This window comes from Streptomyces sp. NPDC001407 (assembly GCF_042895325.1).
GTDB lineage: Bacteria > Actinomycetota > Actinomycetes > Streptomycetales > Streptomycetaceae > Streptomyces.
Window position 1 is genome coordinate 1 of record NZ_JBIAWF010000032.1, and the last position, 57,671, is coordinate 57,671.

The following is a 57,671-nucleotide window of genomic DNA, read 5'->3' on the forward strand; positions in this document are numbered from 1 at the left end:
TCCACGGCCGTGGTCAGCTGGCTGACCGCGGTCCCGCTCGCGGGGACCTCCAGCCGGACCGTCATCGAGTACGAGACGCTTGGCGCCGTTGCCATGGCCGCTTTCCTCTGCTTTCCCTGTTTTTCGCTTGGTACGCGCCCGGGGGCGCGGGGGTCGATCGTCCCACCTACTGGTCGGTACGCGGTAACCGGCCCCGGATCGCGGAATCGCGCTTCCAACATACGAGAGGCGCGCCCAACGCGGACGGGCGCCCCTCGTGGTGAGGGGCGCCCGTCGTGAACGCTCTGGCGGCACCGACCCGCCATGCTCGCCTCGCGGCAAGTGGTCGCTCGAAGCGACTAAGGTTGGGCCCGGGGGCTTGGATCGAGCCGGTGCCGTGTTCCAGGCTAACAAATGCTTCCCGGAAGTCACGGGCGAACGTCTGGGCTGTGCGGTGTGCGAGCGCCTGCGGCGGGCTTGTTCCCCAACCCCGCCCCTTCCCGGCTGCGTCTGATGTGCGGCTCCGCCGCGTGGGGGCACTGCCCCAGCCCCCTGGCCGCGGGCCGGTTGGCGCCTGCGGCGCTTTGTTCCCCCACCCCGCCCCTTCCCGAAACTGGGGCTCTGCCCCAGACTCCGATGTGCGGCTCCGTTGCCTCCCCCAGCTACCGCTGGGAGGTGCCCCCAGCGGCGGAGAGCGCCCTTCGGGCGCGTCCTCAAACGCCGGACGGGCTGAAAGAAGAGAACGGCGCACCCGGGCTGTAATGAGCACCCCGGACGGGCGGAAAGAAGTATGGCGCGCCCCACAACCCGCACTTGCCCTCCGGCGGGAGGGGGTGGGGTCGGAGGGTGGGGTTCTGGAACGCGGTGCGACTTCAGGGCACCCAATACGTCTTACGGTTCCCGCACCGCGTTCCAGGTTCCCAGCCCGGAGGCCCCACCCCCGGCACCCACAACCAAAGCCCGGCCGGCGATTGAGGCCACGCCCGAAGGGCGTCCCGCCGCAGGCGCGAACCGAGCCGCACCCGACAACGGCGAACCCCACCTCAATCCCGCAACAAATCCGGCACCCCCGCCCCATCCACATCATCCCGCTCCCCCGAAAGCACCGTCAGCCGCTGCGTAGCCCGCGTCAGCGCCACGTACAGCACGCGCAGCCCCGCCGGGGACTCGTCCGCGATCTCGGCGGGGGTGACGACCACCGTCGCGTCGTACTCCAGGCCCTTCGCCTCCAGGCTGCCCAGGACGACCACGCGGTCGCCGAGGGCGGTCAGCCAGGCTCGGGCCTCCGCGCGGCGGGCCATCGGGACGACGACGCCGACCGTGCCGTCGACGTCGTCGAGGAGGTGGCGGACCTCGGCGCGTACGGCTGCGGCCAGGTCGCCGTCGGCGACGGCGAAGCGGGGGACGACGCCCGTCGACCGCACGGCCGCCGGGGAGCGCATGCCGGGCATGGCCAGGGCCAGGACCTTGGCGGCAAGTTCGGCGATCTCGGCGGGGTTGCGGTAGTTGACGGTGAGTTCGAAGCGGCGGCGGGGGCGGGTACCGAGCGCCTCGTCCCTGGCGGCGGCCGCCTCGTCCGGGTCGGACCAGGAGGACTGCGCCGGGTCGCCGACGACCGTCCAGGTCGCGGTGCGGCCCCTGCGGCCCACCATCCGCCACTGCATGGGCGTGAGGTCCTGGGCCTCGTCGACGATCACGTGGGCGTAGTCGCGGCGCTCCTCGGCGAGCCGCTCCGCGCGCTCGCGGCGGCTCTCGGAGCGCGTCGGCATGAGCTCCTCCAGGCCGGTGAGCTGGTCGAGCGGGTCGAGGTCGCGCGGCTTCCTCGGGCGGGCGGGGACGCCGAGCAGCGTCTCCAACTCGTCGAGCAGGGCCACGTCGTGGACCGAGAGCGGGCCTTGCCCCCGGTCGTCCAGCCGCTTGAGCGAGCGGGCCAGCAGGCGGACCTCGCGCGGGTTGAGCTCGCGGCGCGCCCAGCGGGACAGCCGCCGCTCGTCCGCCATCGCGGCGAGCACCCCGCGCGGGGTGAGCTCGGGCCACCAGGCGGCGAGGAAGCTGAGGAAGTCGTCCTCGGTGGAGACGTCCTCGTCGAAGGCCTGCCGGGCCTCCGCCGCGAGCTCGGGGTCGGTGTAGCGCTTGGGGCCGCCCGCCTTCGACCACAGGGAGTCGAGGATCAGCCTGCGGGCGCGCGGGCGCAGCAGGTTGACGGGCGCGGTGCCGCCGAGGGCGGTGTTGCGGATGCGCTTGAGCTCGTCGGGCCCGATCTCCAGCCGGGCGCCGAAGGCCACGACGCGCAGCCGGTCGGGGGTGGCGGGGGCGGCGGCCTCCGCCGGTTCCCCGAAGGAGAGTTGGCCCTCGTCCGCCGGGCCGCCCCGCCGCCCGGCGGCAGGCGCCGGCTCGAGTGCGCCCCGCACCGCCTTGCGCAGCACCTTGAGCATGCGGGAGGAGCCCTTGATCCGGGCGACGGCGGGCTCGTCGTACGTATCGGCCTCGGCGCCGTCGACCAGGGAGCCCACGGCGCGGATCGCGACCTGGCCCTCCTCGCCGAGCGAGGGCAGCACGCCCTCGGTGTAGGCGACGAGCAGCGGCGTCGGCGAGACGACGAGGATGCCGCCCGCGTAGCGCCTGCGGTCCTGGTAGAGGAGGTAGGCGGCGCGGTGCAGGGCGACGGCGGTCTTGCCGGTGCCGGGCCCGCCCTCGACCTCGGTGACCGAGGCGGCGGGCGCGCGGATGACCATGTCCTGCTCGGCCTGGATGGAGGCGACGATGTCGCGCATCGTGTGGCTGCGGGCCTGGCCGAGCGCGGCCATCAGGGCACCGTCGCCGACGACCGGCAGCGCGGCGCCGTCCAGGGTGGCCGTCAGCTCGGGGCGCAGCAGGTCGTCCTCGACGCCGAGGACCTTGCGGCCCTTGGAGCGGATGACCCGGCGGCGCACGACGCGGCCGGGCGCCACGGGCGTCGCGCGGTAGAACGGCGCGGCGGCGGGCGCCCGCCAGTCGATGACGAGCGGGGAGTAGTCGGCGTCGAGGACGCCGATGCGGCCGATGTGGAGCGTCTCGGCGATCTCCGCCCGGTCGTCGCGCACGGCGTCGTCCGCGGGCTCGACGGAGGTGTAGGCGCCGTCGGGCCCCTTCTTCCCGTCCTTGCCGAGGAGCAGGTCGATGCGGCCGAAGAGGAAGTCCTCGAACTCGCTGTTGAGCCGGTTGAGGTGCACTCCGGCGCGGAACACCTGGGCGTCCCGCTCGGCGAGCGCGCCCGGCGTGCCGACCTGGCCTCGTTTGGCGGCGTCGTCCATGAGGAACTCGGCCTCGTGGATCTTCTCCTCCAGGCGCCGGTACACCCGGTCCAGATGCTGTTGTTCGGTACCGATCTCACGGTCGCGGACCCCGTCGGGTTCCGTCGCCGGTCCTGTCGCCACCTGCGCGTGCGTGGCGTTCTGCGCGGCCACCCAAGCCCCCTTCTGCTGTGCCTAGGGCAGCCGTCAACCGTACGCGAACAGAGGTGCTGAGCGCACCTGTCATGACATGGTGGTTTTCGTCAGTTTTCAGATGGGTTCCAGATGGGTTCCAGACGGGTTCAGGCTGGGTTCCGGTGAGGTTCCGGCCGGGCTCCGGTCACACCTTGATGGTGTCCAGGAGCTTTCCGTCCAGCGTGCGGACCTCGAAGTGGTCGATGTCCTGCCGGTTCAGCGCGGCGCCGCCCTGGGTGTACAGCGGCTCCTTGCTCCACTTGTCCCCGGCGTCCTGGAGGCCGTAGCCCGCGCCGGGCACGGCCCAGGTGGTGACGGTCTGCCGCTCGCCGTCCCTGCCGACCGCGACGAGGTCGCAGGTCAGCGGGCCTTTGACGTTGGCGAGCCTGAGGGCGACACGCGTGCCCCAGGGCTTCTGCTGGAGCGAGACGGAGGCGTCGACCTTCGTCGTGGGGTCGACCGCGCCGATCTTCTCGCCCTCCTCGTAGATCTGCTTGGCCGCGCTCACGGTGCCGGGGCTCGGCGCGTTCTGCGAGGTGAGGGCGGAACCGGCCAGCGGGCCCGCGACGATCAGGACGGCGGCCGCCACGCCCAGGCACAGCCTGCGGGTGCGCTGGGCGTGGCGGACGGCCGCGACCCTGGTGAGCAGGCCGTCGAGGAGCGCGGGGTGCGGGCGGGCGGTGAGCACGCCGGGGTCCGGGGCGGACGCCTTGAGGTCGGCGAGGAGGGGGGCCAGCCCGAGCACCCCGTCGAGCTCGGCGGCGCAGCGGGGGCAGTCGGCGAGGTGCTCCTCGAAGCGCGCGGCGTCGGCCTCGGCCAGGACGCCGAGGGCGTAGGCGCCCACGTCCATGTGCTGTGCCGGCTCGTTCATGCCGTCACTCCCCGTTCCTCGAGCGAGAGCCTCATGGAGCGCAGGGCGTAGAAGACCCGGGACCGCACGGTCCCGGCCGGTACGCCCAGCACCTCGGCCGCCTCGCTCACCGTACGTCCCTTGAAATAGGTCTCGATCAATGCCTCTCGGTGGGCCTCGGTCAGATCGCCGAGCGCGTCGGAGATGGTCATCAGGCGCAGCGCCCGGTCGATCTCGTCGGCCGCGGGGATCTGCTCCAGCGGCGCCGGGTCGACCTCCCGGGGGCGGGCCTGGCGGCTGCGGTGGGCGTCGATGACGATGCGCCGGGCGACGGTCACCAGCCAGGGCCGTACGGAGCCGGGGGCGCCGCGCAGCCGGTCGGCGTTGCGCCAGGCACGCAGCAGCGTCTCCTGGACGACGTCCTCCGCCCGCTGGCGGTCCCCGGCCACCAGCCGCAGCACGAAGGCGAGGAGCGGGCCCGCGTGCTCGTCGTAGAGCGCCCGCATCAATTCCTCGTCGGGACTGGTCCTGTCGGCCACGACGGCATCCTTGCGCACGGCCTTCCCCCGGTCGATAGGGCGCGACGGCGGTTCGCGGGTCAGTAGCCGTAGCCCCCGCCGCCACCGGTGTTCGCCTGCGCCTTCCTGCCCTGCGGGTCGCTGGCGAACCAGGTGCCCGCGATGCCCTGGCCCTTGGTGTCGCCGGGCTTGGTGTCGGGCGCGTAGCGGTAGAGCGGCCAGCCGCCCAGGGTCAGCTGCTTGCTGCCGTCGGCGCGGGTCACGGTGGAGACGAGGGCCTTGTCGACGCCCTTGAGGGTGACCTGGCCGCCGGCCGCCGCGGGCGGCCAGGTGGCGGCGCAACTGCCGGAGCAGTTGGAGACGGACGGCTTGGGTGTGTCCTTGTCGAAGCGGTAGAGGGTGAAGCCCTTTGCGTCCGTGACGATCGCGCCGAGCCTGGGGTCCTGCGTCCGTACGAGAGCGGCGGACGCCGGAGCGGGCCGCGGCTGTTGCTGCTCACTCTGCGACGGCGTGCTCTTGCCGGGCTTGTCGTAGGAGGAGGAGCCGCCGGAGCCGCAGGCGGTCACGGTGAGCGCGGCGGCGGCCACGCCGGTCACCGCGAGAACACCGAGGCGTGTGCCGCGCGCGATTTTCCTCATGACGATTCCCCCTGCCGGGACGATTCCGGGGCGTGGTGCCCCCTTCGCCTCTTAATACGGACGGGGCGACCGTGGCACTCAGCCGCGCGCGGGAATTCCCGGAGGAATGCGGCGTACGTACGGAAGGGCCTTCGCGTTCAATTGCGCATGCCGTATTTCGGCGGGGAATTCTCAGGGGGTCTGCGGGCCGGCCCCGAGGAGGCGGCGGCGGTGCCTGGCCACCCGCACGCGGTTGCCGCAGACCTCGCTGGAGCACCAGCGACGGCGGCGGCCGCGCGAGGTGTCCAGATAGACCAGCGAGCAGGTCTCGCCCTCGCACTGCCGCAGCTGCCCCCGGGTGGCCGGGTCGGTGAGGAGCTCGACCGCGTCCCGGCAGATCTGCCCGACGAGCGCCCCGCAGTCGGGGGCGCCGGCGACGGCGCGGACGAGGGTGCCGTCGGCGGCCCGTACGGCCCGCAGGGCGGGCGGCGCGGTGGCGGCCAGCGCGTTGACGCGCTCCAGGTCGGGGTCGGCGGCGCGGCCGTCGACCTCGGCGTGGACGACGCGGTGCAGCAGGTCGCGGGCCGCGTGGAAGCGGCCCAGCCAGCCGGCGTCGACCGCGCCGAGCGGGGTGCCGGGTGGCACGGCACCGGCGGCGAGCAGCCAGTCCCGCAGCCGCTCGGGGGTGCCGAGCCGCTCGACGGGCTCCTCGCTGAAGCGTCCGCCGACCGTGGCCACCAGATCCAGGCAGAGCCGCCCGGCGTCGAATCGCAGGTCATAGGAGGCTGTCGCCGCCATGCGCCTGTCACCTTTTCCCTGTTCGCGTCTTCCCGCGTCCCGGGACCGCCCGTGCGCGGTGCCGCCACCTCCAGGGTGCCCCGTAGGGCGTACGCCTGTAACCCCCGGATCGTCCGGGTGGCGGCGCGGTCAGCCGCGCGGCGCGGCCGGGTCGGCTTGGGGACTCGCCGTTGTCGAGTGCGGGTTTCCTTCTCGCCTGCGGCGGAACGCTCTTCGAGCGTGGCCTCAAACGCCGGCCAGGCTGGTTGTCGGGGTTCTTCGCCGTCATTGGCAGCAGGCGCACGCCCTCGACGGTGAGCGCGAGTTGCCGGGTCGTGCGGCTGAACAGCTCGGCGCTCAGGCGCTGTTCGAGCCGCCGGATGTCGCGTCTGAGAGCTTACCGGGCGAGGTGAAGGCGGCCGGCGGCGCGGGTGAAGTGCGGCTCTTCGGCGACGGCGGCGAAGGCGCGGAGGAGGCGTGGCTCCATGTCGTGCGGCACGCACGGCAGACGGCGGCGAGAGTGGGGGCCCATGCCGAACTCCTCTTACCGCGCCCCTCTGTTCAAGGTCAGCGGCAGCGTGCTGGTGGCCGCGCCCCGGACCACGGACGCGTTCCCTCCGGTCGCCCGCGAGCGCCGGACGGGCCGGGGCCCGCGCCCCTTCGGGCGGCTACGCCCGCCCGCGTCCCGTGCGCGACTTGGCCAGTGCCACACCGGTCAGCCCCAGCAGCCCGGCGAGACCCGCGCCCACCACCGCCGTCACCAGGGGCGACCCGGACACCTCGGAGGGCGAGGCCGCCGCCGTCACGACCAGTTGCCCGATCTTCCGTACGCGCCCGTGGTGGCTGACCACCGTCACCGGATAGCTGCCCTCCCCCAGGCCGCGCCGGATGTGCGCGGGGCCGTAGTAGCGGGGGGAGTCGCCGTCACCCGCCTTGCTCTCGTCGCGCTTGAGCGGCACCGGACGCTCGAAGGCCGGTGAGGTGGCGGTCAGCCGTCCCTCCTCGCCCGGGTCGGGCGAGGCGTCGCGCCACAGCACGTTGACGGTCCCGCCGACGGGGACGGTGTGGCCGTGCGTACGAGCCCGCTCGGGGCCCGACGCGGGCGAGGTGCCGAAGAACGCGGGGCCGCGCGGGCGGCCCACGTAGTCGCGGTCACCGGGCCGGGCCGCGCGGACCACCAGCGGCTTGTGGTCGACCTCGCGGCCGCCGGGACCGGTGAGCGTCACCTTGTAGGTGCCGTCCTTCACCGAGGCCGGCAGGTCGAGGCCGCCGGAGAACAGCCGGGGGTTGTCCCAGTCGGCGCCCGAGGGGTCGTGGGCGAGCCGCACGGGCGCGGGGAAGGCGGGCGAGCGCACCTCGAAGGCCGTGCCGGTCTCGCCCGGGAACAGATCGTCGTACGTCATCCACAGCCGCTCCCCCGGCCGCATCACCTCGCCCGGCGAGGTCACCGTGAACCGCGGCCTGCGCGGCGGCCCGACTTCCACCCTGTCCTGGGCGACGACCCGCCCGCCCGCGCGCACGGTGAGCGGATAGCTGCCGGGCTTCGTGCTCATGGCGATGGCGGGCCGCGCGTGGTGGCCGTGCTCGGGGGCCGGGGCGCGGTGCTGATAGGGGGCGAGCGTGATCCGGCGCGGGAAGACGGGCGAGGAGACGGTGACCTCGCCCCGGCCGCGTACGCCCTGGACATCGATGTCGACGAGGCCGCCGGGGCGGTTGTCGAAGGCGCCGTTGAGCAGCAGGTGCACCGCGCCGCGCCCCTCGTCGGCCGCCGCGCCCTGGGCCGGGCCGACGGCCGGCCACAGCGCGGCGGCACCCACCACGGCCAGCACCGCATGCGTCCACTTCACCGGGCACCCCCTTGTCCGCCACTGAGGAAGAGGGGCGCGGCGGCCTCCGGGTTGCGCCGCGCGGGCAGGCGGCACGCACGACGAAGGCCCCACCGCCGAAGCGGTGGGGCCTTCGCCTCACATGGGATGAGTGGAGATGGCGGGAATCGAACCCGCGTCCAACGGTGCGGAATCAGGGCTTCTCCGAGCGCAGTCCGCTGCGATTTTCTCAGCCCCGGAGATCACGCGGACAAGTCTCCGACGGGCTCAGTCACTGTTTGATTTCCCTCTCGACCCCGTGACCGGGTCTAGAGGTTTAGTTCCCTAGCTGATGCCAGGATCCGGGTCGGGAACAGCCCCGGGCTGACACTTCGCAAAGTCGCTACTTAGGCAGCGAGGGCGAAGGAATCGCGCTTGGTGTTGGCGATTATTGGTTGCGACATATGGTTTACGAGATCATTGCCGCTTCCTCGGCTCGCTTCCCCTGCTTCGACATCCGCTGTCGAAACCGATCATCCCCATGTTGTTTTTTCAAGGTGCGCACCCCGTGGGGTGTGCGGTGCCCATCGTACGTGACCAACGCGCGACGGTGCCAGCGTATTCCCGCTGACGGGCGACCCCGGGGTCAGACCCGCTTGGCCTGCGTCTCCCGCTGACGCCTGCGCGCGGCCGCGATCGCGCGGTTCGACTCGCGGGTGTCCTGCTTCTCGCGGAGCGTCTGCCGCTTGTCGTACTCCTTCTTGCCCTTGGCGAGGGCGATCTCGACCTTGGCCCGGCCGCCCCTGAAGTACAGCGCGAGCGGCACGATCGTGTGGCCCGTCTCCTGCGACTTGGAGTCGAGCTTGTCGATCTCGACGCGGTGCATCAGCAGCTTGCGCTTGCGGCGCGCGCTGTGGTTGGTCCACGTGCCCTGGGCGTACTCGGGGATGTGGACGTTGTGCAGCCACGCCTCGCCGCCGTCGATCTGCACAAAGCCGTCCACCAGCGAGGACCGGCCCTGGCGGAGCGACTTGACCTCGGTGCCGGTCAGCACCATGCCGCACTCGTAGGTGTCCAGAATGTGGTAATCGTGGCGCGCCTTCTTGTTCTGCGCGACCAGCTTGCGGTCCGGCTTCTCTTTAGCCTTCTTCTCTTTAGCCATAGCGCGGTCATTCTCGCACTACGACCCACCCCTGAGGCCACTCAATACTGTGCGGGCCCGCCGCTCGGCATCGCTCCGCACGACCAGGTCGGGGGCGATGCCGCGGCCGTCGACGGAGCGGCCCGAGGGGGTGCGGTAGTGGCCGACGGTGAGCTCCGCGACCGAGCCGTCCGCGAGCCGGCTGGGCAGCTGCACCGAGCCCTTGCCGAAGGTCGGGGTGCCCACGACGACCGCCCGGCCGCGGTCCTGGAGGGCCCCGGCCAGCATCTCGCCGGCGCTCATCGTGCCGCCGTCGACGAGCACGACCAGCGGCGCCCCGGTGACGCCGCCGGGCCGGGCCTCCAGGGTGCGCCGGCCGCCCCGTACGTCGTAGGTGGCCACCACGCCGCCGTCGAGGAAGGCGGAGGCCGCGGTCACGGCCTCGTCGACCAGGCCGCCGGAGTTGCCCCTCAGATCCAGCAGGATGCCCTCCCCGCGCGCGGCCGAGCGGGCCGCCCGGCGGATCCGCTCACCCGTCCCCCGGGTGAAGGAGTCGACCTTGATCCGGGTGGTGGCGGGCCCCTCGGCCCGCCCGTCCGGCAGCCGGTCCACGGAGACGCTCTCGGTGACCAGCCGCTCGCGCAGGAGGGTCCGCCGCCACGGCCACCCGTCCCGCCGGAGACCGATCGTCACGGGGGTGCCCGCGGCCCCCTGCTCCCCCGTGCTGTCGCCGCGCAGCCGGGCGATCACCTCGGTGACGGGAAGGCCCGCCGTCGCCACGCCGTCGACCGTGCGCAGCTCGTCCCCGGCGCGGATGCCCGCGCGCTCGGCGGGCCCGCCGGGCCGGACGCCGTCGACCTCGGTCCGGCCCTCGCCCGCGCTCCGGACGGAGAGGCCGACGCCCACGTACGCGCCGTCCAGGGCGCGCTCGAAGCCCTCGTACTCACGGGCGCTGTAGACGGAGCTCCAGCGGTCGCCGCTGCGGCCGACCACCTCGGCCGCGGCCTCGGCCCCGGACTTGCCGTCCTGCTCGGCCCGTTCGGCGGCGGCCTCCACGGCACGGCGGTCCACCGGGCCCCGCCCGGCAGCGTCGACGGCCTCCGCGGCGGGCCGTGCCGCCGTACGGGCCGCGAGGCGGGCCTCCGCCGATTTCCGGCCGCCCTGCGCGTCCGCGCTCCAGGAACCGGCCGCGGCGCCCGTCGCCAGCACACCCGCGAAGACCAGTGTCAGTGCGGCACCGCGCCGGGCGCGGCGCCGCGGCAGGAACATCGACGGGCCGGGCATGCGCGTGAGTCTAGGACACGAGAAGGCGCCGTACGGGGAGTTGTCCCGCACGGCGCCCTGGTCGAACTGCTGGACCTCTGTCAGACCTTGAGGTACTTCCGCAGCGCCGCGAAGGCCGCCAGCGCGGGCATCAGCAGCCCGATGGCGAGCACCAGCGGCAGCTTGGCCAGCACCGCGTCCCAGCCGATGAACTGGATGACGTCGATGTGGTGCACCAGCCAGTTGTTCACCAGGAAATACTGGCCGCAGACCAGCAGCACGCAGGCGAAGCCCGCGCCGAGCAGGCCCGCGAAGGCCGCCTCCATGATGAACGGGATCTGGATGTAGAAGCTGGAAGCGCCGACCAGCCGCATGATGCCGGTCTCCCGGCGGCGGCTGAACGCGGACACCCGCACGGTGTTCACGATCAGCATCAGCGCCACGATCAGCATCAGGAACATCACGCCGAGCGCCGCGAAGTTCATGCCGTTCAGGAGGTTGAAGAGGTTGGACAGCAGCGTCTTCTGGTCCTGCACGGTCTGGACGCCGGGCCGCTGCGAGAAGGCACTGGAGATGACCTCGAACTTCGAGGGGTCCTTGAGCTTGACGCGGAAGGACTCCTGCATCTGGTCCGGCGTCAGCGACCCCGCGATCGGGGAGCTCTTGCCGAACTGCTCCTTGTAGTGCTTGTACGCCTCGTCGGCCGTCTCGAACTGGACGCTCTGGACGAGATCCTTCATCTTCCCCAGGTCGGTGCGGATCTCCTTCTTCTGGTCCTCCGTCGCCGCCCCCTTGGCACAGGAGGGGAAGGACTCCGCGTCGGTCTTGTTGCAGAGGAAGATCGAGACGTTGACCTTGTCGTACCAGTAGCCCTTCATCGTGCTGACCTGCTCGCGCATGAGCAGAGACCCGCCGAAGAGCGCGAGCGACAGAGCGACGGAGACGATCACCGCGAAGGTCATCGTGAGATTACGGCGGAGACCGACGCCGATCTCCGACAGGACGAACTGGGCGCGCATGGCGTCCTTTCAGTGCTGGTAGCCGTAGACGCCACGCGACTGGTCGCGCACGAGACGGCCCTGTTCCAATTCGATGACGCGCTTGCGCATCTGGTCCACGATCTGCTGGTCGTGCGTGGCCATGATGACCGTCGTCCCGGTGCGGTTGATCCGGTCCAGCAGCTTCATGATGCCGACGGAGGTCTGCGGGTCGAGGTTGCCGGTGGGCTCGTCCGCGATCAGCAACAGCGGCCGGTTGACGAACGCGCGGGCGATCGCGACGCGCTGCTGCTCACCGCCGGAGAGCTCACCGGGCATCCGGTCCTCCTTGCCGCCGAGACCCACCAGCTCCAGGACCTGGGGCACGGCCTTGCGGATCTCACCCCGCGGCTTGCCGATGACCTCCAGGGCGAAGGCGACGTTCTCGTTGACCGTCTTGTTGGGGAGGAGGCGGAAGTCCTGGAAGACCGTGCCCAGCTGGCGGCGCATCTGCGGCACCTTCCAGTTGGACAGCCTGGCGAGGTCCTTGCCCAGCACGTGGACCTGGCCGGTGGTGGCGCGCTCCTCGCGCAGCAGCAGCCTCAGGAAGGTGGATTTGCCGGAACCGGACGAGCCGACGAGGAAGACGAACTCGCCCTTCTCGATCTCCAGCGAGACATCGCGGAGCGCCGGCCGGTTCTGCTTGGGGTAGGACTTGGAGACGTTGTCGAATCGGATCACGAGTGCACCACGCGTCGACCTGGATAGGGGGCACGGAACACCGCGCGCGCGGCTCCCGTCGGTGTGCGTGACCATACGCGAACCACCGGTGCACGCGCAGTCGGCGTCCGGTCTTGGCGCGTTTGTCACCGGCCCGGTGGGGGACAAAACTGGGGCAATCGGGTCCACGCCCCCGGGTGGGGCCGACCGGCCGCGCCGAACGGCGTGGAAGCTGGCACAGTGGTAAGGGGAACCGCCCGGCCACCCCGCGCGTTGGACGTACCGGAGGAGGAGATCGCATGACATGCGACCGACTGGTGTGCGCCAACTGCGCGGCCCCCGTCAGTGAAGGCCGCTGCCCGGTGTGCCGGGCCAGCAGGGAGCGGCTGCAGCACCAGGAAGGCGTCTTCGCCGGACTGACCCCGGCCACGCTGATCGCGCTGCTCGTGGCGCTGATAGCGGTGGCCGTCGTGGCGCGCGGCTTCGCCGGGTAGTCACCCGGTCACACCGCGGCGCCCGCCGCACACGTACGAGGGCCCGGAGCACTGTCACGCGCTCCGGGCCCTCGGTCGTTCTCGGCGTCGTTCTCCGTGCCGTTCGCCGGGCCGGCCGTCAGGCCGCGGTGGCGCGCGTCATCAGGCGCGGCAGCAGCCGGAAGCCGATGCCGCCCGCGATCATCGTCGCGGCGCCGACGACCAGGAAGGTCGTCTGGCCCGCGCCGGTCTCGGCGAGCTGCTCCTTGGGCTTGGCCTGCTGCACGGGCTTGGCACCGGCGCTGTCGGTGTCCGTGTTGGTGCCGCAGTTGCTGTTGGTGTCCACGGGGCAGGTGCGGCCGGGCTTGTCGCCCTGGTCGCCGCCAGTGGCACCGCCGGTCACGGCGTTGTGGTCACCGCCGGTGGAACCGTCGCCGCCGGTGGAACCGCTGTGGTCACCGCCGGTGGTGCTGCCGCCGGTGGTCCCACCGGAGGTCTTGCCACCATCGGCCTGGCCGCCAGTGGTCTGGCCGCCCGAGGTCTGGCCACCGGTCGTCTGACCGCCGGTGGTCTTGCCACCGTCCGTCTGACCGCCCGTGGTCTGCCCGCCGGTCGTCTTGCCACCGTCGGTCGTGCCGCCGTCCGTCTGGCCACCGGTGGTCTTGCCGCCGTCGGTCTGACCGCCGGTCGTCTTCCCGCCGTCGGTCTGACCGCCCGTGGTCTTGCCGCCGTCGGTGGTGCCACCGTCCGTCGTGCCACCGTCGGTGGTACCGCCCGTGGAGGGGCCGCCGGTCGTGGTGCCGGTCGTCTGGCCGCCATCGGCCTGGCCGCCCGAGGACGGGCCACCCGTGGTGGTGCCGGTCGTCTGGCCACCGTCCGTCTGGCCGCCCGAGGACGGGCCACCGGTCGTGGTGCCGGTCGTCTGACCGCCGTCCGTCTGACCGCCCGAGGACGGGCCACCCGTCGTCGCACCCGTCGTCGAACCGGCCGTGGAGCCCGTGGTGGAGCCGGCCGTCGAACCGGCCGTCGTACCGCTCGTGTCACCGCCCACCGGCGGCTGCGGGATCTCGTTGGGGTCGCCGTCCACGGCGACATTGGTGTGCACACCGGTCGTCGCACCGACTCCGGCGACGTGGACGCCCGCGGCCGAGGCCGCACCGGCCGCCGTCAGCGAAGCACCCGCGGCGACAACCGCGCCGGCGGCTATGCGCGCGACGCGCAGCCGCGTCTTCTTGGTCATATACCTGCTACCCCCAGTAGCTGATCGTCATTGGAGCAGCTATGCACGGGGCGGTGGCGCATCCGGGGTCGAGAGCGGCTCAACCGGCCGGACCGGCCGGGCCGTTCGCCCCCCGCCACGCGCACCCCAGTGATACGCATGCCGCGCGCCAGCCTGACCAGTTTTTGAGGCAGCGTCAAGAAGGTTACAAGCGGGTATGTCCGCCTATACGGCTGCTTGCCGCTACTTCTCCCGCTGCTTGCGCCAGCGGATGCCGGCCTCCAGGAAGCCGTCGATGTCGCCGTCGAGGACGGCGGTGGGGTTGCCGACCTCGAACTCGGTGCGGAGATCCTTGACCATCTGGTACGGGTGCAGGACGTACGACCGCATCTGGTTGCCCCAGGAGCCGCCGCTGTCGCCCTTGAGCGCGTCCATCTTGGCCTGCTCCTCCTGGCGGCGGCGCTCGAGGAGCTTGGCCTGGAGGACGTTCATCGCGGTCGCCTTGTTCTGGATCTGCGAGCGCTCGTTCTGGCAGGAGACGACGATGCCGGTCGGGATGTGGGTCAGCCGCACCGCGGAGTCGGTGGTGTTGACGCCCTGGCCGCCGGGGCCGGAGGAGCGGTAGACGTCGACGCGCAGCTCGGACTCGTCGATCTCGACGTGGTCGGTCGTCTCGACCACCGGCAGCACCTCGACGCCCGCGAAGGACGTCTGGCGGCGGCCCTGGTTGTCGAAGGGCGAGATGCGGACGAGGCGGTGCGTGCCCTGCTCGACGGAGAGCGTGCCGTAGGCGTAAGGGACCTGGACGGCGAAGGTGGTCGACTTGATGCCGGCCTCTTCCGCGTACGAGGTCTCGTAGATCTCCGTCTTGTAGCCGTGGCGCTCGGCCCAGCGGAGATACATGCGCTGGAGGCGCTCGGCGAAGTCGGAGGCGTCGACGCCACCGGCCTCGGCGCGGATGTTGACCAGCGCCTCACGGGAGTCGTACTCGCCGGAGAGGAGCGTACGGACCTCCATCTCGGCCAGCGCCTTGCGGACGTCGCCCAGCTCGGTCTCCGCCTCGGCGAGCGCGTCGGCGTCGCCCTCGGCCTCGGCGAGCTCGAAGAGCACCCCGAGGTCGTCGATGCGGCCGCGCAGGCTCTCCGTCTTGCGGAGCTCCGCCTGGAGGTGCGACAGCTTGCTGGTGATCTTCTGCGCCGCCTCCGGGTCGTCCCACAGGGAGGGGGCGGCCGCCTGCTCCTCGAGCACGGCGATGTCAGCCCTCATCCTGTCGAGGTCCAGGACGGCCTCGATCGACCCCATGGTCGAGGAGAGGGACTTCAGCTCTTCGGATACATCAACGACTGCCACGCACCCAGCCTAACGGCTGCGCCGGGCTGCGGGTGTCCTACGGGTACGCCGGTTCCTGGCTGCGGGTCCTCTGCCTCCCCCAGGCTCCGTCCGGGGGTGCCCCCAGCGGCGGGGGCGGCTTCAGCCTCCGGCCGGGCTGAATGTGCGGGTCCGTTGCGCCTGCGGCGGGCGGCCTCAAGCGCCGGCCGGGCTGGATGTGGCGGGGGCCGGGGGGCCTCCGGGCTGAGGACCTGGAACGCGGTGCGGGCACCGTGAGACGTATTGGGTGCCCTGATTCACGCACCGCGTTCCAGAACCCCACCCTCCGACCCCACCCCCTCCCCCCGGAGGGCAAGTGCGGGTTGCGCGGTGCGCCATTCTTTTCTTTTTCAGCCCGTTGGGGGCACTTCTGGGGGCACCCCCGGACGGAGTCTGGGGGAGGTAGCTGGGGGAGTTTGAGGACGCGGCCGCAGGCCGCAGGCGGCAACAGGCCCGCAGCTCGGGGTCTGGGGCGGGGCCCCCACGCGGCGGAGCCGCACATCAGACGCAGCCGGGAAGGGGCGGGGTAGGGGAACAAAGCGCCGCAGGCGCCAACCGACCCGCAGTCAGGGGGCCAGGGCGGAGCCCCCCACGCGGAGCCGCACATCAGACTCAGCCGGAAAGGGCGAAGCCTAGGCACCCCGCTACGGCAGCGGCCCCGGCGGAGGCGAGTCCGGGTGGTGGACACCCGGCGGCGCGTCCTTCGCCTCGTGGGACGAGACCGCGAACCAGCCGCCCACCCCCGCCGCCGCGGCCAGGGCGACCGCGGCCGCGCCCAGCTTGATGCGGCGGCGCCGGGTCTCCTCCGGGGAGCGGTGGCGCGCGGAGCCCGCGCGACGCTGGCCGGCCGCCCGGGGGGCCCGTGCCGTGCCGTGCGCGCCCCCGGCGAGCTCCGCGGGCGTGGGCACCCGCATGCTCGTGTGGGTCTCGCGGCTGGAGTCGGCGACAGCCCCCGGCACCAGCGGGACGACGCCGCGCCGCCGGGGCCCGGTGGCCAGGCCGGAGGGCGCGGGCCCGCCGTCGTAGGCCGTCTCCCGTTCGGTGAGGCCGGCCGCGACCGTCTCGGGCTCGTCCTCGGGCTCGTCGATGTCGAGCGGCGGCATGCCCGCGAGGCCGGGCAGCAGCTCGCGCAGCCGGACGGCGAGCTCGGAGGCGCGCAGCCGGGACGCCGGTCCCTTGGCCAGGCACTGGACGATCAGCTGCCACAGCTCGTCGGGGATGCCCGGCAGCGGCGCCACGGTCTCGGTCACGTGCCGGCGCAGCACCGCGCCGGGGTGCCCGCCGCCGAAGGGCGTGAAGCCCGCGAGGAGTTCGTAGAGGACGGTGGCGAGGGCGTAGACGTCGACGGAGGCGCGCGGCGGCAGGCCCTCGATGATCTCGGGGGCGAGGTAGTCCGGGGTGCCGATGACGCTGCGGGGGCTCGGGGAGCGCACGCCCGGCCCGGCGGGGCGCGGGATGGTGGGCTCGGCCGGGCGCGGGGCGTCCACGAGCCGGGCGATGCCGAAGTCGGTGAGGAGCGCCGGGTGGGCGCCGCCGGGGCCGAGCGCGCCCTGCATGTCCAGCAGGACGTTCTCGGGCTTCACGTCGCGGTGCACGATGCCCGCCGCGTGCGCGGCCGCGAGGCCGTCGGCGACGTCGGCGACGATGGCGACGGCCGCCTCGGGGGCGAGCCGGCGCTCGCGGTCGAGGCGGGTGCGCAGATCCGTGCCGCGGATGAGGTCCATGACGAGCGCGAGGTCGGCGCCGTCGACGACGAGGTCGCGGACCCCCACCACGTTCGGGTGGTCGAGCCCGAGGAGGGCCGCGCGCTCCTGCACGAACCGGCCGACGAGTTCCTGGTCGGAGGCGAGGTCCTCGCGCAGGAGCTTGATGGCGACCGGGCCCTCGGGGCCCTCGCCAAGCCACACCGTGCCCGCACTGCCGCGCCCCAGGACCTGGTGGGCGGTGTACCGGCTGCCGATCTTCCGTGCCAAGGCTGTTCGGGTTCCTTTCCGGGTCCTCCGACGTCCGACAAGGGAGCGCTGGCGACCAAGCTACGCGGCCGCGAGGGTGTTGGGGGCGCCGATCCCGCACCAACTGTCACTTCTGCGGCTTAAAAACACCCCTGGGGTGTCGATATGTCGATACGGCTGTGCGGTCGGCGCGACTCCGGTGGTACCGCGCCCGCCGCTCAGTTGCCGCTGCCGCCCGAGGACGACGCCAGGCTCGACACCCAGTCCTTGATGTCGACGAACCAGCCCCAGGCGGCGTCCCAGAAGCTCTTGCCGTCGGCGACCCAGTCCTTGAGCGGCGTGAACTCCCAGACCAGCCAGGAACCGATGATCAGCACCACGATCATGAACAGGCAGCCCTTGAGGCAGCCGAGGCCCGGGATGCGCATCGGGTTCGCGCTGCGCTGCCGGGGCGGGCGCGGCTCGCGGCGCGCGGGCGGCGGCTCCGGGGCGTACCGCTGCGGCTGGGGCTCCTGGTAGTGCTGCGGCTGGGGCTGCGCCTGCGGGCGCTGCTGCTGCCGCTGGGGCGGCCGCTGCGGGGCGTACTGCTGCGGCTGGGGAGCGTACGGCTGCTGAGGGGGCGCGTACTGCTGCCCGTACTGCTGCTGGGGAGGCTGCTGGTACTGCTGCTGCGGCTGGGCCGCCTGCCGGTGCGGGCGGCGGCGCAGCGGGTCCTCGCTCGGGTCGAGGTAGCGCATCTGCGTCTGCTCGTTGCGGTCCCGCGCGGCGCGCATCTGGCTCTGCCAGGGGTGCGGGCCGTCGCCGCCCTCGGGGGGCAGCGGCGGGACGGGCGGCATGGCGCGGGTCGGGTCGGCGCCGCCGTTGGGGCCGGAACCGGCGGGCATGACCTGGGTGGGGTCGGCACCGTGCGCGCCGCCGGAGGTGTTCGGCAGCAGGCTGGTGGCCGCGTTCGGGTCGTAGGAGCCCGCGTTCGACGGCAGCACCTGCGTGGGATCGGCGTCGCCCGAGGGGGCGCCGAGCGGCGAGCCGTCGCCGCTGCCGGGCACCAGGGCGGGCTCGGGGTCGGGGGCGAGCAGGGCGGCGACGCCGAGCGCGGCCTCGGCCTGGGCCGGGGAGGCGTGCACGCCGACGCCCGCGGCGACGACGCGCAGGGCGCGGCCGAGGTTCTCCGCGCTGGGCCGCTCCTCGGGCCGCTTGCGCAGGCAGCGCTCGATGACCGTCCACAGCGGCTCGGGCACGGTCGTGGGGCGGCGCGGCTCGGCGCTCAGGTGCTGGTGCAGGACTTCGAGCGCGGTGGCCCCGGCGAACGGGGGGCGCCCGGTGACCAGCTCGTAGAGCAGGATGCCCGCGCCGTAGACGTCGACGGCGGAGGTCTGCGGGCGCCCCTCGGCGGACTCGGGGGCGACGTAGGCGGGCGTGCCGACGAACTCGTGGGTGCGGGTGAGGCCCGGGGAGTCCGCGAGGCGCGCGATGCCGAAGTCGGTGAGCATCGGGTGCATCAGCTGCCCGTCCGCCCCGGAGAGCAGGACGTTCGCCGGCTTGAGGTCGCGGTGGACGACGCCGTCGGCGTGGCTGGCGGCGAGGGCGTCCGCGATCTGGGCGGTGAGCAGGGCGGCGGCGACCGGGGTGAAGGGGCCGTTGTCGCGCAGATAGCGGTGCAGGTCCGGGCCGTCGACGAGGTCCATCACGAGGGCGAGGAGGTCGCCCTCGACGACGAGGTCGCGCGTGCGGACGATGTTGGGGTGCGTGAGGCGCAGCAGGACGGAGCGCTCGCGCAGGAAGCGCATGACGACGTCCGCGTCGTTGGCCAGCTCTTCCTTGAGCACCTTGATCGCGACGGTCTCGCCGGGCTGCCCGGCCACGGCGGCCTCGGAACCGGCCGTCTCGCGCTGCCGGGCCCGCCAAACGGTGCCCGTCGCCCCGCGTCCGAGCACCTCCTCGAGGAGGTACTTGCTGCCTACCGGCCGCACGTCATGCGCTCCCTGGTCGTGATCTGCCGTGATCCGCTGTCGTGATCCACGCTGCTGACGGCCGCTCCCGTTCGCCGTGACGCCTCGCGGTCGTCGCGTGCCGTGGCGGCCCTTCGCCCACTGTAGTGCCGTCGTACGGACCACCGGCCTGCCGAAATCCGGGGGGCTTGGGGTAAAGACGCGCGTTCCGGACAGTTGGTTGCCGTGGGGCGGCGGGGCGGTGTGAGGTGACCCGAAAGAGGCGTGGGGAACGACACGACGACGGCCGTGGGAAAACTTGCCAATGGGCGTCATCAAGCGGCAAAAAATGACCTCCTGGTGAGCGCTTCCCCGGCTCGCCTGGCCCTTACTTGGTCATCACCCGCACTTTTCGCACGGCCCGAACATCGTCCAAGATCACGAATTGGCTCTCGCCGGGCGCGTTGTCGGTGGCAGGTGCGAGGATGCTCGCAGCACGGATGCGGTGGGGAGGGAGCGCAGGGCCCCGCGCGACGTGGTGACCTGTACGTGCCGACGCGCCCGTGCACGGTGGGGGAAGCGGCGGATGCGCCCGCTGTCCCCGCCGCGGCAGGGGCAGGAAGGGACCGTTGACGGCGATGCAGATCAGGCTGACCGTCCTCGGGCCGCTCAGCGGCCACACCACGCACGCCACACGCGCCTGTGACGTCCTGGTGACCGCCCCCACGGGCACCGCCCTCGCCAGTGTGACCAGCGGCCTCGCGGCGGCCGTCGCCGCGGCCGGCTCCGACCTCGGCAGCGGTGCCGTCGTCGTCTACGCCGGGGCCGAGCGGCTCGACCCCCAGCGCTGCGCGCTCGGCGAGCCTCCCCTGATCGACGGCGCCGTCCTCTCCCTGAGCGCCCCCGCCGACCCCGAGCGGCACGCGGGCGTGCCGCTCTCCGGCACGCCCGAGGCCGCGGCCCGGCTGCACGTGGTCTCGGGGCCGGACGCGGGCGGCGTGCACCTGCTGCACGGCGGCGAGGTCAGCGTCGGCCGCTCCACCGCCGCCGACGTCCCCCTCGACGACCCGGACGTCTCCCGGCTGCACTGCGCCGTCACCCTGTCCGACGACGGCACCGTGACCCTGCGGGACCTTGGGTCGACCAACGGCACCACCCTGGACGGCGAGGCCGTGGGGGAAGCGCCGGTCGTCTATCCCTCCGGAGCGCTGCTGCGCGCCGGTGAGTCCGTGCTGAGCCTGCACGGCGCGCGGGACGCCTCCCCGAGCGTGCTCCCGGCCGCCCCCGACGGCGAGGGCCACCTGCGGGTGGGCGTCGTCGAGACGCCTCACGGGCCGGTGGGGGCACCGGTGGCCGGGGCATGGCTGGGCGGGCCCGGCGGCCCGCCGCGGGCGGACGCGAGAGCGGGCGCCACCTCCGTCGGCACGGCGGTCCTCGGCACCGACAGCGCGGCCACCCACCCCTTCGACGGCCAGTCCGACAGCCCGGTCACCCACGGCGGCCGCGGCGTCCCGCTGGGCGCGGCGGTCGCGGCCGCGGACCCGGAGGCCGGCGAGGACGGCCCGGACGACGCGCGCAGGCGCGCGGGCGGCCGCAACCGCGGCATAGGCGCATGGGCCCGGCGGCTGACCGGCGGGCGCGGCGCGGTCGCCCGCCCCCTGACCACGGACGAGTGGGACGCCGAGGACGCCGCCGAGCGCGCCCGCGCGGAGTCGGCGCTCCTGCGGGAGCGCTGGCCCGACCCGGCGAGCGTGCTGCTGACCGTCCTCGGGCCGGGCCCGCGCCTGTGGGAGCGCGGCCCCGGCCACCCGGACCTGCTGACCGTCCGGCTCGGCACCGCCGACCGGCACACCTCCGACGGCAGCGCGCCGCTCACCTCGGTGCCGGTGACGGTGGGGCTGCGGCAGGCCGGTTCGCTCGGCCTGGCCGGGCCCCGGGGGCGGCTGTCGGGGCTGGCCCGGTCCGTCCTCGCGCAGCTCGCGGCGCTGCACTCGCCGGCCGCCCTGGAGTTCGTCCTCATCAGCGCGGACCGCTCGCGGTCGGCGGAGGAGCGGCTCGCGGAGTGGTCCTGGCTGAGCTGGCTGCCGCAGCTGCGCCCGGCGCGCGGCCAGGACTGCCGGCTGCTGGTGGCGTACGACCGCGAGCAGGCCGTGGCCCGGGTCACCGAGCTCGTGCGCAGGCTGGACGAGGGCCCGCTGGGCCCGCACTGGGCGGCGGCGTCCCCGGCGGCCGTCGCCGCGGCCGCCGAGCGCCACACGGGCGCGCACACGGTCCTGATCGTGGACGGCGACCCCGGCTCGGCCGACCTCCGCGAGACGGTCTCGCGGCTGGCCACGGGCGGCCGGGCCGCGGGCATCCACCTCATCTGTCTGGCCGACGCCCCGGCCACCACGCCCGCCTCCCCCGTCTCCGCCACGCTGGCGACTGCGCGGACCGCGTCACCGGCGTTCCCGCACTGCGGTGTGGTGGCCCTGCTGAGCGGCGACGTGGCCACGGTCGTGCAGGTCATCCACCGAACACCGGCCCCGACGGCGAACGGCGCCTACGACGAGGGCGCGTCCGGCCCGGGGTCCGTACCCGGCACCGCGGTGGAGCCGCTGTACGCCTCCGGTCGCCCGGATCCGTACGGTCTGCACCAGGACGCGCGCGCGGACGTCGCGGCCGGGGGCGCCGTGCCGGCGTGCGGCGGCCAGGGCGAAAAGCCCGTCGGCGCGGCCGTGGTGGCGGCCGTCGACGCCGTGTCGGCGGCGTGGGCCGAGCGGTTCGCGCGGGCGCTCGCGCCGCTGCGGATGGCGGACGCGGGCGGTGCGGACGGGCAGGCGTGCCGGGTGGTGGCGGCGCTGCCGCGCACGGCCCGGCTGCTGGACGAGCTGGGGCTCGCGCGGGCCACGCCCGCCTCGCTGACAGCCCGTTGGGCGGCCGCCACGGACCGCGGCACCCGGCCGGGCGGCCGCGCCGTCGCCGTGCTGGGTGCCGGGCCGCACGGCCCGCTCGCGGTGGACCTGGCGGCCGACGGTCCGCATCTGCTCGTGGAGGGCGGGCCGGGCAGCGGCAAGACCGAGCTGCTGCGCTCGCTCGCCGCCTCGCTCGCGGCCGCCGACCGCCCCGACCGGCTCTCGCTGGTGCTGGTCGACGGCGCGGGCGCCGAGCGCGGCGAGGGCCTGCGGCTGTGCACGGACCTGCCGCACGTGTCGACGTATCTCGCGGCCGCCGACCCCATGCGGATGCGGGAGTTCGCGCAGGCGCTCAGCTCGGAGCTCAAGCGGCGCGCCGAGCTGCTGGGGCGGCTCGACTTCGCCGCGTGGCACGCGCAGGCGGCCGCGCCGGCCGCACCGGCCGCCCAGCAGGTCGTCGCGCCCCGGCGCCCCGCGGACGCGACCGGCGACCTGGACCCGGCCCCGAGCGGCACCCTCAAGCTCCGTACGCAGAAGCACGGTCCCTCGCGCACGGCCGAGACGGCGCTGCCCCGGCTCGTCGTCCTCGTCGACGACTTCGACGCCCTGGTCGCCCCGGCGCTGGGCAGCACGGGCCGCCCCGCGGCGGGTTCGGTCGTGCGCGCCCTGGAGGCCGTCGCCCGGGACGGCGAGCGGCTCGGGGTGCACCTCGTGGCCGCGTCCGGCCGCCCGGACCGTACGGCCGACACGGCCGCCGTCGAGCGGGCCGGGCTGCGAGCGTCGCTGGAGATCGCGCCGCCCTCGGCCGACGGTTCGCCGGGCGACGGCAGCGGCGCGGGCGAACCGGCGCCGGGCCGCGGCCGGCTGATGCGCCCGGACGACGACGCCACGACGCCGTTCCAGGCGGGCCGGGTCACGGGCCGCATCCCCCGGACGGCGACGCTCCGGCCCACGGTCGTGCCGTTGGACTGGGCGCGCATGGGTGACCCTCCGACGCGGCGTCCGCTGCGTGAGCTGGGCAACGGTCCTACGGATCTGGCATTGCTGGCCAGTGCGCTTCAGCGGGCGGCGCAGTCGGCTGGGGTGGAGGCGGGGCCGCCGCTTCTTTGAGGGCGGTGAGGTGGGTGCGGGTTGCTGGCGCCTGCGGCGCTTTGTTCCCCTACCCCGCCCCTTCCCGAAACTGGGGCTGCGCCCCAGACCCCGGACCGCGCTTCGCGCGGTGTCCTCAATCGCCGGACGGGCTGGATTTGGCTGATGTGGGTGCGCAATTCAGCCCGTTGGGGGCACCTCTGGGGGCACCCCCCGGACGGAGTCTGGGGGAGGTAGCTGGGGGAGGTAGCTGGGGGAGTTTGAGGACCAGCGCCGCAGGCGCTGCGCGTCAGCCGACGTACCCGCACATCGGGGTCTGGGGCAGAGCCCCCACGCGGCGGAGCCGCACATCAGACGCAGCCGGGAAGGGGCGGGGCAGGGGAACAAAGCGCCGCAGGCGTATGACGTCTCATCACATCCCTGTCACGATCACCCTGTTGACACAGGACACGCTATTGCGGCCACCCCCGACCCGGCGTAGACCTGTCGCGGGGAGCTCGTACGGGAGGGGCGGCAATGCTGCGCAGCACACGCACATCGCTTCGTACGGCGCGCGGGACGCGCACGGCACTGGCACTCGCCGCAACGGTGGCGCTGGGGCTGACCGCCGCCGCCTGCGGGAGTGGTGACAAGAGCGGCGACGACAAGCCGTCGGCGAGCAGAAGCGGCGACTCCGGTCCGGTGCCGCAGACCGTTCGACTCCCGAAGCTCAATGGGCAGAAGCTCAAGGTCACCGCCGTCTGGACGGGCGACGAGCAGAAGAACTTCACCAAGGTGCTGGACGAGTTCTCCAGGCGCACGGGCGCCGAGGTGTCGTTCGTGCCCAGCGGTGACGACATGGCGTCCTTCGTCGGCTCGAAGGTCGCGGGCGGCGACCCGCCGGACGTGGCGATGCTCCAACAGCCCGGCGTGCTCAACGAGTTCGCCCAGAAGGGCTGGCTGAAGCCGCTCGGCAGCGAGGCCACCGCGCAGCTGGACAAGAACTTCGCCAAGGGCTGGCAGGAGCTCGGTTCGCACGGCGGTAAGCAGTACGGCGTCTATTTCAAGGCGGCCGACAAGTCCCTGGTCTGGTACAACACCAAGATCTTCGAAGCGGCGGGCGCGAAGGAGCCGAAGACGTGGGCCGACTTCCTGCGCACCGCGCAGGTGATCGCCGACTTCGGCGTCTCCCCGGTGTCGGTCGCGGGCGCGGACGGCTGGACGCTCACCGACTGGTTCGAGAACATCTATCTCTCCCAGGCGGGCCAGGAGAAGTACGACCAGCTCACCAAGCACACCATCAAGTGGACGGACCCGTCCGTGAAGGACGCGCTGACCACCCTCGGGCAGCTCCTGGGCAAGAAGGAGCTGCTGGCGGGCGGCAACGACGGGGCGATCGGCACGCAGTTCCCCGACTCCGTCACCCAGACCTTCCTCGGCGGTGACAAGGCGAAGGCCGCCATGGTCTTCGAGGGCGACTTCGCGGCTGTGAACATCGCCGGGGCCAAGGCGCAGCTCGGCAAGGACGCCAAGGTCTTCCCGTTCCCGGCCGTCGGCGCCAAGCCGCCGGTGGTGACGGGCGGCGACGTCGGCGTGGCCCTGAAGGACGGCCAGGCCGCCCAGGCCCTGCTGACCTTCCTCGCCTCGCCCGACGCGGCCGCGATCTGGGCGCACCAGGGCGGCTTCCTGTCCGCGAACAAGAACCTCGACCCCGCCGCGTACCCCGACGAGGTGTTCCGGGGCATCGCGGGGTCCCTCGTCGCCGCGGGCGACGACTTCCGTTTCGACATGTCCGACCAGGCCCCCGCCTCTTTCGGCGCCAAGCCGGGCCAGGGCGAGTGGAAGGACCTCCAGGACTTCCTGAAGAACCCGGGTGACGTGGCGGGCACCCAGGCGAAGCTGGAGTCCGACGCGGCCAAGGCGTTCAAGAACTGAACCGACGGGAGCCCCATGTCGACCGCGACAGCGGGCGGCGCCGCGGCCCCGGCGGCCGTACCGCCCCCGAAGAAGTCCCGCAGCGTGCTGGGCACCCGGCCGTGGGTGGCCGCCTGTTTCCTGCTGCCCGCGCTGGCCCTGCTCGGCGCCCTCGTCGTCTATCCCATCGGCTACTCCGTCTACCGCAGCTTCTTCGACGCCTCGGGCCACGGCTTCGTGGGCACCGACAACTACCACGAGGTGTTCACGGACGACCGGATCCGTACGGCGCTGAAGAACAACGTCATCTGGGTGATCGTCGCGCCGTCCGTCGCCACCGCGCTCGGCCTGATCTTCGCGGTGCTCACCGAACGGGTGCGCTGGGGCACGGCGTTCAAGCTGGTGGTCTTCATGCCGATGGCGATCTCGATGCTCGCCGCGGGCATCATCTTCCGGCTGGTCTACGAGCAGAACCCGGACCGTGGCGTGGCGAACGCCGTGTGGGTGGGCATCCACGACACGTTCACGGAACCGGCGCCCTTCCCGGGGGCGCATCCCGTGAACGACAAGGTCCTCACGGCGGGCGGCGGGGCCTTCACCACCCGGTCGGTGGTGAAGGCCGGCACGCCGGCCGCCCTGCCGCTGGTGGGGGTGAAACCGGGGGACCTGGGCGGTGCCAAGGACGCCATCCCGGCGCGGGGCGTGGCCGGGAAGGTCACCGGCACGGTGTGGATGGACTTCACCCGGGGCGGTGGCGGGACGCCCGGCATGATCGACGCGGGTGAGAAGGCCCTGGGCGGGGTGAAGGTCGAGGCCGTCAAGGACGGCCGGACCGTCGCCTCGGCCACGACGGAGTCCGACGGCACCTTCACGCTGCCCGCCTCGGCGGACGGCGCGCGGCTGCGGCTGCCCGCCGCCAACTTCGCCTCGCACTACAACGGCATCGACTGGCTCGGCCCCTCCCTCGTCACCCCGTCGATCATCGGGGCGTACGTGTGGATGTGGGCGGGCTTCGCGATGGTGCTCATCGCGGCGGGGCTGGCGAGCGTGCCCCGCGAACTGCTGGAGGCGGCGCGGGTGGACGGCGCGAACGAGTGGCAGGTCTTCCGCCGGGTGACCGTGCCGCTGCTGGCGCCGGTGCTGGCGGTCGTCCTCATCACCCTCATGATCAATGTGCTGAAGATCTTCGACCTCGTCTACATCATCGCGCCGGGCGCGAGCCTCGACAAGGCGAACGTCCTGGCCCTCCAGCTGTATCAGTCGTCGTTCGGCACGGACGTCAACCAGGGGGTGGGCAGCGCCATCGCGGTCTTCCTGCTGGTGCTCGTGCTGCCGGTGATGCTGGTGAATATTCGGCGGATCCGGAAGGAGCGGCAGCGATGACCACGGTGGACACGGCCGTACGGGCCAAGCAGTCGCTGCCCGCGCGGATCGCCGCCCGGCTGGGCGGGGGCGCCATGCGCCTCTTCCTGATCGTCGTCGGGCTGTTCTGGCTGACGCCCACGGTGGGGCTGCTGCTCTCCTCGCTGCGGGACAAGTCCGATATCGCGGGCTCCGGCTGGTGGAAGGTCTTCGCCCACCCCGCGCAGCTCACCACCGACAGCTACAGCAACCTCTTCCACAACGACACGGTGATGCGGTCCCTGCTGACCACCGCGCTGATCACCGTGCCCGCGACGGTGCTGGTCATCCTGATCGGCGCGCTCGCCGGATACGCCTTCGCCTGGCTCGACTTCCCGGGCCGCGACTGGTGGTTCATGGCCGTCGTGGGGCTGCTGGTGGTGCCGGTGCAGGTGGCGCTGATCCCGGTGGCCAAGCTCTTCGACAAGCTGGGCATCTTCGAGAGCACGCCGGGCGTGGTGCTCTTCCACACGGCCTTCGGGCTGCCGTTCGCGGTCTTCCTGCTGCGCAACTTCTTCGCGGAGATCCCCCGCGAACTGCTGGAGGCGGCACGGCTGGACGGGGCGGGCGAGCTGCGTCTCTTCACGCGGGTCGTGCTGCCGCTGGGCGGTCCTGCCATCGCCTCTCTGGGGATCTTCCAGTTCCTGTGGGTGTGGAACGACATGCTGATCGCCCTGATCTTCGCGGACAGCGGGCACCCGCCGATCACGGTGGCGCTCCAGCAGCAGGTGCGCCAGTTCGGCGACAACATCGACGTGCTCGCGTCGGGCGCGTTCCTGTCGATGGTGGTGCCGCTGGCGGTCTTCTTCGCCTTCCAGCGGCAGTTCGTGAGCGGTGTGATGGCGGGGGCGGTGAAGTAGGGCGCCCCCTCAGCCACGGCGTACGTACAGCGAGACCGCGCCCCCGCGCACGTACACCGAGGACTTCTCGGCGCAGAGCCGCTGGAGTCCGTCCCACTTGGCGGACTCCGCGCGCTGGGCCCTGAACCACGGCGTGCCCACGGTGGTGGTGTCCGCCACCACCCACACCCGTGCCCCCGGGCGCAGCCGTGCCAGCCGGGCCCGCAGCTCCCGCGCCGGGACCTCCTCGCCGAAGAGCGTGCCGGAGGCGGCGGGCGACCTGCCGAGGGTGAGGTCGTGGAGCCCGGTGAAGTCGCGTGGATAGGCGAGCGCGACGCGGCGCTCGTGGAGCGGCAGGAAGAGCACGGCGTCGCCGGGCCGGGCCTCACGGCCCACCAGCCGGGCCACGGGGGCGAGTTCGTCACCGCGGCTGACGGGGAGCCGTTCGCGCTCCTGCTGCGGCAGCTGCCACAGGAAGGCCGCCGCGACGGCGAGGGCCCCGGCCGCCGCCACGGCCCGCCGCCACGGCAGTGGACCGAGGATCCTCTCGGCCCCGGCGGCGGCGAGCAGCGGCACTCCGGCGAGGCAGAACAGCAGATAGCGGTCGAGGAAGAGCGGCTGGAACTGTGCGGCCGCGTAGAGGAGCACGGGCGGAAGGAGTGCCAGGGGGAGGGCGACGGCGTTCAGGTGGAGCCGGCCCCTGCGGGGGCCGGGGGCGGCGAGGGCCACGGTGACCAGCAGCAGTGTGGCGAGGAGGACCAGGTCCCGGGGGCCCGCGAAGGCGCGCAGCAGCGCTTCCGCCTCGGCGGGGCCCGGCGTCCTGATCCAGGAGACCTGGGCGCTCTGCCCGCGCGAGACGAGCGCCAGCGGGACGAGCGCCCCGCACGCGGCGGCGGCCGCGCAGCCCCAGGCGCGCCAGGTCCGCGCGGGTATCCGGGAGACGAGCAGGGTCAGCGCGTGCGCGGGGAGGAGCAGGATCGCGAACTCGTGCAGCAGCGCGGTGACCGCCACCACCACGCCGTAACAGACCCACCGCCCGCGCCCGCCGTCCTCGACGGCGCGCACCAGCAGCCAGGTCGCGAGCGCGGCACCGGCGGCGACCAGGGCGTACGAACGGCCCTCCTGGGCGTAGTGGCTGACGAAGGGGGTGGCGGCGTAGAGCAGCCCGGCCCACAGGCCCACCCGGGGGCGCGCGAGGCGGCGGCCGAGCGCGCCGACGAGCGCGGCGGTGGCCGCCGAGGCGGCGACGGAGGGCAGCCGCAGCGCGATCTCGTCGGCGCGCACGGCGAGCACCCAGTGCATCAGCAGGTAGTAGAGGCCGTGGACGGCGTCGACGCTGCCGAGCAGGTGCCAGATCTGCGGCACCGAGCGGCGGGACACCTGGAAGGTGGCGCTCTCGTCCCGCCACATCGTGCCCCGGTCCAGCCCCCACAGGCCGACGCCGAGCATCACGGCCGCGGGGACGAGCACGGCGGCGCGCCGGCGCGCGCGCCGCGCGGGCTCCGGCCCCGGCCCGGGAGCCGCCCGCTCCCCCTCGGCCGCACCGGCCCGCCTCACCAGCACTGTCCGCATCCCGGCCCCTCCCCGCGCCGCCCGGCCACGCCCGGACGGCGAATATCCCCAATGGTGACGTTTTGTAGGTAAAAATGGCTTTCGTGGAGGCAGACGACAGCGAGTCCCCGGAACCGCCCGCCACGCCGCGGGTCTGCGTGATCGTCATCGGCTTCGACGACGCGGCCCACATCGGTGACGCCGTGCGCTCGGCCCTCGCCCAGGGCCCGGCGGTGGCCGAAGTGATCGCCGTGGACGACGCGTCCACCGACGGCACCGGCCCACTGCTCGACGCGCTGGCCGCCGGGGAGCCCCGCCTGCGGGTCATCCACCGCACCGTCAACAGCGGCGGCTGCGGCGCCCCGCGCAACGACGGCGTACGGGCCGCGACCGCGCCCTACGTGATGTTCCTGGACAGCGACGACACGCTGCCCGAGGGCGCGGCCCAGGCGCTGCTGCGGGCCGCGCTGCGGCACCGGGCGCCGGTGGCGGCCGGCCTGTGCGTACGCCGCGAGCTGCCCCAGGGCCGCGAGACCCGCTGGCAGCCCGGCCTCTACCGGCGGGCCGGCGCCCGCCCGCCCGAGGAGCGCCCGGCGCTCCTCCACGACACCCTCTGCGTCAACAAGCTCTATTCGCGCGCCTTCCTCACCGAGCACGCCATCGCCTTCCCCGAAGGGCCGTTCATCTACGAGGACTTCGTCTTCACCGCGCGGGTGCTTGCGGCGGCGCCGCGCATCGCGACCGTGCCCGACACCGTCTACGTCTGGCACGTGCGCCGCGGCGCCGCCGCGCCCTCGATCTCCCTGGACCGCGAACGCGTCGCCAACTGGCAGGCCCGCGTCCGCGCCCACCGGCGGAGCGTGGACGTCTTCCGCGACGCGGGCAGCAAGCCGCTGGCCCGCGCGGCGCGGGTGAAGTTCCTCGACCACGACCTGCGGATGTACGTCCGCGAACTGCCCGTACGCGGCCTGGGCTACCAGCACGCGTGGTGGCGGATCACCCGCGGCTATCTCGCCACCTACGAGGAGGCGGAACTGGTCGCGGCCCGCGCTCCGGCCCGCTGGATCGCCCGCGTGATCCTGGCCTCGGAGGCGCCGCGCGACCTCGCCCGCCTCGCCCAGCTCGCCGCCCGCCCGGCCCGGCTGCCACCGCCCTACGCGGAGCGGGGCGGCGACCCGGTGTGGGCGCCCGACCTCCCGGGCGCCCCCCTGGACGGCATCACGGACCCGGCGGCCGTGCCCCTCGCGCAGCTCCCGGTGACCGTGGACGCCGAACTGCGGCTCCTGCGCGGCGAACTGCGGCTGAGCGTCCACGACCTGCACGGACGGCTCGCCGCCGACCCGCCCCGCACCCTCGACGTCGAACTGCGCCACCGCAACGGCACGGCGGCCCTCCGCCGCACCGTCCCTCTGACCGGCGGGGGTCCGCTCTGGGCCGTGCGGCTGCCGCTCCGCCTGACCCGGCTCGCCCGGCTGGGCATCCGCGACGGCGCGGGCGCGGCGCCCCAGCTGTGGGACATCCGCGTGCGGCCGCACCTCGCGTCGGGCGGCTCCTTCCGCACGTCGGTCCGCGCCACGGGCCGCGCACCACGCCGCACGGCCCTGCCCAGCCGCCACTTCGGCCTCCTGCTGGCCCGCCCGTACGCCACGACCACCGGCTCCCTGGCCCTCCGGGTGGCAGCGGGCCCCCGAGCGCTGGCCACTGCCGCTGCCGGGCTGCTCCGGGGCCGGGCGTAGACGGGCCCTGCGCTCCTGGTCCTGGGCGTGGACCTGTTCCGCGCTGACGCGCGGTGTCCTCCATCGGTGCGGGGGCGTTTCCGGGTGCGGGCTGTATGCGCCTGCGGCGGGCGGCCTCAAACGCCGGCCGGGCTTGGGTGGTGGTGGGTGCGGGGGCGGCGCCTCCGGGCTGGGAACCTGGAACGCGGTGCGGGCACCCTCGCGCGTTTTGAGTGCCGTGATGTCGCACCGCGTTCCAGAACCCCACCCTCCGACCCCACCCCCTCCCCCCGGAGGGCAACATCGGGTCGTGGGGTGCGCCAGTCTTTGTCTTTCAGCCCGTCCGGCGTTTGAGGACACGCCCGCAGGGCGTTCCCGCCCCAGGCGGCAACCGGCCCGCACGTCGGGGTCTGGGGCAGCGTCCCAGTTTCGGGAAGGGGCGGGGTAGGGGAACAACGCGCCGCAGGCGCCAACCGGCCCGCAGCCAGGGGTCTGGGGCGCAGCCCCCCACGCGGCGGAGCCGCACATCAGATGCAGCCGGGAAGGGGCGGGGCGAGGGAATAGACCGCCCGCACCCGGCAACGCACCCGCACCCATAAACCGCCACCCCTACCGGTCGATCTCCGCGAACAACGCCTCCCACCGATCCAGCACCCCGTCCAGCCCCAGCGAAGCGACATGCGCCCGGGCCGCCCGCCCGTACCGAGAGCGCAGCGCCGCGTCGCTCATCAGCCGCCGGAGCTCCACGGCGAAGGCCGCCGTGTCACCGGGCGGGACCAGGGAGCCCGTGCGGCCGTGGTCGACCAACTCCCGTACGCCGCCGGACAGGTCGAAGCTGACGCACGGCACGCCCACGGCGGATGCCTCCGCCAGGGCCATCGGCCGGCCTTCGCGCTCGCTGGTGAGGGCGAGGACCGACAGCTCGCGGTACGCGGCGGCCATGTCCCGCACGCTCCCGCGGAACCGCACCCGGTCCCCGATGCCCAGCCGGTGGGCGCGGGCGCGCAGTTCGGGTTCCAGCGGGCCGTCGCCGAAGCAGTGGAGCTCCCAGCCGGGTTCCGCCGCGTCGGCCGCGGCGAACGCGTCCAGCAGCCGGTCCAGGCGCTTGACCTCCTCCAGGCGGCCGACGGCGCCGACGCGGCGGGTGTCCAGGGGCGCGGGCGGGCCGGGGTCGAAGGGCAGCGGGTTGGGCAGGACCGTCGCGTTGGGCAGCCGCCTGCGGCGGAACTCCGCGGCGTCCGATTCGCTGAGGAACACCGACTTCTCCAGCGCCGGATAGTGCCGCAGGATCAGCTGGAGGTTCTCCGAGGCGCACGCCTGGAGGAAGGACTCGTGGTACTGCCCGATGCCCTTGAGGTGCGGCCACGGGACCTCGTCCAGCCAGTCCGCCGCCCAGGGCGAGCCGATGATCACCAGCCCGTCGGGCACCTGGGCGAAGCAGGCGGCCAGGCGCTTGCGGGCCTGGTCCCGTTCGCGCCGCTCGGCGCGGGCGGCGCGCGCCCGGGCGGGGTTCAGCCGCTCGGCGAAGGAGGCGGCCCGCCAGGGGGGCGGGGCCGGTGAGGAGTAGAGGGTGGTGCGCCCGTAGGCGGGGTCGGGCGTATAGACGTGGGGTTCGGGGCTCGGCCGGATCCCGATGAGCTCCACGCGGTGCCCGCGCCCGGCGAAGCCCTGGGCGAGGGTGTGCAGGACCCGCTGGGAGCCGCCCATGGAGTCGACGTCGATGCCGACGAGGAACAGATCGCGCGCCGTCATCGCCCGCCGCCTCCCTCGAAGAACAGCTTCACCACGCCCTCGGCGGCCCGGCCGTCCGCGTAGGGGTTGAAACGGGTCCGGAATCTCTCGTACGCCCCCGCCCACTCCTCCCGCATCGCGTCCAGGTCGGCGAGCGCCCCGGCCAGCTCGTCCGCCGTGCCGAGCAGCGGGCCGGGGGCGATCTCGGCCAGGTCGTAGTACGTGCCGCGGGTCAGGGAGCGGTAGCGGTCGTAGTCGTCGGCGTAGAAGAGGATGGGCCGGCCCAGGTTCGCGTAGTCGAACATCACCGAGGAGTAGTCCGTGAGCAGGGCGTCCGAGGCGAGCAGCAGGTCGTTCACGTCGAGGAACTCCCGTCCGTCGCGCACCGCGTGGCCCAGCTCGCGGGGCACGGTGAAGCGTTCGTAGTAGTGCGGGCGGACGACGACCGTCCACTCCTCGCCGGTGTGCCGCACGAGCGCGGCCAGGTCCACGCGGACGGATTCGCCGCCGCCGCGCGATCCGTCGCGGAAGGTCGGCGCGTAGAGCAGCACCTTGCGGCCCGGGGGGATCTGGAGCCGCTCCCGGGTGGCGGCGGCGCGCTCGCGCTGTTCGGGTTCGTGGCCGCGCACGAGCGGGTCGTTGCGGGGCAGGCCGGTGCGCAGCAGCTCGCCGGTGTAGCCGTTGGCGCGGACGAAGGTCTTCTCGAACTCCTCGCTGGGTGCGATGAGGGCGTCCCAGCGGGCCACCGCCTCGCGGTGCAGGCGCCGCCGTTCGGCATTGGCGAGGCGCAGTTCGGGGACGTCGAAGCCCATGTGCTTGAAGGGCTGGCCGTGCCAGGTCTGGAGATAGCGGGTGCCGGGGCGTTTTCCGTAGGGCATGGGGAAGCCGTGCGAGTCGATCCAGTAGCGCGCGCGGGCGACGGTGCGGACGTACTCCCAGCTGCCCCGTCTGATCAGGGGGGTGCCCTCGGGGTAGGAGGAGCGGCTGCCCGTGTAGGACCAGACGGCGCGCAGCGGGAGGCCGCGGCGCAGGAGTTCCTCGTGGAGGTAGCGGGGGCTGTCGGTGTAGCCGCGGCCTTCCATGGCCTCGAAGACGACGAGTTCGTCGTCGATGGGCAGTCTTTGCAGCTCGTGGTAGGTGAGGGCCTTGGCGCGGGGGCCGGTGACGCGGCGGGTGAGCCGGTGGATGCCGCGGTGGACGGTGCCCAGGCGCGGGGCCGCGGCCTCGGCGTGGCCGAGAACTCCGCTGCGTTCCCAGGTGAGTTCGAGCCGTCCGGCGCCCCGCTCCTCGCGGCCGATGCGCAGCCGGTGGCGTGCCAGGTGCAGGGTGAGTGAGGTGAGGTCGCCGGGGATCAGCAGGGGGTCGGTGCGGGTGAGGCCCATCCGGCCGAGGACGACGACGGGGTGGCGGCGGCCCCGGAATCCCTTGACGCCGAGGGGGATTCGCCGCGGGTCGAGGTCGATGGTGGCGGTGCGGGGGGCGGGCAGGCCGTCGGCGCCGGTGCGGGGCGGGTCGTAGCGGAAGGGCACGGCGAGGGGCTCCGCGGTGGTGGCGACGCGCAGCTCGGCGGTGTCGGGGCCCGCGTCGGGGAGGAGGCGCGCGGGGTCGTGGGTGTGCAGGAGGAGGCGCAGCAGGGGCCCGGCGGGGCCGATGTGCGCCACCTCGTGGCGCAGGGGGCCTCCGGTGAAGGGCTGCTCGTCCAGGTGCCATGCGGTGATGTCGAGCCCGGCGGCGGCCTCGGGGCCTGCCGGGGGGAGCGGCCCCCAGTACGTGCGGCCGGCCTCGCGGACGACGTGGCGGGGGGCGAGCTGCGGGCGGTCGAGGGTGCGGGCGCACTGGGCGGCCTCGGTGAACCGCCCGGCGCCCAGCAGGTAGTGGCAGATCTGCTGTTCGCGGGGCATCGCGGCGTGGGCCTCGGGGGCGAGGGTGCGCAGGTAGGGCGTGACGACGGCGGCGAACTCGGCGATCCAGCGGTGGTCGCGGAAGGGCAGGTCGCCGAGGTAGAGGCGCAGGTCGTGGCGGAGGAACTTCTCGTCCTTGGCCGCCTTGAGGTCGGTGTTGCCCGTCTCTTCGAGGAAGGCGTCGACGAGAGCGGCCACGGTGACGCGGTCCCGCACGCTCTCGATCCGGTGGCGGCCCGCGGTGATGGAGGGGGTGGCGGGGTCGGCGGCGAGCCACCAGGTGTAGACGGGCCAGGGGACGACGGCGAAGCGGCGGGCGAGGGTGAGGGCCTGGGCGCTGAAGAGGGAGTCCTCGTAGTGCACGCCTTCGGGGAAGCGCAGGCCGTGCCGGGCGAGGAAGTCGGCGCGGTAGAGCTTGTTGGTGGACAGGGCGTCCAGGAAATAGCGGGGCGCGGCGCGGATGCCGTCGAAGACGTGGAGGTCGTCGAAGAGTTCGGGATACCACAGGGCGGTGGTGCCGGTCTCCTCGAAGAGGCGGGTGACCTCGCCGGTGACGAGGTCGGCACCGGTCTCCTCGGCGGTGAGCAGCAGGGATTTGCAGGCGTGGTAGGGCAGTTCGTCGTCGCTGTCGAGGAACATCACGTGGGGCGCGCGGGCGGCCTCGATGCCGGCGTTGCGCGGGGCGCCGCAGCCGCCGCTGTTGGCGGGCAGCCGCAGGGTGCGCACCCGGGGGTCGGTCTCGGCCAGTTCGCACGCGACGGCGAAGGTGCCGTCGGCCGAGCAGTCGTCGACGATGATCACTTCGAGGGAGCGCAGCGACTGCCCGAGCACGGACCGCACGGCGCGCGGCAGCCGTTCGGCGTCGTTGTAGGCGATCACCACGACACTGACGTCAGGGCCCTGCCTGCCGGGCCTTCGCACAGCGCTCACACTTCACCCCGTTCCCGAGCGGTCCAGGTGATCCCCGGCATCGGGATCACTACCGAAAGAGTAGACGCGACCACTGACAGTGACCCCGCGCTCGGGTCCGGCCCGGCCGCGCCAGGCCCGTACGGCCAGCACCGCGGCCACGCCCGTGATCATGACGATGTCGCGGAAGGCGTGCCTCCGGGCGCCGTCCAGATACGGCCAGCGCACCGCGGCGAGTTCCGGGAGCAGCGGGAGCCAGAACCAGGCCGAGCGCGCCGCCGTCCCGCGCACCACCGCCGAGGCGATCAGCGACGGCAGGACGACGAGCATGTAGTGCTGGAACGAGGGGCGGGAGACCAGGAACGCCGCGAGCATCAGCAGGGACGCGCACTCCACGAGCCGCGCCCGCTCGTCCCCCCCGGCCCGCCAGCGCAGCCGGGCCAGGGCGAGCACGGTCAGCGCCGCGGCGCCGGCGAGCGCGAAGGCCACCGGTGCCGGCACCCCGAGCCGCGGCAGCACGGTCGTCCAGGAGGCGTCGAACGGCCGGGCGTACGCGTCCTGCCCGTGCAGCAGGAACGGCAGCGTCCGGGTGAGGAAGCGGCCCGGCCGGGGCATCGCGGACGCCGCCGCGAGCGACACCGCGGCGGGCAGGCCGACGGCCCAGGCCAGCGCCCGCCACCGCCGGGCCAGCACGAACAGGAGCAGCAGCGGCACGAGCATCGGCTTCAGGGCGATCGCCGCGCCGGTCACCACCGCGGCCGCGCACCAGCGACCGCGGTGGGCGAGGAGCAGGGTGACAGGGAAGGCGATGACGGAGAGGACCGTCCAGTTGCCGAGGCTGACCAGGCCGTGGAACGGCTCGAACACCCCCAGCCCGGCGACCACCGCCGCCGCGAGCCGGCTGTCGGCCCGCACGTCGAAGAGCCGCAACGCGACGAGCACGCCCGCCAGTTGGAGCAGGGCGGTCGCGATCGGCACCGCGTAGAAGAGCACGCGCTCCCCGGCCAGGGTCTGCGGCAGCGCCGCGAAGACGGCGCCCGGCAGATAGAGGAAGCGTTTGTCCGCGTACGGTGAGCCGCCGTCGAGCAGGGTCCGCGCCGCGCGCACCACGACGGCGTTGTCGAGGCCGGTGCGCGTGCCGGTGAGCACCCGCGCGACGTCCAGCGCGGGCATCAGCAGCGCGGCGCCGAGCAGCGGCCGGGGCGCGCGTCCGCGCAGCCACCGGGCCGGGACGTCGGCGGCGCCGGGCCACCGGGAGTGGACGACGCCGGGCGCACCCCTCACGGTGCGACCACTTCCGACAGGACGAAGCCGCCGGGTCCGCGCGCGGCTCTCCTGAGGGCGGGGTCGTCCGGCGGCAGGCCCGGTCCGCCGGTCCGCTGAAGCACCCAGCGGGCACCGAACTCCTTGAGGATGCCGAGCCGTTCGGCCCGGGAGGCGGCCGGGGAGAAGTAGCGGCGGGTCGCGTCCCGGCGGCGCGTCCCGTCGCGGAGGAAGACGTCGGGGTAGGCGGGTGCGACGGTGTACGGGCCGTAGGCGGGGATGGTGCGCAGCGCGTAGTAGTTGTCGGTCATCACCGTGGCGCCCGGGGGCATCGCCCGCGCCGCCCAGTCGAAGCGCGGCCAGAGCGCGACCGTGTGCACCCGGCGCAGTGGCGGCGGGAGGGCGGCGGGCCGCAGGACGTACGACAGCGCCCCGGCCTGGGTCCACGCGCCCGCCAGCAGGGCGGCCGCGGTCAGGGGCACCAGGGCCGCGCGGAGCCGCCGGGCGGTGCCGTCGGCGAGCTCGATGGCGAGGGCCAGTTGGGCGGGCAGGAGCGCGGCGGGCAGGATCCGCCCCCACGCCTGGTGGCCGGCGAGCCCGCCCGCCGCGAAGACCAGCAGGCCCAGCGCGAAGAAGATCACCAGGGGGTCGCGGCGGTCGCGCCACCAGCGGGCCGCGAGGGCCGGCACGCCGAGGGCCGCCAGGCCGAACTTCGTGGCGAGGTGGTCGTAGAGCGGCCGGTGGATGGCGTCGAGGGCGCCCGCGCCGGGCAGCGAGAAGAAGGAATAGTACGGCCAGCAGGCGAGCACCGCGACGGCCAGGGCGGCCGCCGCGCCCACCCGTACCCACACCGCGGCGGCGGGCCGGGGCCGGGCGCCCAGCAGGACCGCGGCGGCACCCAGCACGGCGATCGCGCCGGTGAACTGGTGGACGAGCAGGACGCACGCCAGCAGCAGTCCGAGCGCGAGGAAGCGGGGCAGTCCCCGGCCGCTCCCGGCGAGTGCCCCGCGCAGCATCGCCCAGAGGTGGAAGGCGAGGCCGAGGGCGAGGGTGCTGGGGTAGGCGAGGGTGAGCGAGAGCGAGACCAGGCCGGGGAAGCCGCTCCAGGCGAACAGCCGCACGCCGTCGAGGAAGAGGACGCACAGCAGCGCCAGCGGAACCGCCGCCCACGCGCGCGTGAAGGTGCGCACGAACGCGCCGATGCCGGTGCCCAGCAGCACGAGGGCGGCGAGACCGCCCAGGCGCAGCACGGTGAAGGTGCCCCAGCCGGTCGCGGAGGCGGCCAGGGCCAGCAGGAGCGCCCACGGCGAGTAGTAGGGGCTGGAGGTGTCCGCGTGCACCAGGGGGTTGCCGGGGTGGAGCGGGTCGGCGCGCAGCCGTTCCAGGACGGCCGCGTGCATCCCCAGGTCCCCGGCCCACGGCAGCCGTACGACCATGAGCAGCAGCAGGGCGGCGAGCAGCAGGACGCAGGCCGCGAGCGCCCGGTGCGGGGCGCGCGGGTCCGGCCGGAGGGCCCCGGCGGTGCGCGGGGCCGTGCGCTCAGCGGGCGCGGTGGCCGGTGGCACGGGTGGCCCTCGCGCGCAGTCGCCACGGCATGGCCACGGATTCGAGCTGCACGGCCAGGTTCATCTTCGACTCGCCGACGGTGCGGTCCTCGAAGTGGATCGGCACCTCCATGACGGTGTGCCCGGCGCGCAGGGCCCGGTATTTCATCTCGACCTGGAAGCTGTATCCGGCGCTGCCGACGGTGGCGAGGTCGATGGCGCGCAGGGCGTCAGCGCTCCAGAGGTTGAAGCCGCCGGTGATGTCGCGGACGCGGGTGCCGAGGATCGTGCTGGCGTAGGCGTTGGCCCAGCGGGAGAGCAGTCTGCGGTGGAGGCCCCAGGCGTCGGAGAGGGTGCCGCCGGGGACGTAGCGGCTGCCGACGACGACGTCCGCCCCGGTGGCGAGGGCGACACCGAGCAACTCGGGAACCTTGTCGGCCGGATGGCTGCCGTCGGCGTCCATCTGGACGACGTACGCGGCGCCTTCGTCGACGGCGCGGGTCATCCCGGCGGCGTAGGCGCGGCCGAGGCCGTCCTTGGCTGTGCGGTGCAGGACGGACATCCGGGTGCGGTCCGGCCGGTTGTGCCGTTCGGCCAGGTCCTCGGCGATCTTGCCGGTGCCGTCGGGGCTGTTGTCGTCGACGACGAGCAGGCGCAGCCCCTCCAGCGGCAGCGCCATGAGCGCCTCGGCCATGGCGGGGAGGTTGTCCGCCTCGTTGTACGTGGGCATCACCACGGTCGTCGCGGTGCGCCCCCACTCCGCGGGGAGCGGTGTCACGGCGTGTGTGCTCATGTGCCTGTCCTTGTCGGTGTGGCCGGTGGGTCCGGTTGGCATCCGGTTGGCAGGGGCCCGGTTGACGGGTCCGGTTCAGGCGGCGGAGAAGCGGATGGCGGCGTCGGGAATGGTCATGCCGCACCAGATGCGGGCGCCGTCGCAGAGTTCGTTGTCCGCGCCGACCGTGGCGTGGTCGCCGATCACCACGCCGTCGAGCACGGTGCGCGGGCCCACCCGGGCGCCCTGGCCGATCATGCTGGCGCGCACCCGGGCGCCCGCCTCGATGTGCGCGCCGTCCAGGACGACGGAGCCCTCGATGTCGGCGCCCGCCGCGACGTGCGCCCCCGCGCCGACGACCGTGCCGCCGCCGAGCCGGGCCCCGGCCTCGACGCGGGCGCCGGGCAGCAGCAGGAACTCCCCCGGCTCGCCGGGCACGGCCGGGGAGCGCACGACGCCGCGTACGAGGTCGGCCGACGCCTGGACGAAGGAGGCGGGGCGGCCGAGGTCCAGCCAGTACGAGGCGTCGACGACGCCGTGCAGCAGCGCGCCCGCGGCCAGCAGCCCGGGGAAGGTCTCGCGCTCCACGGAGACGGGGCGGCCTGTGGGGATGGTGTCGATGACGTCGCGCCGGAAGACGTAGCAGCCGGCGTTGATCTGGTCGGTGACGATCTCCTCGGGGCGCCGCGGCTTCTCGGTGAAGGCCAGGACACGCCCGTCGGGACCGGTGGGCACGAGGCCGAAGGCCCGGGGGTCGGCGACGCGGGTGAGGTGCAGGGTGACCTCGGCCTGGGCCCGCTCGTGGCGGCGCAGCAGGCCCCTGATGTCGAGGCCGGTGAGGATGTCGCCGTTGAAGACGAGCACGGGTGCGCCGGGACCACAGGTCAGGGCGCTCGCGGCGCTGCGGATCGCGCCGCCGGTGCCCAGCGGTTCGTCCTCGGTGACGTAGGTCAGGCGCAGGCCGTGGGCGGAGCCGTCGCCGAAATAGGGCTCGAAGACCTCGGCGAGATAGGAGGTGGCGAGGACGACGTGGCCGACCCCGGCGGCCCTGGCGCGGGCCAGCTGGTGGGCGATGAAGGGCACCCCGGCGGCAGGGACCATCGGCTTCGGCGTGTTGAGGGTGAGCGGCTGGAGCCGGGTCCCCTTGCCGCCGACGAGCAGTACCGCCTCTGTCATGCCACTGTCCTCGCCGTCGTCGTCGCACTGTGTCAGTTTTTGCGGCAATTTACACTACAATCAGTTCTCTGCGGCAAATGTCTGCTTTGCGTGGCGAACGTAATGGGAGAGGCCCTTGCGACCCTTGCGACCGAGGAGGCCCCGCTCTCCGGGACCGGGGGCGCCCGGCACCCCGCCCGGGGCGCCCGCCTCCCGCCCGGCACGGCTGCTGGCCCTCGGCCGGGAGTTCGCGAAGTTCGGCACGGTCGGCGGCCTGGGGATCTTCGTCAACCTCGCGGTCTTCAACCTCTGCCGCACCACCACGGGCCTGCCCGTCGTCCGCTGCAGCGTGCTCGCGACCGTGGTCGCCATCGCCTTCAACTACGTGGGCCTGCGCTACTTCGCCTACCGCGACCGCGACAAGAGCCACCGCAGCCGCGAGATCGCCCTCTTCGCCGCCTTCAGCGCGGTGGGGCTGGTCATCGAGAACGGCGTGCTCTACGTCGCCACCTACGGCTTCGGCTGGGACACGCCGTTCCAGAGCAACCTGTTCAAGTTCCTCGGCATCGGCGCGGCCACCCTCTTCCGCTTCTGGTCCTACCGCGCCTGGGTGTTCCGGGCGCTGCCGCGCCGGGCCCGTCCGCCGCGCACCGACGGGCCCTCCCCTCACGGCGACCCCGCGAACAGCACGAGCAACCCTGCCGCGTACCACCCCGAGACCACCGCACCTCCGCCGTAGAGACACACCCGCACCCCAAGCGGAGCACGCGCGAGCGGCCGGGCCACCAACAGCAGCAGAACCGGCAGGAACGGCAGCATGAAGCGTGGCTTGGACAGCGGCGAACCCGGCGTGCCCACCATCAGCACCCACGCGCCCGCCACCAGCACGACCAGCGGCCACGGCACCTGCCGGTCCAGCGCCAGGGCCACCACCCCGATCGCCGTCAGCAGCAACAGCCCCAGCACGACCGCGCCGCGCAGATCGCCGTTGTGGCCCGCGTGATGGTAGAGCAGCATCCCCTTCAGCAGGTGCGCGGTGGCCCGGCCGAAGTCGAACTGCTGGTCCCAGGCGCGCTCCGCCTCGAACCACCCGTCGAGCCGGCCCACCTTGCCGCCCAGGAACAGCCAGCTCCCCAGCAGCCCCAGCGGCGCCGCCAGCAGCGCCACCCACGGCCGCCAGCCGTCCCGCCGCCGGACCACCGCCCACCCGGCCGTCAGCACCACCGTGCCGATCAGCACCGAGGCCGTCGGCCGTACGCCACCGGCCAGGACGCACAGCCCGGCCGCCGTCAGCCAGCGGCGCTCCAGCAGGGCCACCAGCGACCACAGGAGCGCCGCGCTGAAGACCGCCTCCGAATACGGCACCCACAGCGCGAACGCGTACGGCGAACAGGCCCACAGCGCCACGCACGCGTACCCGGCGCCCGGTCTGCCCCCGACCGTGCGCACCAGCCGGTACACCCCGGCCGCCGCCACCGCCGCCGCGCACCAGGAGACCGCCACACCGGCGTACGTGAACGGCAGCCCGGTCAGCATGTGCACCGCCCGGATCAGGGCGGGCACCAGCGGGAAGAAGGCGATCGTGCTGAACTTCGGGTCCCCGTCGGGGTCGTAGGGGATCTCGCCCGGATAGCCGCGCTTGGCGATGTGCAGATAGTGCCCGCTGTCCCAGCGGCGCAGCAGTTCCTCCACGCCGCGCCCGAGGTGATGATTGATCAGCAGCAGCACGGCGAAACCGGCCGCCGCGACCGCGAGATAGAGGACGGCTGCCAGAGCCGCCTCCCGGCGCGCGGAGTGGTCGGGGAGCGCCTTCACGGGCGCCGGGGCGGGGGCAAGTCGTGTGACGACCTTCATTGGACTCTCTTAACACGACTCAACCCGGCAAAAAGGGCGGCCCCGGGGATTTCCCCCCGGGGCCGCCCCCTGTTCATCCAGGCGTCAGCTGTGCGTCCGCAGCAGCGTCCGCATCGTCCGCATCGCGACCGAGAGGTTGGCCAGGTCGAAGGCGTCCGAGCCGCGGATCTCGTCGAGCGTGGTGCGCGCCCGGCTGAGGATCGCCGCGTTCTTCTCCTCCCACGTGCGGAAGCGCTCCTCCGGCGTGGAGGCGCCGTTGCCGACGGACAGGATGTCCGAGGTGAGCGCCGCGTGCGCCGCGTAGAGGTCCTCGCGGATGGAGGCACGGGCCATGGACTGCCAGCGGTCGGAGCGCGGCAGCTCGATGATCCGGTCCATCAGCTGGGTGATGTGCAGCCGGTCGCCCAGGTCGTAGTAGACCTCGGCCACGTCGAGCGGCTCCTTGCCGCCGCGCTCCGCCACGGCGACGATGTCCAGCGCCGGGAAGGCGGAGGAGAATCCGGCCACCCGGACGGCCAGGTCGTCCGGCACGCCGGCCTCGACCAGCTCGTCGTGGATGGACTGCCACCACTCGCTGTCGGCGCCCTTGAGCAGCTTCGGCAGCTGGAACCAGACCGCCGCCACGCCGTCCCGGAAGAACTCGATGGTCTCGGCGAGCTGGAGCGGCTGCGGCCGGTTGTTGAGCAGCCAGCGGGTGCCGCGCTCGACCAGACGGCGCGAGTGCAGCCGGATGCGGGTCTGCACATCGGCCGGGACGAGGTTGTCGAGCGCCTCGACGGCGTCCCAGACCTTGCCCAGGCCGAAGATCTCCCGGGCCGCGGTCTGCGCCCGGACGATCTCCTCCAGCGACGCCCCGGTCTCCTCCCGCAGACGGTGCAGGAAGGTCGAACCGCCGCTGTTGACCGTGTCGTTGACCAGGACCGTCGTGATGATCTCCCGGCGCAGCGCGTGCCCGTCGATCTGCTCGCCGAAGGAGGAGCGCAGCGCCTGCGGGAAGTAGGCGTACAGCAGCCGCTCCAGATACGGGTCGTCCGGCAGGTCGGTGGCCAGCAGCTCCTCGGACGTCGTGATCTTGATGTAGGCGAGCAGGACCGCCAGCTCCGGCTGGGTCAGCCCGCGGCCCGCGGAGAGCCGCTCGCGGATCTGCCGGTCGGTGGGCAGGAACTCCAGCGCGCGGTCCAGGTGGCCGTCACGCGAGAGCCTGCGCATGATCCGCTGGTGGGCGTGGAGCAGGCTGGGCGCCTGGGCGACGGCGTTGGCCAGGGCCACGTTCTGCGCGTAGTTGTTGCGCAGGACCAGCTCGCCGACCTCGTCGGTCATCTCCGCCAGCAGCTTGTTGCGCTGCTTGACGGTCATGTCGCCGTCGGTGACCAGCGCGTTCAGCAGGATCTTGATGTTCACCTCGTGGTCGGAGGTGTCCACACCGGCGCTGTTGTCGATGGCGTCGGTGTTGATCCGCCCACCGGTCGACTCCGGCCCGCCGGTCCGCGCGAACTCGATGCGGCCCAGCTGCGTCAGACCGAGGTTGCCGCCCTCGCCGACGACCTTCACCCGCAGGTCCTGGCCGTCGACGCGGATCGCGTCGTTGGCCTTGTCACCGACGTCGGCGTGCGACTCGGTGGACGCCTTCACGTACGTGCCGATGCCGCCGTTCCACAGCAGGTCGACCGGCGAGCGCAGGATCGCCTTCATCAGCTCGGCGGGGGTCATCTTGGTGACGCCCGCCTCGATGCCGAGGGCGGCCCGCACGTGCGCGTTGACCGGGATCGACTTGGCCGTACGCGGGTGGATGCCGCCACCCTGCGAGAGCAGGCTCGTGTCGTAGTCCGCCCAGGAGGAGCGGGGCAGCTCGAACAGGCGGCGGCGCTCGGCGTAGGAGACGGCCGCGTCCGGCGTGGGGTCGAGGAAGATGTGGCGGTGGTCGAAGGCGGCCACCAGCCGGATGTGCTCCGACAGCAGCATGCCGTTGCCGAACACGTCACCGGACATGTCACCGACGCCGACGACCGTGAAGTCCTCGGTCTGGGTGTTGTGGCCCAGCTCCCGGAAGTGCCGCTTGACGGACTCCCAGGCGCCGCGGGCGGTGATGCCCATGCCCTTGTGGTCGTAGCCCGCGGAGCCGCCGGACGCGAAGGCGTCACCGAGCCAGAAGCCGTACGACTCGGCGACCTCGTTGGCGATGTCGGAGAAGGTCGCGGTGCCCTTGTCGGCGGCGACGACCAGATAGGTGTCGTCACCGTCGTGCCGCACGACGTCCTTCGGGGGCACGACCTCGCCGCGGACGATGTTGTCGGTGATGTCGAGCAGACCCGAGATGAAGGTCTTGTACGAGGCGATGCCCTCGGCCAGCCACGCGTCACGGTCGAGCGAGGGGTCCGGCAGCCGCTTGCCGACGAAGCCGCCCTTGGCGCCCACCGGCACGATGACGGTGTTCTTCACCATCTGCGCCTTGACCAGGCCGAGCACCTCGGTGCGGAAGTCCTCACGCCGGTCGGACCAGCGCAGACCACCGCGCGCGACCTTGCCGAAGCGCAGGTGCACACCCTCGACCCGCGGGCTGTAGACCCAGATCTCGTACGCCGGGCGCGGCGCGGGCAGGTCGGGGATGGCCTGCGGGTCGAGCTTGATGGAGAGGTAGGCGTGCGGCAGGCCGGCGGAGGTCCGCTGGAAGTGGTTCGTGCGCAGCGTGGCCTTGATGACCGTGAGGAAGGCCCGCAGGATGCGGTCCTCGTCCAGGCTCGCGACCTGGTCGAGGGCGCCGTCCAGCTCCTCCAGCAGCCCGTCGATCAGCTCGCGCCCGGCGCGCTGGAGCGCCGGGGACATCCGGGCCTCGAAGAGGTTGACCAGCAGGCGCGTGGTGTGGACGTTGTTACTGAGGGTGTCCTCCATATAGGCCTGGCTGAAGGGCGAACCGGCCTGCCGGAGGTACTTCGCGTAGGCCCGCAGCACCATCGCCTGGCGCCAGTCGACACCGGCCTCGAGCACCAGCTTGTTGAAGTTGTCGTTCTCCGCGGCGCCCGTCCACACGGCCGCGAAGGCCTCCTGGAAGCGGGTGCGCGCGTCCTCGCCCTCGATCCGCTCGGGCATCCGCAGCCCGAAGTCGTAGATCCAGGCGGTCGTCCGGTCCGAGCAGCGCAGCTCGTACGGGCGCTCGTCGACGACCTCGACGCCCAGGCGCTGGAGCACCGGCAGGACGGCGGAGAGGGAGACCGGCTCGCCGGTGCGGTAGATCTTGAAGCGGCGCTCGCCGGGGCCCGCGCCGACCGGCTCGTAGAGGCTGAGCTCGAAGTCGTGGTCGCCGCCGGCCGTGGTCAGCTTCTCCAGGTGGCCGAGGTCGGAGACGGCGCTGCGCGGGTTGTGGTCGGCCTTGTAGCCCTCGGGGAAGGCCTGGCCGTAGCGGCGCAGCAGCTCGGCGGCGCGCTCCTCGCCCACCTCGGCGGTGAGCGTCTCGGCGAAGCCGTCCGCCCAGGAGCGGGCGGCCTCGACCAGGCGGGCCTCGATGCGCTCGACGTCGGCGTCGGTGAGGTCGGGCAGGGTGGCGCCCGGCTCGACGCGGACGACGAAGTGCAGCCGGGAGAGGACCGACTCGGTGTTCCACGCGGTGAAGTCGACGCTGGTGCCGCCGAGCTCCTCCTTGAGGATGTCGATCAGCCGCAGCCGGACGGCCGTGGTGTAGCGGTCGCGCGGCAGATAGACCAGGGCGGAGTAGTAGCGCCCGTAGGTCTCCTGGCGGAGGTAGAGCCGCAGGCGGCGGCGCTCCTGGAGGTAGAGGACGCTGGTGGCGACGGCGCGCAGCTGGTCGGCCGGCGTCTGGAAGAGCTCGTCGCGCGGGTAGGTCTCCAGGATCTGGAGCAGGTCGCGGCCGTCGTGGCTGTGGGGCGTGAAGCCGGCGTCGGCCAGCACCTGGGCGACCTTGCGGCGGACGACGGGGACCCGGCGCACCGACTCGGTGTACGCGGCGGAGGAGAACAGGCCCAGGAAGCGGCGCTCGCCGATGACGTTGCCGTCGGCGTCGAACTTCTTCACCCCGACGTAGTCGAGGTAGGAGGGGCGGTGCACGGTGGCGCGGCTGTTGGCCTTGGTCAGCACGAGCAGCTTGTGCTCGCGGGCCTTGGCGCGGGCGTCCGCCGGGAGCCGGTTGAAGGACGGGGACGCCGGGCGGGCCGCCAGGTGGGAGCCGAGGGGGCCGGCGTGGTGGCCCTCGTCGTGGTGCGTGGGGTCCGAGCGCAGGATGCCGAGGCCGGTGCCGGGGACGGCGCTGAGCACGTCCTCCTCGCCGCCGTCGGTGGAGATCTTCGTCAGCTCGTACTCGCGGTAGCCGAGGAAGGTGAAGTGGTCGGCGGACAGCCAGCGCAGCAGCTCGCGGGCCTCGCTCACCTCGGACTCGGGCACATCCGGGGCGGAGGGCTCGGACGGCAGCTCCTCGGCGATGCGCAGGGCGGCGTCGCGCATCTTCTCCCAGTCCTCGACGGCCTCGCGGACGTCGGACAGGACGCGCAGCAGATCGGCGGTGATCTGCTTGAGGTCGCCGCGGTCGGTCTCGCGGTCGATCTCGACGTGGATCCACGACTCGGTGAGGGCGTCGTGCGGCAGGACGGCGTCCTTGCCGTCGCCGTGGGCGTCGCAGTTGGAGCCGAGGACCTCCAGGAGGCGGCCGGTGAGGTCACGGCGCACGACGACCTGGGGGTGGATCACGACGTGGATGCCGCGGCCCTGGCGGGAGAGCTCATTGGTGACGGAGTCGACCAGGAAGGGCATGTCGTCGGTGACGACCTCGACGACGGAGTGGCTGCACGTCCAGCCGTTCTCCTCGACCGTGGGTGTGTGCACCCTCACATTGGCGGTGCCCTGCGGCCGGTTCTCGGCGAGCCGGTAGTGCGAGAGCGCGGCGCCGAAGACGTCGACCGGGTCCCGGCCACTGAGGTCCTCGGGCGCGGTGTGCAGGTAGTAGCGCTGGAGAAAGGCGGTCAGCGTCTCCGGGTCGAGACTGCCCTCACCCTTCGGCCCAGTCGGTTGTTGCCCCCCGGCCGGGCTGTTCTCAGCGACGCGGGCCGCCCGTTCGAGCAGCTCGGCCTTGGCTTCGTCCAGCTTGGTCTGCATGTCCTCTGGCTCCTGTCGCGCGCCGTTGCGTGACATAGACGGTGAAGGCATCACGCCGCGACGCGGGGTATCCGGTCGTCCTCGACGTTATGCCGGAATGAGAGGTGACCGGGCTTTTCTTGACGAGATTCGTCAGAGGTGCCCAGGTGCGGGGACCAGCGGCGGCCCGGGTGCGGTGGCACTCCGGGCGCAGGACAGGGGCGTCGTCGCCCCTGCTGGATATCGCGCTGATCACCTGGTAAGGCTATCGCTCTTCCCGGGGGAAGCGTCATGAGCCGTTTGTGTACAAAACCCGGGCCCGAACTTTGACGGTCTGGACAGCGACGCGGCACCCCTCTCCCCTCAACCGCCGCTCTGTCCCCTTTGTCCCCTCCCCGGGCCCGCCGCTTCCCCCGCACACGACCCGCTCGCCCACGGCCCGCTCGCCCACGGCCCGCTCCTCACGGCTCAGCGACCCGCGCCGACGAGCCGCTCCGCCTCGGCGACGGCCTCCGCCAGGCTGTCGACCACCGTCACACCCGCCGCGCCGAGACTGCTCCGGCTGTGCGACCCGCCGGTGTAGAGCACGGCGTGGGCGCCCACGTGGGCCGCGGCGACCGCGTCGTCGACGGCGTCGCCGATCACGACGGTGCGCCGCGCCGGTATGCCGTCCAGCCCGGCGACGTGGCGGGCCATGTGCTCGGCCTTGCTGCCGCCGGAGGGGCCGGTGCGCCCGTCGACGCGGACGAATCTGCGCTCGATGCCGAAGCCGCGGACGAGGGGCACGAGCTCGTCGTGCCCGAACATCGACAGGATCGACTGGGTGCCGCCCGCGCCCTGCCAGCCCTCCAGCAGCCCCTCGGCGCCGTCGGCGAGACCGCAGCGCGGGAAGTGGTCGCGGTAGTGCCGCTGGAAGACCAGGTCCATGTGGTCCCACTCGGCCTGGGTGGGGAGGCGGCCCATCAGCCGCTCGTAGAACCGCGGGATCGGGACGCAGTACAGCTCCCGGTACCGCTCCAGAGTGATCGGCTCCAGGCCGATCTCGGCGAAGGCGGCGTTCGTCGCCGCCATCACCGCGTCGGTGTCGTGGAACAGCGTGCCGTTCCAGTCCCAGACGATGTGCGCCCCGTGATTCCCCATGGCACGACGGTACCGACCGGCACTGACAACGCCGCCCGAAGCCCCCGGACACCCGCGCCCACCAGGGGAGTTCCTCAGACGAGGCCGGGGATCTCCTGGATGCCGAACCACATCAGGTCGTGGTCCTCCGCGCCGTCCACGACGAACTGCGCGTCGTCGTCACCCTGGTCGGCGGCGCCCAGCGCGGCCGCGGCGGCCGCGACGTCGGCCTCGGCGTCGGCGGAGTCGAGGTGCACGGCCGCCGCCTTCGCCAGCGGCACGGCGGAGGCCAGCCGCACCTCGCCCAGCGTGGACTGCTCCAGGCCCTGGTCGGGGTCGGTGGTCGCGGCGCCCTCGGGCACGTCGACGGCCACGACGACGCGCCGGCGGGCGGCGTCCGGGTCACCGGCGAGCATCCGCAGCGACGCCTCGGCGGCCCGGCCGAGGGCCGCGTACTCCAGCTCCTCGACGTCCTCGGAGAGATACCACTCGCGCAGCGCGGGGGTGACGGCGTAGGCGCGCAGCGGGGCGGGCCCCAGCTGGCCGGTCCGGTGCGCCTCGGCGAGACCGGGGAGGGTCAGGGGGACGTAGACGCGCATGACCGCTGCTTTCCTGAAGATCCTGAAGTCTGGAAGAACGCGCTGCCAGCATACGGCGGGAGTCCCCCTTCGAAGTGCCGGGAGGCCCCGTGGAGGCGCTTCTCCCCCGCTTGCCGCTCCCGGAGGCACTCCGGGCCCGCCGGGCCGCCGAAACGGCCCCCTGTGCCCCCTCGACCCCTGATAGGGGAAACCTGCCTGCCGCCCGGCCCGCGCCCGCCCGTCCTTGCCCCCCTCCGCCGCCCGCCGGTAGAAGATCGGCAGACGAGGGGCCACCGCCCGGTATCACCGCCGGGCCCGGCATCGCGGGGGCGATCGGCATGCAGCGCACCACCACCGGATTCACCGGATCCACCGGACCTGTCAGGACCGCACGGGCGGCCAGGACCGGCCCGCCGCGGCGCGCCGACAGCAGGCGCCCGCACCCCGACCCGGCGGCCCGCCGCCGCGAGCGCGAGGGCCTGCCGCGCTACTGGTTCGCCAACCGGCTGCTGCTCACGCTCAGCGGCCAGCGCCCGGTGCACTGGATGCTCGGGCACACCGTGGGCGACGCCTACGACCAGCTCGCCGCGCTGGCCCCGCGGGCGCCGCTGCGGCCCCCGCCGCCGGGCCGGACGCCGTTCGTCCGGCGCTGCGACGAGTTCCGGCCCCGGCCCGGGGTGATCGAGGCGTTCGCCCGGATCGTCTCCGGCGACCGGCTCCAGGCGCTCGCCTTCCGCCTGGAGCACGGCACGGACCAGCGGTGGCGGTGCGCGGCCGTCGACCTCGGCGCGGCACGCGCCTGAGCGGAACCGGCAGGAGTACGCGCGAGGCGGGGGCGGGGCACCGTGTGCCCCGCCCCCGCCTCGTGTCGCTGCCCGCCGGGTTACTTCTTGCGGCGGCGGCCACCGCTGTTCTTCTGGGCCTTGCGCCGCTCGGCGCGAGTCATGCCGTCCGCCGGGGAGCGGGTCGGGCCCTCGTCACCGACGAAGTCGCCCTCGACGACACCGCCCTCACCGTCGACCGTGGGGGCCGAGAAGTGCAGCCGGTCCGGGCGCTGCGGGGCGTCGAGGCCCTTGGCGCGGATCTCCGGACGGGCACCGGCGACGACGGCGTCCTGCGGCTCCTTCTCCAGGGACGGGCGCTCGCCGCGGTCCTGGACGGGGACCTCCTCCAGCTGCTGGTCGACCTGGACCTCCAGGTTGAACAGATAGCCGACGGACTCCTCCTTGATGCCCTCCATCATGGCCTGGAACATGTCGAAGCCCTCGCGCTGGTACTCCACCAGGGGGTCCTTCTGGGCCATGGCACGCAGGCCGATGCCCTCCTGGAGGTAGTCCATCTCGTAGAGGTGCTCACGCCACTTGCGGTCCAGGACGGAGAGCACCACGCGCCGCTCCAGCTCACGCATGATGTCCGAGCCGAGCTGCTCCTCGCGGGCGGCGTACTGCTCGTGGATGTCGTCCTTGATGGACTCCGCGATGAACTCCGCCGTGATGCCCGCGCGGTCGCCCGCGGCGTCCTCCAGCTCCTCGATGGTGACCTTCACGGGGTAGAGCTGCTTGAAGGCGCCCCACAGCCGCTCCAGGTCCCACTCCTCGGCGAAGCCCTCGACGGTCTCCTGACGGATGTAGTCGTCGATGGTGTCGTCCATGAAGTGCTTGACCTGCTCGTGCAGATCCTCGCCCTCCAGGACGCGGCGGCGCTCGCCGTAGATGACCTCGCGCTGGCGGTTGAGCACCTCGTCGTACTTCAGGACGTTCTTACGCGTCTCGAAGTTCTGCTGCTCGACCTGCGACTGGGCGGAGGCGATGGCCCGGGTGACCATCTTGTTCTCGATCGGCACGTCGTCGGGGACGTTGGCCATGGCCATCACGCGCTCGACCATCTGGGCCTTGAACAGGCGCATCAGGTCGTCGCCCAGCGAGAGGTAGAAACGGGACTCGCCCGGGTCGCCCTGACGGCCGGAACGACCGCGCAGCTGGTTGTCGATGCGGCGGGACTCGTGCCGCTCGGTGCCCAGGACATAGAGCCCGCCGAGCGACTTGACCTCCTCGAACTCCGCCTTCACCGCGGCCTCGGCACGCTCCAGGGCGTCCGGCAGCGCGGCCGCCCACTCCTCGACGTGCTCCACCGGGTCCAGGCCGCGCTGGCGCAGCTCCGCCTCGGCGAGGTCGTCGGGGTTGCCGCCGAGCTTGATGTCGGTGCCACGGCCGGCCATGTTGGTGGCGACGGTGACGGCGCCCTTGCGGCCGGCCTGGGCGACGATCGTCGCCTCCCGGTCGTGCTGCTTGGCGTTGAGCACCTCGTGCTGGATGCCGCGCTTGGCCAGCTGCTGCGAGAGGTATTCCGACTTCTCGACGGAGGTCGTGCCGACCAGGATCGGCTGGCCCTTCTCGTGCTTCTCCGCGATGTCCTCGACCACGGCGTCGAACTTGGCGACCTCGGTGCGGTAGATGAGGTCGGACTGGTCCTTGCGGACCATCGGCCGGTTGGTCGGGATCGGCACCACGCCGAGCTTGTAGATCTGGTGGAACTCGGCGGCCTCGGTCATCGCCGTACCGGTCATGCCGGAGAGCTTGTTGTAGAGGCGGAAGAAGTTCTGGAGGGTGATGGTGGCCAGGGTCTGGTTCTCGTCCTTGATGTCCACCCCTTCCTTCGCCTCGATCGCCTGGTGCATGCCCTCGTTGTAACGGCGGCCGGCGAGGATACGGCCGGTGTGCTCGTCGACGATCATGACCTCGCCGTCGATGACGACGTAGTCCTTGTCCTTCTTGAACAGTTCCTTCGCCTTGATGGCGTTGTTCAGATAGCCGACGAGGGGGGTGTTGACCGACTCGTAGAGATTGTCGATGCCCAGCCAGTCCTCGACGCGGGAGACACCGGACTCGTGGATCGCGACGGTGCGCTTCTTCTCGTCGACCTCGTAGTCGCCGGTCTCCTCGATGCCCTTCTGCGGGTTGGCCGGCTCGCCCTTCTTCAGCCGGGTGACCAGCTTGGCGAAGTCGCCGTACCACTTGGTGGCCTGGTCGGCCGGACCGGAGATGATCAGCGGCGTACGGGCCTCGTCGACGAGGATGGAGTCGACCTCGTCGACCACCGCGAAGTTGTGCCCGCGCTGCACCAGCTCGTCCTGCGACCAGGCCATGTTGTCGCGCAGATAGTCGAAGCCGAACTCGTTGTTCGTGCCGTACGTGATGTCGCAGTTGTACATCTCGCGGCGCTGCGCGGGCGTCATGTTGGCGAGGATGCAGCCGACCGACAGACCGAGGAACTTGTGCACCCGGCCCATCAGCTCGGAGTCGCGCTCCGCCAGATAGTCGTTGACGGTGATCAGGTGGACGCCCTCGCCCGAGAGGGCGTTCAGATACGCCGGGAGGGTGCCGACGAGGGTCTTGCCCTCACCGGTCTTCATCTCCGCGACATAGCCCAGGTGCAGGGCGGCGCCACCCATCAGCTGGACGTCGTAGTGCCGCTGGCCGAGGACGCGCTTGGCGGCCTCGCGGACGGTCGCGAACGCCTCGGGGAGCAGGTCGTCCAGGGACTCCCCGTCGGCGAAGCGCTGCTTGTACTCGTCGGTCAGCGCGCGCAGCTCGGCGTCGGAGAGGGTGAGGAAGTCCTCTTCGATGGAATTGACCTGGTCCGCGATGCGGTGCAGCTTGCGCAGGATCTTGCCTTCTCCTGCACGCATGATCTTGCCGAAGACGGACACGTAGGCTGACTCCTTGCCGGTCGGGCCTGGCACTGGGGCTGCCCCCGCCGCAGGCAGGGGGAGGGTGCGCGGGCACGACGGGACAGTCCCCGCCGCAACGGCCATCGTAAGCGAGGACCCCGCCGCGCCGGGAGGTCCGTCAGGGCCTGAGCCGGGTGTCACCCGCACGGTGAACGAACGGCACCGCCCGAAGGTGCCGGGGCTGTGACATTTCCCGCGATCGACGTCAACAGGGAAAATCACTCGCCCGGGACCGCGGCCGACGACCACACTCCCCGCATGGAACCCCTCTCCCTCGCCACCCCGCGCCTGACACTGCGCCCCTTCGCCCCGTCCGACGCCGACGCCGTGCACGCGGCCTGCCAGGACCCGGACATCCCGCGCTACACCAGCGTCCCCTCCCCCTACACCCGCGAGGACGCGCGGACGTTCGTCGAGGAGACCTGCCCGGCGGGCTGGCGCGACGACTCCATGTACACCTGGGGCCTGTTCACCCGCGACTCCGCCCTCGGCCTTCCCCGCGACGAGAACGAACCGGACGGGGACCAACTGGTGGGATCGATGTGCCTGGTGCGGCTCGCCCAACTGCGCTCCCCCGAGCACCAGGCCGAACTCGGCTACTGGACGGCCAAGGAGCTCCGCGGCCGGGGCTACACCGCGGAGGCCGCCCGCGAGGTGGCCCGCTGGGCGTTCGGAGAACTGGGCGTGGAGCGGCTGGAGTGGTACGCGGAGGCCGGGAACACCGGCTCCCGCGCGGTCGCCCTGAAGGTGGGCTTCCGCATGGAGGGCATCCAGCGCGCGAAGATCCCCTACGCCGGCACCCGCCGCGACGCCTGGACCGGCTCGCTGCTCCCCTCGGACCTGGGACTGCCGTCCGGGGCCCCCTACCTGCCGTTTCCCGAGCGCACCTGACCGTTCGAGGGCGTTGTCAGTGCCGGGATCTACGCTGGCGTCATGGTCTCCAGCATGACAACTGCCGCCGCTGCCAAGGGTCCACGCGCCGAGCACCGGCTCTCCGCCGACGAGGCGCGGCGCATCGCGCTGCGGTCCCAGGGGCTGCTGGGCGCCCCCGACCGGCGGGCCGGGGTGCGCGGGGTGCTGCGGCGGCTGGGCGCGGTGCAGCTGGACACGATCTCGGTGCTGGCCCGCTCGCACGAGCTGGTGCCGTACGCACGGCTGGGCGGGGTCGGGCGGAGCGCGGTCGAGGCCGCCTACTGGACGCCGGGCACGGCTTCCGAGCCGCCGCACGGCTTCGAATACTGGTCGCACGCCGCGTGCCTCCTGCCGATCGAGGAGTGGCCGCTGTTCGCCTTCCGGAGGCGGGCGTTCCAGGCGCGCGGCCACCGCTGGCACGTGATGAAGGAGCCGGAGCGCTCCTGCGCCGCCGTCCGCGACCGGCTCGCGGCGGAGGGCCCGCTGACGGCCACGGAGTTGGGCGGCGCCAAGAACGGCGGCCCCTGGTGGGACTGGTCCGAGACGAAGATCGCGGTGGAGTGGCTGCTCGACACGGGCGAGGTGGTGTGCACCGAGCGGCGCGGCTGGAAGCGGGTGTACGACCTGGCGGAGCGCGCCGTCCCCAAGGACCTCTTCCACGACGACCTGGACGACCTGGAGTGCGTACGGCGCCTGGTCACGCAGGCGGGAGCGGCGATGGGCGTCGCGACCCGGGCCGACCTCGCGGACTACCACCGCCTCAAGGGCGAGCAGGTCGACGCGGTGATCGAGGCCACGGGGCTGGTGCCGGTCGAGGTCGCCGGGTGGTCCAGGCAGGCGTGGGCGGATCCGGGGGCGCTGGCCGACGAGGGGCGCGGCCGGCACCGCACGACGCTGCTCTCGCCGTTCGACTCACTGATCTGGGACCGGCCGCGCACGGAGCGGATCTTCGGCTTCACGCACCGGCTGGAGGCGTATGTGCCCAAGCCGAAGCGGGTGCACGGCTATTTCGCGATGCCGCTGCTGACGGGCGGGCGGCTGGCCGGGCGGGTGGACCCGGCACGCGAGGGCCGCACGCTGGTGGCCCGCCAGGTCTCCCTCGACGGGCCCAAGGCCGTGGCACCCATGGCACAGGCACTGCGCGAGGCGGCCGAGTGGGTGGGCTGCGACTCGGTGCGCGTAGAACGCTGCGACGACGCGAAGCTGGCCGCGGCCCTGATCACGGCCCTCACCTGACCCGGAGAGCGGGCTCACTCCTAGCGAATCTCCAGGATCTTCTCCCGCATCGCGTAGACCACCGCCTCCATCCTGGAGTGCAGCTGCAGCTTCTCCAGGATGTTGCGCACGTGGTTCTTCACCGTGTTCTCGCTGATGAACAACTCCTTGGCGATGTCACGGTTGTTCATCCCCGTGGCGACGAGCTTGAGCACCTCCAGCTCACGGTCGGTGAGCCGGGGCGCCGGCACCAGCCGGCGCTCGTCCGTGCGCTGGATCATCGACTTGAACTCGGTGAGCAGCTTGGAGGCCATGGACGGGCTGATCTGCGACTGCCCGTCGGCGACCGCCCGGATCGCGGTGGCCACCTCGTCGGTGGAGATCTCCTTGAGGAGATAGCCGGTCGCGCCCGCCTTGATGGCGTCGTAGAGATCCGCTTCCTCGTCGCTGATCGTCAGCATGATGATCTTTGCACTGGGGGCCACCTCCTTGATGGAGGTGCACGCCTCGATGCCGCCGCGCTTGGGCATGCGCACATCCATCAGCACGATGTCGGGCAGCAGGTCGGCGGCCTTGTCGACGGCCTCCGCGCCGTCCCCGGCCTCGCCGACGACCTGGATGTCCTCCTCCTGGGCGAGGACGATCTCCAGCCCCCGGCGGAAGAGCGCGTGGTCGTCCACCACCAGCACCCTGATGGGCTCCGCGCGCGCACCGCCCCGGTCCGCGCAGGCGCTCTCGTCGTCGTCCTCGCCGGGCACGAGCACCGGCCCGAACCTGTCCGCCATCGTTCCTCCCCCTGAAGACCCCTGAAGGCCCAGAGTCCCTCGCGGTTGCACACGCCCCAACCGGTTTCGGCGGGCCGGTGGTTGGCCGACCGTCATGATTTCATGCCGGGCAACCGGGCGGTGCTCCCGCCGTCGCACAGGGTGCCCAGGGAGCGCCGGAGCGCTCCGAGGGCACCATTGGATGGATGTCTACGACGCGGGCCGCGAGAGGCTTCGGCCGCCTGCCGGGCCTCCCGGCTCAGCCGCCGAGGGCTCCGCCCGCCCCGCCGGGCTCCGCTTCGAACAGCGGGTCGGCGTTGAGACGGATGACGCCGTAGTCGTAGGCGTGCCGTCGGTAGACGACACTGGGCAGCTTGGTCTCGGAGTCGACGAACAGATAGAAGTCGTGGCCGACCAACTCCATTTCGTAGAGCGCCTGGTCGAGCGTCATCGGAGCGGCGGTGTGGGTCTTCTCGCGGACCACCAGGGGGCCTTCGCCCTGAACCTCGAGCGATCCCATGCGGGTGACCGGGACTCCGTCCATCGCCTGCTCCACGGTGAGTTCACCGTTGTCGTTGAGCTCCGCGGCGCCGATGACGGTCGTCGCGACATCGCTCGCGGGAATGCGTCCGTTGCCCCTGCGGGTGTGACGCTTGTCGTTCTGCTTGCGCAGCCGCGCTTCGAGCTTGCTGGTGGCGAGGTCCAGCGCGGCGTACGGATCGGCTGCTGCCGCCTCCGCCCGGATCACCGGTCCACGCGAACGCACCGTGATCTCCACCCGGTCGGAGCGGTCGGCCTGCCTGGGGTTGGGCTCCTTGGACACCTCGACGTCGAGGCTGATCACCTTGCCGTCGAGCTTCTGGATCTTGTCCAGCTTCAGCTTCTCGGCCACGTGCTTGCGAAAGCGCTCGGGCACCTCGGTCTTGCGGCCTTTGACGACGATGTCCACGCAGAACTCCGTTCCCGGATCGCCCCGCAGAAGATGCGGAGCGCATCCCTCTTGCAACAAGCCCCGGGGACACCCCGGAGCCACCGACTCGGCGGTTTCACCTCCTCCTCCCCCATCGACAAGATCTACACCCCATCGACTTCAAGCTTCTTCGAAAGCGCAGGAAAAGCGCCATTCGGAGATATGAGGCATAGCCCTTGCCATTCCTCACAACCGAACATATCTCGCCCGGACGCCTGTCGGTAGCCCCTACCGGGGCGTACCCCCATTCAGGTGTTTTCCCGCCGTTTCCCTCTTCAACGAGTGGCGTTCCCCGTGGGTTCCGTTTATGAGCGGCGCGGGCTCCGCGGGCGTACGCTCGACAGTGGCGACCACGGCCGCTCCGAGGAGCCGCCCGCCGGCCAGGGAGACGGCCCGCGCGGCCTCGCTCAGCGACGCTCCCGTCGTCATCAGGTCATCCACCAGCACCACCGGGCCCTTCTGGCGCAACAGCCCCTCTGCCCCCTTGAGTACCCCCAATGCGTCGGACACATTCGCCCGCCGCTCCCGGGCATCGAGACCCGCCTGATCCGCGACGGCCCTGCGCTGCCGCAGCACCGCCGCCGTCCGCACGGAAAGCCCGGCCCGCCGCAGCGCACCCGCGGCCGCGAGAGCGATCCGCCGCCCCGGATCGTGCCCCCGGGCGGCGACGGCATGCCGCGCGGAGGGGACGGGAACGAGCAGCAGGGGGCCTCCCCCGCCCCTCCCCACCTCCCCCTCGCCCCCGTCCGCCCCCTCCACGACCGAACGCACCGCCCCCGCCAGCGCGGTCCCCAGCGGGCCCGCCAGCGCCAGCGCGCCCCGTTCCTTGTGCGCGAGCAGCACCGATCGCACCCTGTCGCCGTACCGCGCCGCCGCGTGCACGGGCGGCAGCCCGGCCGGCACCGGGTCCGGCCACACCCGGCGTGCCCGGGACCCGCTCAGCGCCGCGCGGCACTCCTCGCACAGCACCGTCCGCCACCGGCCGCACCCCGCGCAGTCGGCCGGCAGCACCAGGCCGGTGATCTCCTGCCACCACCTGCGCATGGACCTACTGTCCCGCCCTGCGGCGAGCCCTGCCACCCCTGTGGAAAACTCCCGGCCGCGGCTGTGGACAACTCCTGGGCGGGCCCCGGAAGCCCCACTGACCCCACAGGCCGCGTCACGGAGGGCAGCACGGAGCGCAGCACATCGCGCAGCCGGCCACGCTCAAGGCAGCGCCCCGAGCGCAGCGGGCAAGAACCCCCGCCGCCCCGCTACCCCGGATAGACCGGCGCCGAGCCCTCCTTGGTCACCAGCTTCCAGTTGGTGTCCTGGAGCAGCCGTACGATCCCGCCGTCGCGCTCCGCGACCAGCGTCGGCGCCTTGGCCGCGTTCTCCGCGGCGGCGATCCCGCGCACCCCCGTGATGCCCGGCAGCGCCGAGGCGTTCGAGAGGGAGCCGTCGGTATCGACGTACAGCAGTTGCTGAAGGCCGTTCTGCTCGCTGCCCGCGACCAGCAAGCGGCTTCCGCCCGCCCAGGACACCGCGTCGACCTGCTCCAACCTCGGTGCCACGGAACGCAGTTCCTGCACCGACAGCGTCATCCGCCCCACGCCTCCGTGCCGCTCCACGCGCCCCAGCTTCAGCGTCGTCCGGTCGCCCTTCGTCACCAGCAGCGCGATGCGCACACCGTCCGCGGCCACCCGCAGCCCGGTGATCCGTCCGCCGTCGAGCCGGGGCACCTGGACCTCCTCCGGCGC

Annotated in this window: 40 protein-coding genes, 1 other RNA gene and 1 pseudogene (1 of these 42 running past the window's edge); 10 read left to right on the forward strand and 32 right to left on the reverse strand. The window is 73.0% G+C overall.

Features of this window, described 5'->3' with window-relative positions; translation table 11 throughout:
• Positions 1-1,022: 1,022 nt before the first annotated feature.
• From ACFY1P_RS31455 to ftsE, 12 genes and pseudogenes are all read right to left on the reverse strand, one after another.
• On the reverse strand, positions 1,023-3,425 hold the full coding sequence (locus ACFY1P_RS31455) for a HelD family protein (RefSeq protein ID WP_390752550.1): 2,403 nt from the start codon (positions 3,423-3,425) through the stop codon (positions 1,023-1,025).
• A 166-nt stretch (positions 3,426-3,591) separates the two neighbouring features.
• Positions 3,592-4,317, reverse strand: coding sequence for a zf-HC2 domain-containing protein (locus ACFY1P_RS31460; RefSeq protein WP_361531280.1), 726 nt, complete (start codon positions 4,315-4,317; stop codon positions 3,592-3,594).
• Positions 4,314-4,802, reverse strand: a complete 489-nt coding sequence (locus tag ACFY1P_RS31465) for a sigma-70 family RNA polymerase sigma factor (RefSeq protein ID WP_390752570.1) — start codon at positions 4,800-4,802, stop codon at positions 4,314-4,316. The genes ACFY1P_RS31460 and ACFY1P_RS31465 overlap by 4 nt, the downstream gene beginning before the upstream one ends.
• A gap of 92 nt (positions 4,803-4,894) precedes the next feature.
• Positions 4,895-5,452 (reverse strand): hypothetical protein, encoded by a 558-nt coding sequence (locus tag ACFY1P_RS31470; RefSeq protein ID WP_390752551.1) that lies wholly within the window; start codon positions 5,450-5,452, stop codon positions 4,895-4,897.
• A gap of 171 nt (positions 5,453-5,623) precedes the next feature.
• Positions 5,624-6,229 (reverse strand): ABATE domain-containing protein, encoded by a 606-nt coding sequence (locus tag ACFY1P_RS31475; RefSeq protein ID WP_361531271.1) that lies wholly within the window; start codon positions 6,227-6,229, stop codon positions 5,624-5,626.
• A gap of 268 nt (positions 6,230-6,497) precedes the next feature.
• Positions 6,498-6,740: pseudogene (locus tag ACFY1P_RS31480) on the reverse strand (LysR family transcriptional regulator); the annotation flags it as partial.
• 136 nt (positions 6,741-6,876) lie between these two features.
• Positions 6,877-8,055 (reverse strand): hypothetical protein, encoded by a 1,179-nt coding sequence (locus ACFY1P_RS31485; RefSeq protein WP_390752552.1) that lies wholly within the window; start codon positions 8,053-8,055, stop codon positions 6,877-6,879.
• A 128-nt stretch (positions 8,056-8,183) separates the two neighbouring features.
• Positions 8,184-8,554, reverse strand: a transfer-messenger RNA (tmRNA) gene (gene ssrA / locus ACFY1P_RS31490).
• 105 nt (positions 8,555-8,659) lie between these two features.
• Positions 8,660-9,175 carry an SsrA-binding protein SmpB gene (smpB, locus tag ACFY1P_RS31495; RefSeq protein ID WP_361531266.1) on the reverse strand — a complete coding sequence of 172 codons (516 nt, stop codon included), beginning with the start codon at positions 9,173-9,175 and terminating at the stop codon, positions 8,660-8,662.
• 18 nt (positions 9,176-9,193) lie between these two features.
• Positions 9,194-10,438, reverse strand: a complete 1,245-nt coding sequence (locus ACFY1P_RS31500) for a S41 family peptidase (RefSeq protein ID WP_361531263.1) — start codon at positions 10,436-10,438, stop codon at positions 9,194-9,196.
• An 80-nt stretch (positions 10,439-10,518) separates the two neighbouring features.
• Positions 10,519-11,436, reverse strand: a complete 918-nt coding sequence (ftsX, locus tag ACFY1P_RS31505; protein WP_361531260.1) for a permease-like cell division protein FtsX — start codon at positions 11,434-11,436, stop codon at positions 10,519-10,521.
• 9 nt (positions 11,437-11,445) lie between these two features.
• Complete coding sequence (ftsE, locus tag ACFY1P_RS31510; protein WP_361531257.1) at positions 11,446-12,135, reverse strand: cell division ATP-binding protein FtsE; 690 nt, start codon at positions 12,133-12,135, stop codon at positions 11,446-11,448.
• A gap of 278 nt (positions 12,136-12,413) precedes the next feature.
• On the opposite strand from ftsE, the gene ACFY1P_RS31515 reads away from it, so the two are divergent.
• Positions 12,414-12,608 (forward strand): hypothetical protein, encoded by a 195-nt coding sequence (locus ACFY1P_RS31515; protein ID WP_361531254.1) that lies wholly within the window; start codon positions 12,414-12,416, stop codon positions 12,606-12,608.
• 118 nt (positions 12,609-12,726) lie between these two features.
• Here the strand turns inward: ACFY1P_RS31515 and ACFY1P_RS31520 are convergent, their stop codons facing one another.
• The 4 genes from ACFY1P_RS31520 to ACFY1P_RS31535 all read right to left on the reverse strand — a co-directional run bounded on the left by ACFY1P_RS31520 (position 12,727) and on the right by ACFY1P_RS31535 (position 19,096).
• The gene (locus tag ACFY1P_RS31520) at positions 12,727-13,827 is read right to left on the reverse strand and encodes a hypothetical protein (RefSeq protein ID WP_390752553.1); all 1,101 of its coding nucleotides are present in this window, start codon (positions 13,825-13,827) and stop codon (positions 12,727-12,729) included.
• Positions 13,828-14,049: 222 nt separating this feature from the next.
• Positions 14,050-15,156 carry a peptide chain release factor 2 gene (gene prfB / locus ACFY1P_RS31525; RefSeq protein ID WP_361531248.1) on the reverse strand — a complete coding sequence of 369 codons (1,107 nt, stop codon included), beginning with the start codon at positions 15,154-15,156 and terminating at the stop codon, positions 14,050-14,052.
• A 662-nt stretch (positions 15,157-15,818) separates the two neighbouring features.
• Entirely contained in the window at positions 15,819-17,147 is a 1,329-nt protein-coding gene (locus ACFY1P_RS31530; RefSeq protein WP_390752554.1) for a serine/threonine-protein kinase, read from the reverse strand.
• Positions 17,148-17,344: 197 nt separating this feature from the next.
• A complete protein-coding gene (locus ACFY1P_RS31535; protein ID WP_390752555.1) occupies positions 17,345-19,096 on the reverse strand; it encodes a serine/threonine-protein kinase in 1,752 nt (583 codons plus the stop codon).
• A 596-nt stretch (positions 19,097-19,692) separates the two neighbouring features.
• Here ACFY1P_RS31535 and ACFY1P_RS31540 point away from each other — a divergent pair.
• The 4 genes from ACFY1P_RS31540 (at position 19,693) to ACFY1P_RS31555 (ending at position 27,191) form a co-directional block, all read left to right on the forward strand.
• The gene (locus tag ACFY1P_RS31540; protein ID WP_390752556.1) at positions 19,693-23,058 is read left to right on the forward strand and encodes an FtsK/SpoIIIE domain-containing protein; all 3,366 of its coding nucleotides are present in this window, start codon (positions 19,693-19,695) and stop codon (positions 23,056-23,058) included.
• Between the two features lie 495 nt (positions 23,059-23,553).
• Entirely contained in the window at positions 23,554-24,951 is a 1,398-nt protein-coding gene (locus ACFY1P_RS31545; RefSeq protein WP_390752557.1) for an ABC transporter substrate-binding protein, read from the forward strand.
• Positions 24,952-24,966: 15 nt separating this feature from the next.
• Positions 24,967-26,313 (forward strand): sugar ABC transporter permease, encoded by a 1,347-nt coding sequence (locus ACFY1P_RS31550; RefSeq protein ID WP_361534558.1) that lies wholly within the window; start codon positions 24,967-24,969, stop codon positions 26,311-26,313.
• Positions 26,310-27,191, forward strand: coding sequence for a carbohydrate ABC transporter permease (locus tag ACFY1P_RS31555; RefSeq protein WP_361534555.1), 882 nt, complete (start codon positions 26,310-26,312; stop codon positions 27,189-27,191). The genes ACFY1P_RS31550 and ACFY1P_RS31555 overlap by 4 nt, the downstream gene beginning before the upstream one ends.
• Before the next feature lie 9 nt (positions 27,192-27,200).
• Here ACFY1P_RS31555 and ACFY1P_RS31560 read toward each other — a convergent pair whose 3' ends face one another.
• A complete protein-coding gene (locus ACFY1P_RS31560) occupies positions 27,201-28,742 on the reverse strand; it encodes a glycosyltransferase family 39 protein (protein WP_390752558.1) in 1,542 nt (513 codons plus the stop codon).
• Between the two features lie 83 nt (positions 28,743-28,825).
• Here ACFY1P_RS31560 and ACFY1P_RS31565 point away from each other — a divergent pair, with 83 nt between their 5' ends.
• Positions 28,826-30,457 (forward strand): glycosyltransferase family 2 protein, encoded by a 1,632-nt coding sequence (locus tag ACFY1P_RS31565; RefSeq protein WP_390752559.1) that lies wholly within the window; start codon positions 28,826-28,828, stop codon positions 30,455-30,457.
• A gap of 588 nt (positions 30,458-31,045) precedes the next feature.
• On the opposite strand, the gene ACFY1P_RS31570 is transcribed toward ACFY1P_RS31565, so the two are convergent.
• From ACFY1P_RS31570 to ACFY1P_RS31595, 6 genes are all read right to left on the reverse strand, one after another.
• Positions 31,046-32,188 (reverse strand): glycosyltransferase, encoded by a 1,143-nt coding sequence (locus ACFY1P_RS31570; RefSeq protein ID WP_390752560.1) that lies wholly within the window; start codon positions 32,186-32,188, stop codon positions 31,046-31,048.
• Positions 32,185-34,998 (reverse strand): CDP-glycerol glycerophosphotransferase family protein, encoded by a 2,814-nt coding sequence (locus ACFY1P_RS31575; RefSeq protein WP_390752561.1) that lies wholly within the window; start codon positions 34,996-34,998, stop codon positions 32,185-32,187. Before ACFY1P_RS31575 ends, ACFY1P_RS31570 begins: the two co-directional genes overlap by 4 nt.
• A 3-nt stretch (positions 34,999-35,001) precedes the next feature.
• Entirely contained in the window at positions 35,002-36,261 is a 1,260-nt protein-coding gene (locus ACFY1P_RS31580; RefSeq protein WP_390752562.1) for a glycosyltransferase family 87 protein, read from the reverse strand.
• Complete coding sequence (locus ACFY1P_RS31585) at positions 36,258-37,805, reverse strand: hypothetical protein (RefSeq protein WP_390752563.1); 1,548 nt, start codon at positions 37,803-37,805, stop codon at positions 36,258-36,260. The genes ACFY1P_RS31580 and ACFY1P_RS31585 overlap by 4 nt, the downstream gene beginning before the upstream one ends.
• A complete protein-coding gene (locus ACFY1P_RS31590; protein WP_361525299.1) occupies positions 37,780-38,577 on the reverse strand; it encodes a polyprenol monophosphomannose synthase in 798 nt (265 codons plus the stop codon). The genes ACFY1P_RS31585 and ACFY1P_RS31590 overlap by 26 nt, the downstream gene beginning before the upstream one ends.
• Positions 38,578-38,652: 75 nt before the next feature.
• The gene (locus tag ACFY1P_RS31595; protein ID WP_390752564.1) at positions 38,653-39,732 is read right to left on the reverse strand and encodes a sugar phosphate nucleotidyltransferase; all 1,080 of its coding nucleotides are present in this window, start codon (positions 39,730-39,732) and stop codon (positions 38,653-38,655) included.
• A gap of 208 nt (positions 39,733-39,940) precedes the next feature.
• Between ACFY1P_RS31595 and ACFY1P_RS31600 the strand changes: the two genes are divergently transcribed.
• Entirely contained in the window at positions 39,941-40,450 is a 510-nt protein-coding gene (locus ACFY1P_RS31600) for a GtrA family protein (RefSeq protein WP_390752571.1), read from the forward strand.
• Here ACFY1P_RS31600 and ACFY1P_RS31605 read toward each other — a convergent pair.
• The 4 genes from ACFY1P_RS31605 to ACFY1P_RS31620 all read right to left on the reverse strand — a co-directional run bounded on the left by ACFY1P_RS31605 (position 40,378) and on the right by ACFY1P_RS31620 (position 48,362).
• Positions 40,378-41,565: a hypothetical protein gene (locus ACFY1P_RS31605; protein ID WP_361525305.1), complete on the reverse strand. Its 1,188-nt coding sequence runs from the start codon at positions 41,563-41,565 to the stop codon at positions 40,378-40,380. The two genes, ACFY1P_RS31600 and ACFY1P_RS31605, sit on opposite strands and share 73 nt — an antisense overlap.
• Positions 41,566-41,649: 84 nt before the next feature.
• Positions 41,650-46,665 (reverse strand): NAD-glutamate dehydrogenase, encoded by a 5,016-nt coding sequence (locus ACFY1P_RS31610; protein WP_361525308.1) that lies wholly within the window; start codon positions 46,663-46,665, stop codon positions 41,650-41,652.
• Between the two features lie 447 nt (positions 46,666-47,112).
• On the reverse strand, positions 47,113-47,784 hold the full coding sequence (locus ACFY1P_RS31615; protein ID WP_361525311.1) for an HAD hydrolase-like protein: 672 nt from the start codon (positions 47,782-47,784) through the stop codon (positions 47,113-47,115).
• Between the two features lie 74 nt (positions 47,785-47,858).
• Positions 47,859-48,362 carry a DUF6912 family protein gene (locus tag ACFY1P_RS31620; protein ID WP_361525314.1) on the reverse strand — a complete coding sequence of 168 codons (504 nt, stop codon included), beginning with the start codon at positions 48,360-48,362 and terminating at the stop codon, positions 47,859-47,861.
• Between the two features lie 317 nt (positions 48,363-48,679).
• On the opposite strand from ACFY1P_RS31620, the gene ACFY1P_RS31625 reads away from it, so the two are divergent.
• Entirely contained in the window at positions 48,680-49,144 is a 465-nt protein-coding gene (locus ACFY1P_RS31625; protein ID WP_361525317.1) for an Rv3235 family protein, read from the forward strand.
• 80 nt (positions 49,145-49,224) lie between these two features.
• Here ACFY1P_RS31625 and secA read toward each other — a convergent pair whose 3' ends face one another.
• Positions 49,225-52,050, reverse strand: coding sequence for a preprotein translocase subunit SecA (secA, locus tag ACFY1P_RS31630; RefSeq protein ID WP_361525320.1), 2,826 nt, complete (start codon positions 52,048-52,050; stop codon positions 49,225-49,227).
• 279 nt (positions 52,051-52,329) lie between these two features.
• Here secA and ACFY1P_RS31635 point away from each other — a divergent pair, with 279 nt between their 5' ends.
• Positions 52,330-52,962 (forward strand): GNAT family N-acetyltransferase, encoded by a 633-nt coding sequence (locus ACFY1P_RS31635; protein ID WP_361525323.1) that lies wholly within the window; start codon positions 52,330-52,332, stop codon positions 52,960-52,962.
• A gap of 42 nt (positions 52,963-53,004) precedes the next feature.
• The gene (locus ACFY1P_RS31640; RefSeq protein WP_390752565.1) at positions 53,005-54,219 is read left to right on the forward strand and encodes a winged helix-turn-helix domain-containing protein; all 1,215 of its coding nucleotides are present in this window, start codon (positions 53,005-53,007) and stop codon (positions 54,217-54,219) included.
• A gap of 20 nt (positions 54,220-54,239) precedes the next feature.
• Here the strand turns inward: ACFY1P_RS31640 and ACFY1P_RS31645 are convergent, their stop codons facing one another.
• From ACFY1P_RS31645 to ACFY1P_RS31660, 4 genes are all read right to left on the reverse strand, one after another.
• Positions 54,240-54,983, reverse strand: coding sequence for a response regulator (locus tag ACFY1P_RS31645; protein WP_390752566.1), 744 nt, complete (start codon positions 54,981-54,983; stop codon positions 54,240-54,242).
• Positions 54,984-55,221: 238 nt separating this feature from the next.
• The gene (hpf, locus tag ACFY1P_RS31650) at positions 55,222-55,911 is read right to left on the reverse strand and encodes a ribosome hibernation-promoting factor, HPF/YfiA family (protein ID WP_361525329.1); all 690 of its coding nucleotides are present in this window, start codon (positions 55,909-55,911) and stop codon (positions 55,222-55,224) included.
• Positions 55,912-56,160: 249 nt separating this feature from the next.
• A complete protein-coding gene (locus ACFY1P_RS31655) occupies positions 56,161-56,976 on the reverse strand; it encodes a ComF family protein (protein WP_390752567.1) in 816 nt (271 codons plus the stop codon).
• A 209-nt stretch (positions 56,977-57,185) separates the two neighbouring features.
• Positions 57,186-57,671, reverse strand: partial view of an LpqB family beta-propeller domain-containing protein gene (locus tag ACFY1P_RS31660; protein WP_361525335.1) — the final stretch only. It continues 1,335 nt past the right edge of the window; only the last 486 of its 1,821 coding nucleotides appear in the window; its start codon lies off the right edge, out of view — the gene reads right to left on this strand; the stop codon is at positions 57,186-57,188.

Bases quoted from the DNA above. Each gene is read 5' to 3' on its own strand.
- ACFY1P_RS31645 (WP_390752566.1), bottom strand. From the start codon at position 54,983: ATGGCGGACAGGTTCGGGCCGGTGCTCGTGCCCGGCGAGGACGACGAC.
- ACFY1P_RS31625 (WP_361525317.1), top strand. From the start codon at position 48,680: ATGCAGCGCACCACCACCGGATTCACCGGATCCACCGGACCTGTCAGG.
- ACFY1P_RS31465 (WP_390752570.1), bottom strand. From the start codon at position 4,802: ATGCGGGCGCTCTACGACGAGCACGCGGGCCCGCTCCTCGCCTTCGTG.
- ACFY1P_RS31560 (WP_390752558.1), bottom strand. From the start codon at position 28,742: ATGCGGACAGTGCTGGTGAGGCGGGCCGGTGCGGCCGAGGGGGAGCGG.
- ACFY1P_RS31470 (WP_390752551.1), bottom strand. From the start codon at position 5,452: ATGAGGAAAATCGCGCGCGGCACACGCCTCGGTGTTCTCGCGGTGACC.
- ACFY1P_RS31515 (WP_361531254.1), top strand. From the start codon at position 12,414: ATGACATGCGACCGACTGGTGTGCGCCAACTGCGCGGCCCCCGTCAGT.
- ftsX (WP_361531260.1), bottom strand. From the start codon at position 11,436: ATGCGCGCCCAGTTCGTCCTGTCGGAGATCGGCGTCGGTCTCCGCCGT.
- ACFY1P_RS31615 (WP_361525311.1), bottom strand. From the start codon at position 47,784: ATGGGGAATCACGGGGCGCACATCGTCTGGGACTGGAACGGCACGCTG.
- ACFY1P_RS31635 (WP_361525323.1), top strand. From the start codon at position 52,330: ATGGAACCCCTCTCCCTCGCCACCCCGCGCCTGACACTGCGCCCCTTC.
- ACFY1P_RS31605 (WP_361525305.1), bottom strand. From the start codon at position 41,565: ATGAAGGTCGTCACACGACTTGCCCCCGCCCCGGCGCCCGTGAAGGCG.
- ACFY1P_RS31570 (WP_390752560.1), bottom strand. From the start codon at position 32,188: ATGACGGCGCGCGATCTGTTCCTCGTCGGCATCGACGTCGACTCCATG.
- ACFY1P_RS31590 (WP_361525299.1), bottom strand. From the start codon at position 38,577: ATGAGCACACACGCCGTGACACCGCTCCCCGCGGAGTGGGGGCGCACC.
- ACFY1P_RS31655 (WP_390752567.1), bottom strand. From the start codon at position 56,976: ATGCGCAGGTGGTGGCAGGAGATCACCGGCCTGGTGCTGCCGGCCGAC.
- ACFY1P_RS31555 (WP_361534555.1), top strand. From the start codon at position 26,310: ATGACCACGGTGGACACGGCCGTACGGGCCAAGCAGTCGCTGCCCGCG.
- ACFY1P_RS31500 (WP_361531263.1), bottom strand. From the start codon at position 10,438: ATGCCCGGCCCGTCGATGTTCCTGCCGCGGCGCCGCGCCCGGCGCGGT.
- ACFY1P_RS31475 (WP_361531271.1), bottom strand. From the start codon at position 6,229: ATGGCGGCGACAGCCTCCTATGACCTGCGATTCGACGCCGGGCGGCTC.
- ACFY1P_RS31460 (WP_361531280.1), bottom strand. From the start codon at position 4,317: ATGAACGAGCCGGCACAGCACATGGACGTGGGCGCCTACGCCCTCGGC.
- ACFY1P_RS31545 (WP_390752557.1), top strand. From the start codon at position 23,554: ATGCTGCGCAGCACACGCACATCGCTTCGTACGGCGCGCGGGACGCGC.
- ACFY1P_RS31610 (WP_361525308.1), bottom strand. From the start codon at position 46,665: ATGCAGACCAAGCTGGACGAAGCCAAGGCCGAGCTGCTCGAACGGGCG.
- ACFY1P_RS31520 (WP_390752553.1), bottom strand. From the start codon at position 13,827: ATGACCAAGAAGACGCGGCTGCGCGTCGCGCGCATAGCCGCCGGCGCG.
- ACFY1P_RS31640 (WP_390752565.1), top strand. From the start codon at position 53,005: ATGGTCTCCAGCATGACAACTGCCGCCGCTGCCAAGGGTCCACGCGCC.
- ACFY1P_RS31595 (WP_390752564.1), bottom strand. From the start codon at position 39,732: ATGACAGAGGCGGTACTGCTCGTCGGCGGCAAGGGGACCCGGCTCCAG.
- smpB (WP_361531266.1), bottom strand. From the start codon at position 9,175: ATGGCTAAAGAGAAGAAGGCTAAAGAGAAGCCGGACCGCAAGCTGGTC.
- ACFY1P_RS31620 (WP_361525314.1), bottom strand. From the start codon at position 48,362: ATGCGCGTCTACGTCCCCCTGACCCTCCCCGGTCTCGCCGAGGCGCAC.
- ACFY1P_RS31540 (WP_390752556.1), top strand. From the start codon at position 19,693: ATGCAGATCAGGCTGACCGTCCTCGGGCCGCTCAGCGGCCACACCACG.
- ACFY1P_RS31550 (WP_361534558.1), top strand. From the start codon at position 24,967: ATGTCGACCGCGACAGCGGGCGGCGCCGCGGCCCCGGCGGCCGTACCG.